The sequence below is a fragment of the Verrucomicrobium sp. BvORR106 genome, assembly GCF_000739655.1.
Taxonomy (GTDB): domain Bacteria; phylum Verrucomicrobiota; class Verrucomicrobiia; order Verrucomicrobiales; family Verrucomicrobiaceae; genus Verrucomicrobium.
In genome coordinates, this window is sequence record NZ_BATR01000099.1 from 1 (window position 1) to 41714 (window position 41714).

A 41714-nucleotide genomic window follows, 5' to 3' on the forward strand; every position below is an offset into this window, starting at 1 on the left:
TGGAGGTCGTGCCGCAGGGCTTCATCAAAAGCGTTTTGGTGGAAGCCCGGGCGCGTGAGCAGGAGGGTGACTTCTGGGCTCACTTCGATGCGGCCCCAGGAGGATTGCCGCCGGACTTTCCAGATCTGTTTGGGCGCCTGATCGACCTGTTTCTCAAAGGCTCTGGCGAGGTGGTGCACCACCGGTCCGCGAATGCCAATGCCGCCATCTCGCCAGCCTTCGGTGATGCCGTCGCCTTCGTACTCCGGGGCGATGTTGCAGCCTCCGGTGAAGGCCGTGTCATCGTCCACGACCAGAAGCTTGCGGTGGTCGCGAAAGGACCAGAACCTGCGCCGGACGGGGTTGAACCAGACGAGTTTGCCCCCGAGGCCCTCCAGTTCTGAGAAATAATCTCCAGGCAGAGAGATGGACCCGGCGTGGTCAATGAGGACGGTAACTTGCACGCCCCGTCGGGCGGCTGCCGTCATGGCCTCACGATAGCGCGAGGCGACGTCAGAGGCGCGGTAGATGTACTGCTCCAGACGGATGCTGCTTTGCGCTCCCTCGATGGCCTGGAGCTGGGCGGCCAGCAGTTCCCGACCACTGTCCAGCCAGAGCACCTCGTGGCCATCGCTGGTCTTCAGCCAGGTGGGGAGAGGGGCTGGGGCGAGTGTTTCGGCTGGGGTAGATGCAAGGGACGGCACGGGCAGAGGACGTTTTTTTGTTGTCGGGAGACGCTACATGTACTGTACGGCCGGGAACAGGGGCACGTTTTCAAGTGATCCTTCAGTACAGGATTCACTCCCGGTACCTGAATCACTGGACAGCAAACTGGGGCGGGAAACGTCAGGGGGACAGCTGGACATCTGTCGCTTCGACAATCACATTCCGTGCCTCTTCTAGGGTGGTGGCCACCCAGGTGGCTCCGGCGTCCTTCAGGGACTTGGCCGTGGACTGTTGCCCAGGCAGGCCCCAGCGGCAGACGAGCAGTTTCAGCCCGGGAATCTTGTGATGCAGGCGGCGGCAGAGAGTTTCCGCTGCCATGATGGATCCGGGACGCATGGCGCTGATGATCATGAGGGCGGGACGGGATTCGTTGAGATTTTCTACCAGTTCCCCTATGAGGCGATCATCTGCCGAGACCTGTAGTTCGATTTGGGGCGGGAGCAGAATTTCCAGCATCTCTAGCGCGAGGGCGTCCACTTGGCCATGAAGGGCACGGGCAAAGACCGGGATGGGCGGAGGAACGGGTTCGTCGGCAGTGCTCACCTCCGCGACCGGTGTAACCGCGTCGCTGTTCTCGAGATTCTCCTCGTTCTCCTTCTTCTCTTTTTCTTCTGCTTCTGCGGCAGCGGCGGCCTCCGTTTCTCTCGCTTCATCCATCGCCTCTGCCTGACACTCCCGCAAATACTGGCTCGTGGCCTGGATGGTTTCGATCACCTCCTTCTGTTCCTCTTCATCCAGCTTGCCGAGCATCGCCTCGCGCCGCGTAAGGACCAGAGCTGGGAGGACGACCTGATCCAGCGTGGCTTCCACGCCGTTTTTCTCGAATGATTCTTGAATAGTGCTTTGGAACGCGTCTTCATCTCCCGCCACGAGGCGACGGAACGCCATGAGATGGGCTTGAGGGGGCTGTTTCTCGCCCATAAGCACATCCACCCAGGCGAGACTAGGGATGTACTTGCAAATCACAACGATGCAGACGGTGAGCGGCGTGGCGAGGACGAGCCCCAGGCCGCCCCACAGCCAAGTCCAGAAGGTGATGGCGACGAGCAGTGCGAAGTCTGAAACTCCGACGCTGTGACCGTACAAGAGGGGTTCCAATACCATGTTGGTCAGCAGTTCGAGCCCGATGATCAGACCGGCAACCATGAGGGGCTGGGTCCAGCCATCGAAGACGGCGAGGCTGAGTCCGATGGGGAGCACCGCTACGATCCACGGGCCGATATAGGGGATGAACCGGAACAAGGCCGCCAGCACACCCCAGAGCAATACGTAGGGCAAGCCAATGAAAGCCAGTCCAATGGCGAGCATGACGCCGTACAGAGAGTTCACGGTCGCCAGCATGAGCAGATAGCGGCTGATACGGCCGCCGATCTCATCCATGGCGCGGCTGGTCGTGGTGAGCCGGCTGAACCCCGCGAGGCCGACAATACGATGGCTGATGTCTTCCTGTCGCAGCAGCATGAAGATGACAAAAACGATCACCACGGCTGCCACCCCCAGGCCATTGGCGAGAAAGGCCAGCGAACCGTTCAGAATCTTGGAGGCCATGCCCCCTTCCACGGGAGGGGGAGCAGGCTGTGGGGCTGGAGTCGTTTTGTCGGGTGGTGATGGCGGCTGGTCGGCGGGCGTGGTGGAGGCAGGTGCAGAAGGGGAGACGGCCTTCTGTCGGCCCGCGCTCACATCAAGGGCGGAGGTGCTGATGTCTGCCACCATGGATCGCAACCGTGCAATGGTGCCACCCTCGCTGGCGTTTCGCACCGCGGAGACGCGCTCCTGGATGTTGTGGCGGTAGTTGGGCAGAGCATTGGCCAGATGGTGCAGTTCCTTACCGACCATCCAGAAGACACACCCCATGAGGGTGAACACCAGCATGGTCACGATCACCACACTCAGGGTGCGTGGCAGTCGGCAGCGGCAGAGCAGCTTCACCAGCGGGTTGAGCATGAAGGCCAGCAGCGCGGAGAGGGCCAGGGGCACCAGCACCTCCTGGGCAAAGTAGAGGGCGGCCACCAGCAGCAGAGCGGTGAAGAACCTCAGAAAGGCAAGATAGGAACGTTGCTGGGCATCCATGAGGGGGGTGGGAGTCGGGTTGTGGGAAAGAACCTGAAAGGAGGTGTTGCTCAGCGGGGGTGCAGGGGCCAGATGATCGGTACCATCAGGAGGGTCACGACCATGACGATGAGGGTGAGCGGGAGGCCAGCGATGAGAAAGTCCTTGAACCGGTAGCCGCCGGGGCCGTAAACCATGAGACAGGACGGCTCCAGGGGAGTGAGGAACGAACAACCTGCTGCAAAAGCGACGGTCATGGCGAAAGGGCGCGCATCCAGCCCCATCTGTGCAGCAGTCTGGATGGCGATGGGCAGTACGAGGGCGGCGGCAGCCTGGTTGGACATGGGCTGGGACAGGGCTACTGTGAAAACGAAGATTCCGGCCAGGATCCAGACCGGAGTGACGCTTCCCGCCCACCCGGCCAGCAAGCCGCCTACATAGGCATCTGCACCCGACGTGTGCAGCGCTGCTCCGACACTGAGCATGCAGGCGATGAGGATGATGGCCTTCCACTCCATCTCACGGTAGGTCTCTTCTGGAGAGGCACAGCGGGTGGCAAAGATGAGAAATGCACCGGTGAGAGCGGCCACGGGGAGGGACAGCACTTTGAAGACTCCCAGGGCAAGCACACCCACAAAGATGGCGCATGCGGCGATCGTGCGTCCCTTGGAAAAACGGGTAGTGTCTGCCTCGCCTATCAAGCGGAAGGCTCCTGTGTCCTCCAGGGCACGGAGATCGCTGGTGGACCCTTGAAGTAGCAGAAGGTCTCCGACCTGCAAGGGTACTTGGCTGATCTTGCTGAGCAGATTCTCCCCGTGCCGACGGATGCCAAGGGCAATGACCCCATACCGTTCGCGGAAACGGGCGCGCTTCAGAGTCTGGTGCAACAGAGTGGAACGAGGGAGTACCAGGGCCTCCACCACCCGGTCGTCATCTTTACCGGACCGTGGTTCGCCGTTTTCCGCAGCCGCGCCGCCCAGCTTGGCTTCAGCCTTGATCTCCAGACCGGACTGGTCCTTGACCTTGAGGATGGCGTCATGCGGGCCTTCGACGAGCAGAACGTCTCCTGACCGCAGCTTGGTATTGGCTCGTCCTGAGGTTTGATCCCCGTTTTCACGAATGACGCTGAGCACATTGAGATCATGCTGCTCACCAAAGCGAGCTTCCCTCAGCGTCTTGCCCACCAGTGGGGATTCCTTTTGCAACCGTACTTCGGTAAGGTAGTGACCCGCTCTGATGACCTCTTCCATACTGGCTTCCCGGGAGCGGGAAGGGAGCAGGCGTGGTGCGAGGAAAATCAAGTAAGGCACACCCAGCAGCACCAAAACCAGACCCACAGGGGTCATCTCGAACATGTCCAGCGGAGCCTGCCCGCTGCTCTGCATGAGTCCGGAAACCACCAAGTTTGTGGAAGTGCCAATGAGGGTCACGGACCCTGCGAGGATGGAGGCAAACGCGACCGGCAGGAGGATGCTGTGCCCGGGCACTCCCATGCGGCGTGTGACGGCGATGACCACCGGCACGAAGAGTGCCGTCACTGCCGTGTTGCTCATGAAGCTGCTCAGCGCGGTGACAGAGCCGAGCAGGAGGGAGATGAAGAGCAACTTGCGGCCCTTGGTTGCGATCTGCAACCAGCGGGCGACTCCGCTCATGACCCCGGTGCGCGCGATGGCGCTCGTCATGATGAGCAACCCCAGAATCATCATCACCGTATCACTGGCGAAGCCGGCAAAGGCCTGCTCAGGGGTGAGGATGCCCGTCATCACAAAGGCCAGCAGCAGCCCCAGGGCGACCATCTCCGCAGGGATCACCTCCACCGTGAACAATACCAGGGCCACGGCGATCAAGACGAACACAATGACGATGGCTGAGGTCATGGAAGATGGTCAGAAAGATATCGGGGGCTGCGGAACGGTTTTTTTAGATGGGCTGGAAACGCAAGCGGCAGTTCAGGCGCGGTCAGGCCGCCTGAACTGCCGCCGCCCTCCGCATGGGCTGGGGCAGGGACCCCGTTCCAGGTTCGCGGAGATCACGGTTTTCAACTGTCTGCCGAGGCGGGCTGCTGCTCTGGCCGGAGCCGTTCCTTGGGGCGAGGGGACGGCGTCTCGTGGCAGGGCGCAGCAGCATCGCAACTAGCGGGGCCGCTTGAGCGCCACAAGGAGCATGCCCAGACCGAAGGCGAGCGCCACGGATTCCACAGGGCGACGTTTCACGAAGTCCGTAACGGACTCGTAGCCGTGCGCGGCCTGGTCTTCCAACTGGCGGCCAGTGGCCTGTGCCTGGGTGGCGAATGAGCTCATGCAGTCCTTCATTTCTGAAGAGTAGCCGCTCGCTTCACTGCCCAGGGTGTTCAGCAGGTTGTTGATGTCGTGACCCACGTCGCGAAGGCTGGAGCCGATGCGTTCGAGGGAGGTTTTGGGGTGGGGCTTGGAAAAGGGGAACATGGGAATGGGTTGGGGGTTGGCGTTGTTTTTTATGGGTTGGGGGTTGGCGTTGTTTTTTTGAAGGGCTGCGCCGGGGTTTTTTCGGGGTGGCGCAGCAAGCTCGTAGAACCCGTCATATGGGGCGACGGCCCTGGATGACGCGCAATAGAACAATGACGATGGCAACCACAAGCAGGATGTGGATGAACCCGCTCAGGGTATAGGAGGTCACCAGGCCGAGCAGCCAGGCGATGATGAGGATGACGGCGATGGTGTAGAGCATGGCGTGCAGGGGTGGAGGGTTGTGGGGAAGGAAGTGGGGCTTTTTTACGAAGTACTGTTTTGCAGGGGACGTGCCATGGCAGGGGTGATGTGTGTAAGTTGTTGAGAGTGAGTGATATTTTGTTTTTTTGCGATGGGTGAAGGCAGCCCATTGACTCTGTTTTGTTGCAGATCGCCTTGAGTCGGGTTGCATTGTGCATGGAGATTGATTCCCAGTTGGCTCCTGCTCGGGGCTATGGGCTCTGTTTGTAGTTCAAACAGCTTCCAGCTTCGGTGAGGGCGCAGGGGATAATGGAAACTACATCCTCCAAGAAGATGGGCCATCCGGTCGAGACAACAAAAAAGCCGCGGTCTCGCGACCGCGGCTTTTGGAAGAGTGGAATGGGAATGCTATCAGTGCACTGGCGAACTGTCATACACCACCACGCGATCCCAGAAGGACTTGCAGGTGTTGATGAACCGCAGGTGATGTTCGCAGTCTTTCTGATAGTGATCGTGATCTTCCATGTTTTTGAAATGGAGGGTCAGGGAGTAGTTGAAGGAGTGGTCTGTCACCGGGCGCTCCTCGGTCTTGGCAGGCTTGCCAATGAAGCCGTGCACGAGGTAGGGGATCTCCTTGAGCTTGATGAGCTCCCCTTCAAAAGTGTTGCGTTGTTCCGGATTGAGGTCGGATTTGAGCCAGAAGTAAACGTTGTGCAGCATGGCGGCAGGAAGTTGGAAGGTTGATCGAACACTGTCCGATGGGGGGAATTTTGGAACAGGAGGTGGGTGGTGCAAAGCTTTTTTGCCCGGATTTGTGCCTTGAAGGAGGGAAATGAGACCACGTCGGCGTTTGGTGAAAATGCAGATGGGTCTCAAATTCCATATTCGGGCAGGGCTGGCGCTGGCAATGGGCATCGGGGCACTATGTGCGGCAGAGCCGGGCAAGCCGGTGCTGGGTGCCCCAGACTATGAGATCCGGCTGGAGACGCTCTCGACCGGCTTTGACAAGAAGACCTGCTGGGTGCACGCCCGGGCCGGCGCTCTGCCGGGGAACCCACCCAAGGTGGTGCTCACCATGCAGAAACTACTGCTGAACAGCAGCGATGTTTTTTACGAGTTGAACGACATGCGTACCGACGACCTCGGAGCGACATGGAGCGGGCCGGTCTCGCACCCGGATACGCTGGGGCGGCGGACGGAGGCCAATGGTGTGGAGGTGGTGGCGTGTGACTTCTGGCCGGCCTGGCACGCCCGCAGCGGGACGCTACTGGGGATCGGCCATACCGCCCGGTACAAGGACAACAAGGTGATGCATGAGCGTCTCCGGGAGACTTGCTACGCGGTCTATGACGAGGCGACACGCCAATGGACGCGATGGGAGACCATGGCCATGCCGGACGAGCCCCGCTTTAAGAGCGCGGGGGCGGGCTGCGTGCAGCGGGTGGATCTGCCGGACGGGGACATCCTGCTGCCGGTCTATTTCAAAAACCCGGAGGCTAAACAGACGTCAGTGACGGTGGTGCGGTGCCGGTTTGACGACAAGCGGCTCACGTATGTCGCGCACGGGACGGAGTTGACCGTTCCGTCTGATCGTGGACTGGGAGAGCCATCTCTGACCCAGTACAAGGGGCGCTACTACCTGACTATGCGTCACGACAAAGCGGGCTATGTCTCTACCAGTGACGACGGATTGAATTTCTCCCCGCCCAAGATGTGGACCTGGGATGACGGCACGGAGCTGGGGAACTACAACACCCAGCAGCATTGGGTGACGCATGACCAGGGCCTTTTCCTGGTGTACACTCGGAAGGGGGCAGACAACGATCACGTCTTCCGGCATCGGGCACCGCTCTTCATCGGGCAGGTGGATCCGGAGAAGCTCTGCGTCATCCGCAGTACAGAGCGGATCCTGGTGCCCAACCGCGGGGCGCGCCTGGGGAATTTCGGTGTGACGAAGGTAAGCGACCAGGAGACCTGGGTTACGGTGACGGAGTGGATGCAGACCAACCCGCCCAAGCCGTACGACTACACCATCCCTATGAAATACGGGTCCAACAACGCGGTCTTCGCCTCGCGCATTATCTGGGGGAGCCCGGCCGCGAAGTGAGCGGGGTGGTGGCCGTGCGGAGAATGCGACTGTTGGCAAAGTCTTCCACGAAGCGGCGTTGCTCAGCGGTCTCTGGGCCGCTGCCTGCGCTGCGTACCAGGCTGAGGGACTCATGCAAGGGAATGCCAAGCGTCAGCAAGACGCAGACGGCGGCAGTGCCAGTGCGTCCCACACCCGCAGCGCAGTGGATGAGCACGGTGCCACCTTGTCGGATGCGTTTGCCCATCTCCAGCACCATCAGATGGTAGAGCTCGGCATCCCCCGGGATGTCGAAGTCAGGCACGGGATGGCTGATGCGACGGCCGCCCCAGCGGCCCTCTGCCAGCGTGCGGGCATAGCGGGGTGACTTGGATTGGATCTCGGCTTCGCTCGTCAGGCAGACGAGCGTGACCTTGTCGTCCCCTGACTTCTGTCTCAGGGCATTCCAGGCGGCAAGTGGGCGTTCCACATCACCATCCTGATAGCCAGGCATGGAAGTAAGGAGCAGCTGACCGGCGAATGTGGCCGGCAGGGAAACGGGCCGGAAGATCATGGAAACAGGGGGCATTTCGACTTCTCAGTAAATCTCATTACGCCGCCGCGGCTGAAATGGTTCCCTTGGAATGCAGGAAAGGGCGGGCTTTCCTTCCTGGCCGATGGCTCCAAGCGGTTGGGGATTGATTCCTTCTGTCCAAAAGTCCTAACATGGGCCTTGAGAGATGGCGACATAAAGTCGGCTGACCTGTTATTTGAAGTTTCGAAATTAAAATACGCGTTTCCTCATGATGCATCAATCGCTTCGCACTTGGATGGTTTCGACCCTCATCGTGGGCCTGCCGCTGGCAGCCCAGGCTGAGGAGTATGATGTGGTGGTCTATGGCGGTACTGCAGCGGGGGTCATTGCTGCTGTGCAGGCCAAGAAGATGGGCAAGACTGCCGTGGTGGTGGGCCCGGACAAGCACCTGGGCGGCCTGTCCAGCGGTGGTCTGGGCTTCACGGACACAGGCAACAAGGCCGTCATTGGTGGTCTGTCCCGCGACTTCTACCACCGTGTCTGGATGCACTATGACAAAGAGGAGGCCTGGAAGCAGCAGAAGAAGGCCGAGTACGGCAACAAAGGCCAGGGGACACCGGCCATGGATGGTGAAAACCGCACGATGTGGATCTTCGAGCCCCATGTGGCGGAGCAGGTGTTTGAGGACTACGTCAAGGAGTTCAACATCCCTGTGCTGCGTGATGAGTGGCTGGATCGCGCCAAGGGGGTGAATAAGGAGGGCGGACGCATCACGGGCATCACCATGCTCAGCGGCAAGACCCTCACCGGGAAGATGTTCATTGATGCCACCTATGAGGGGGACCTCATGGCGGCCGCGGCGGTGGACTACCACGTGGGACGTGAGGCCAACAGCAAGTATGGTGAGACCGCGAACGGCGTGCAGACAGGCGTGCTGCATCATCGGCATCACTTCGGTGTGCTGAAGGACAAGATCAGTCCTTACGTGGTGCCAGGCGATCCCAAGAGCGGCGTGCTGCCGCGGGTCAGCGCTGAGTCTCCTGGCAAGTTCGGTGAGGAAGACAAGCGGGTGCAGGCCTACTGCTTCCGCATGTGCCTGACGGATCATCCCGACAACCGCATCCCGTTTGAAAAGCCGGAAGGCTACGATGCCAAACAGTATGAGATGCTGGTGCGCGTGTTTGATGCAGGCTGGCGGGAGACGTTCGAGAAGTTCGATCCGATCCCGAACCACAAGACGGACACGAACAACCACGGCCCCTTCAGCACGGACAACATCGGGTACAACTACGACTACCCAGACGCCTCCTATGAACGCCGCAAAGAGATCATCAAGGAGCATGAGACCTATCAGAAGGGCTGGCTCTATTTCATCGCCAATGATCCCCGGGTGCCAACCGAAGTGCGCAACGAAATGAAGCGCTGGGGTCTGCCCAAGGATGAGTTCAAAGACAACGGCAACTGGTCTCCGCAACTCTACATCCGCGAAGCCCGCCGCATGGTGGGGGCCTTCGTGATGACGGAGAACGAGCTGCGCAAGAAGAAGCCCACTCCAGACTCCGTGGGCATGGGCTCCTACACGATCGACTCCCACAATGTGCAGCGCTACATCACGCCTGAGGGCTATGTGCAAAACGAAGGTGACATTGGTGTCTCCACCAACGGACCCTACGAGATCGCTTACGGCTCTCTGGTGCCGAAGAAAGGTCAGGCAGACAACCTGCTGGTTCCCGTCTGTGTTTCTAGCACCCATATCGCCTTCGGTTCCATCCGCATGGAGCCGGTGTTCATGATCCTGGCCCAGTCTTCCGCTACTGCCGCCGTCATGGCCATTGATGCAGGAAGTGCTGTGCAGGATGTGCCTTACAAGGATCTTCGTGAGCGCCTGCTCAAGGACGGCCAGATTCTGGAAGCTCCACATCTCATCAAGACTGAGGAGAAGGGTGGCATTGATGTCTCCAAACTCAAGGGCGTGGTGGTGGATGATGCCCAGGCGGAGTTCAAGGGCAACTGGGGGGAGAGCAAGGTCGCCAAGCGTTTCATCGGCGAAGGCTATCGTCACGATGGCAACGTGAATGACGGCAACTGCACCGCCCGCTTCGAAGCGGTGCTGCCCAAGTCAGGCAACTACGAGGTGCGTCTGGCTGTGCCCCACAACACCAACCGGGCTTCCAACGCCAAGGTCAAGGTGCTCACCCCTGCCGGAGAGAAAGTGGTTTCCGTGAATCAAAAGGGCATGCCCCCGATTGACGGGCTCTTCGTCTCCCTGGGCACCTTTCAGTTCACAAAAGACGTGGCTGCCGTGGTGACCATCACGAATGAAGGGGCAGACGGCTACGTCGTGGCCGACGCCGTGCAGTGGCTTTCGAAAAATTAGGAATTAGGAATGATGAATTAGGAATGAACTTCGAGATTCGTTTCGGGTCGCCGGTGACGGAGGTCTCAGTTCATTCCTAATTTAGAATTCCTAATTCATCATTGTTGCCTCTATTCGTCCGGTAGCAGTTGTTCTGCAATTCTGTCGGACAGAGCTTTGCCGGCGCGGGTGAGGATCACCCGGTCGGCGGTGGCTGTGACAAGGCCCTCGGTGACCAGCATGGTCAGGGCTTCTGTTTGAGAGGGGGCCACGCGTTCGAGGCTCATGCCTTCGGCGGTGCGGAGTTCCAGGGCGACACGTTCGATGAGCCACTGGCGGTCGCTGAGTTCTTCGGATTCGGTGATGGCCAGACGACCTTCTTCAATCAGGCGGATGTAGCCTGCGGTGTCTGAGATGTTCTTCCATCGAACCTGCTTGACTGTGGAGCTGGCGGAAGGACCCAGGCCGAGGTAGTCGGCCCCGCGCCAGTAGGCTTGGTTGTGCACCGAGCGGTGGCCGGGGCGGGCGTAGTTGGAGATTTCGTAGTGCTCGAAGCCTGCAGCCTCGAGAATGTCCATGGTGGACTGGAAGTGATCAGCATCGCGGTCTTCATCGGTGTCCAGCACCCCGGCCTGAAGTTTGGAGAGAAACTCGGTGTCCTCTTCATACGTGAGGTTGTAGCACGACACGTGATCGGAGCCCAGTGAGAGTGTTTTCTCAAGGCCGGCATTCCAGACTTTGAGAGACTGTCCGGGAATGGAAAACATGAGATCGATGTTCAGGCTGGGGATGCCAGCGTCACGCAGGATGTGGAAGGTCTCCATCGCTTCATCGGGCGCATGATCACGGCCCAGGAGCTTCAAGGTGGGATCATCCCATGCCTGCACTCCCAGGCTGATCCGGGTGACGCCCAGTTCCTTCAACAGGCGTGCCTTGCTGGCGCTCACCGTTTTGGGATTGGCTTCCAGCGTGAACTCCTCCAAAACGGTTCCCGTGGATGCGGCAGCCTCCTTCAATCCGGTGAGCAAAGCGACCAGATGTTTCTCACTGAGCGCAGTGGGGGTGCCGCCACCCAGGAAGATGGTACGGGCTGTCACGGGCATCGTACGCTGGTGCAGCGCCAGCTCCTGGAGCACTGCCTTTACAAAGGCTCCCATATCTGTGCCACCGAGCGTGTGTTTATAGAAACTACAGTACGGGCAGATCCGATGACAGAAGGGGATGTGAAGGTAAAGATGAGACGGCAAGAGACAGAATCAGTTTTCGGATTTAAGATGGATCAAAGAGAAAATGTTCAACCAATGACTGGAGCAGAAGAACTGGGCGGGAAACTGCTGGAGGGCGTGTCCCGATCCTTTTATCTCACGCTCAAGGCACTGCCGCAAGGATTGCGAGAGCCGCTTTCCCTGGCGTACCTGCTGGCGAGGGCTGCTGACACCATGGCGGATACGATCCAGGTGCCAGATGCGGTACGATTGACTTGTCTGGCCGAGTTCGAGCGGCGGGTGCGACTGCCCCTAAGGGATCCCATTGCCGAGGGGGTGCTGGTGGCCCGGCTGATGGTGGACTTTGTTCCGCATCAGGAGGATGCGCATGAGGCGCGTCTCCTGGAGCGTCTCCAGGAGGCGCTTGACGTTTTCCATGCTTCGTCCGAAAGCCAGAAGGCGGCGATGGTGGGAGTGTTGGGGCCCATCATTCAGGGACAGATGCTGGATATTCAACGTTTTCCCGGAGATGGGAATCTGCGCGCACTGGCCACCCGTCAGGATCTCGACGACTACACTTATCTGGTGGCAGGTTGCGTGGGTGAGTTCTGGACCCGCCTGTGTGCGACGGAGGCGGAAGGCTCCTTCAATGATGGGGTGAGCCTGGATGAGATGGTGGCGCGTGGCATCCGGTATGGCAAGGGGCTGCAACTGGTGAACATCTTGCGCGATCCCGGCAAGGATCTCAAACTGGGGCGGTGCTACATTCCAGAGGAAGCGCTCCAGACCGCCGGATTGGGCGTGGCGGACATCCAGGCCGATCCGGCGAAACTCATGCCATTGCTGACACCTTGGAAGAAGCTTTGTCTCGAGCATCTACAAGAAGGCATACGCTACCTGGATGAGGTGAAGAACAAGCGGCTGCTCTATGCGACGGCATTGCCCTTGCTGTTGGGGATCAAGACGCTGGCATTGATAGAAGCTGCGGACTGGCGCTCGCTGGAAGCAGGGGTGAAAGTCTCTCGCGGGGAGGTTAGCAAAGTGCTGCTGGAGGCCGGTGTGGCGGTGCTGCGCAAGGGAGGGATGAGAAAGCTGGCTGAGCGATATCTCGGTGGCCGGTGAATCAGTAATCCAGTGATTCGGTAGTTGAGTGATTCAGTGGTCCGGTTGCTGAAGAGCCAGGTCGAAGAAAGAGGGTTGTTTCCTTGGTGCCCGGGCATGGTGCCACTTGCTCGTCTTAGATGCGGATAGTGCCTTCGACGCAGGTGACGGATTGTCCACCGATATGGATAGAGCCATTCGGCGTGTATTGGACCTTGATCTGCCCGGCGCGTCCGACCTTGATGCCTTGAGTGGCGCTGTAGCCACTCGCGTGAGAGGCGGTAAGTCCATGGTGGAGCAGAGCGGCGGCCACGCTGCCATTGCCGCTGCCGCAGACGGGATCTTCGTTCACTCCATGCGATGGGGCGAAGGATCTTACCTCGTAAGTGGCAGCATGATCAGAGGGGTGAGGACCAAAGATCGTGACGCCAGAAGCCCCGAGCGCGCGGTCAAATTTGGCCATGCTGGCGAAGTCGGGCTCAACGGCGAGGACAGCCTCTGCGCTCTCGATCTGCACGATGGTCCAGCGCGGGCCCACATCGGTGAGGGTCACCGGGAAGGATCGTTTGATGGGCGCACCGAGAATGGCCTCCAGCTCATCGACCTGAGAGTCATCAAGCAGGTTGAACTTGGCCCTGGGCAACTGGAAAGCGATTTGGGGTGGACCACCTGGGGAGGGACTCACGGTGAGTTCAATTAAGCCAGCGGCGCATTCCTGCACGAGACGGCTTGAGGACGCTTGGATGAGGCCGGACTCCAGCAAGGCATGAGCGGTGCCAAGTGTCGGATGTCCCGCGAAGGGAAGCTCGTCTTGGGGTGTGAAGATGCGCACTCGATAGTTCGCCTTGGGATCCTGGGGAGGCAGGACGAAGGTGGTCTCAGAGAGATTCGTCCAGTTGGCGATCTGCTGCATCTGGCGGGTGTCCAAGCCGGCGGCATCCAGGATGACCGCTACTGGGTTACCCAAGTACGGGTGGGCGGTGAAGACGTCCACCTGCTTGAAGGGGACTGCTCTGGGGGCGTGCGGCTCGTTGCTTGACATATTGATTCCCATACGTCCGTGAGGAACGTAAGGAAGTTTCGCCAGACTCGCCAAGAATGAATCCTCCCAGTGCCCTCCCGATTCGCAAGCCCCTCGATGGCTTCAGTTACATGGTGATGATGGGGCTGTGTTTGATCTGGGGATTGCAGCAAGTGGCCATCAAGGCTTCCGCCTCTGAAATGACGCCCATGCTCCAGGTTGGGTTGCGCTCTCTCTTTGCGGCGTTGCTCGTGGCAGGGACGATGGTGTGGCGCGGTGAGAGTTTATCTGTCCGCGATGGCACGGCGGGATCTGGAGTGTGGGTGGGACTGCTCTTCGGAGCGGAGTTTGTGCTGGTGGCTCTGGGGTTGAATTTCACCACGGCCGGGCACATGGCGGTATTTCTGTACACGGCACCTGTCTTTGCCGCGTTGGGATTGCATTTTACGGTGAAGGAGGAGCGCCTCAACCGCCGTCAGTGGAGTGGAGTGGGGCTGGCCTTCGCTGGCATTGTGGCCGCCTTCTCCGGCAGCCTCTTCGCCCCGGGCGGGAAGGATTTGCTCATTGGAGATGCGCTGGGCATTCTCGCGGGAATGGCGTGGGCGGCCACGACCATTGTGATCCGGGGAAGTCGTCTGTCTGAGGCACCCGCGAGCAAGACCTTGCTGTATCAACTGGTGGGCGCCGCCGTGCTGGCGGTGTCATTTGGCTGGTGGCGGGGCGACTTTCAGAAGGTGATGCTCACGCCGTTTCTGTGGTCTAACTTGGTGTTCCAGACAGTGATTGTGGCCTTTGGAAGCTATCTGTTCTGGTTCTGGTTGTTGAGGAGATACTTGGCCTCGCGGTTGTCGGTGTTTTCGTTCCTGACTCCCTTGTTTGGGATCACGTTTGGAGTGTTGTTGCTGAAAGAGCCGCTGCACCCTCAGTTTGTCGTCGGGGCGCTGTTGGTGCTGGCGGGGATTGCGGTGGTGAACCGACGCTGAATGGGGAGGCTTCGGCGACCGAACCGTCTTCTATTGCGGTTTTTCGACTTGGCCCGTCGCACCTCGCGGCAGCGTCTTGGAGTACGGTGGCTCGACACCGTTTTCTAGCCGTGGGGGATGTTGCCGAGTTTGCCGTTTCAGCGAAGCCCATCGTGCGAGCCGTTTCACCCAGCGTCTGCATGTCCACGGTTTCGTCCGCTTTCTCGGCTGGCTAAAGCGGTGTCAAGCCACCGACACTCCAAGACGCTTCGCGTGTTTGGATGCCGGTGGGCACTGATATGCGATAAGGCCTATGATCCTCGCTGGACTATGCCGCAGGCGCGGCCTTGGTGGCCGAGGCCTTCTCCAGCAGTGGCGGGCCTTCATCGGGCTCGAGCCAGCTGCGCCAGCCTTCTTTGATCTCCAGCCAGGCCCATTCTGCGAGAAGCGGGAACAAGCGCAGGGTGTCGCTGCGCTTGAGCATGAAGCCGGGGATGAGGCAGCGGTTGGCTTTGTTGGTACGGCCAAGGGTGCCGACGCGGCGACGACGGCGGGCGATCTTGGCGAACCGACGGTTGTACGTGCTCATCAGCTTGGAGAAGATCACGCCGCTGGGCGGGGAGAAGGGAGGAGCATACAGGGCCGTTTCCCCGTGATTGTAGGGAGCCTCGACCACGCCCCAGTAGTAGAGACCAAGATCGAGACGGAACGCGAGGCTCATGAGGTCGAACTCGCCCATGTACTCGTACTTGTCCTTGTACAGGGAGTTGAACCAGCGGCGGTGGCAGACGCTGAAGTCGCGGTTGTACTTCACCACCAGTTCGGTCATGGGCTTGCCATTGCGCTGCTGGGTGATGAGGTTGGCGGCACTGCTGGTGGTGAAGGAAATCCAGTCCATGCCCGGGCTGTAGAACGGGTCCATGAACGCGGCGGCATCTCCCACCAGCACAAAGCCGTCACCGGCAAAGGTGGTGCTGTAGTAAGCCAGGTTGCGCCGCCAGTGGACGTCTTCCTCGTCGTACTCAGCGTCCGCCAGGATCTCGGCAGCTACCGGGTGTTTCATGAGGAAGGTCTTAAGCCGATCGGCGACTTTGCCCCCCTCTTGGGGGAAATCGACGATGCGCTGGTCAAACACCACGCCCACGCTCACGGAGCCGCCTTTGAGGGGGATCCACCAACTCCACCAGCCGTCGCCAATGATGTGGTTGGTGGCGGTGTTGCGGATGCCATACACGGCACGGGACCACTCGGGGTATTTCACCGCCAGTTCGCGGGAGTCCCAGTCTTTGACATTGGTCCAGCGGGACCAGGCTGCGGCCGTGGGGTGCTCGGTGTTGCTGCGCCACCAGCCGTTCTTACGGGCCAGCACGGCGGCCAGCCCGGAGGCATCGACAATCCAGCGGGTGCTGATGGTGCGCTTCTGGCCCTGGTGGCTGACGTCCAGCGACTGCATGCCGCCGTCGTTCAGGACCACGTTGGAGACTGTGGCAGGGCGGATGATCTCGGCCCCGGCCAGACCGGCCCGGCGCAGGACTTCCTCATCAAAAGTGGAGCGGTCGAGCTGGTAGGAGGCAATGCGGGAGAGGTACTTGGCCCCCAGTTCGCTGGCTTGGGAGAGGTTCTCAACCTCGTCATTCTTGAACCAGAAGCGCAGGCCTTGCTTTACCAGCTGGTTCTCGTTGAGATATTGCGTGAGCCCGAGCACGCGCCCCATGAAGAAGGCGCTGATCTCAACAGTGGCTTCACCAACGCGCCGACCCAGTTTTTCTGACTTTTCTACAATGAGGAGGCGGACACCGGGATTGTGCCGGAGGATCAGCGTGGCAGTGGCGGCGCCGGAGAGGGCGCCGCCGATCACAACGACATCGTAGGTGGAGTCAGAAGAGGGGGGCTCGACTTGCATGGTCTTTTTCATGCCACAGCCAACCCGTTTTGTCTACGTCCGGGCGGGATGAGGCTGACCTTCTGGTTCTGGGGACTTCTGGGCGCCGAACCAGGTGAGAAGCGGGCCGGTGAGGGCGGTGGTGGCGAGGGCCATGATCACCAGCATGGTGAAGATGCGGGGGGAGAGGATGCCCAGATCGTAGCCGATGTTCAGCGCGATGAGCTCCATGAGGCCGCGTGTGTTCATGAGGGCCCCCAGCTGCAGGGAGTCCCGCCAGCCCATCCCAGTGAGGCGGGCGGTCACGGCCGTGCCACCCAGCTTGCCCAGGGATGCCACAGCGATGATGATCAGGCACATGGCCCAGCCGGAGAGATCATTGAGCAGGGCGATCTGGGTGCGCAGTCCGGTGAAGGCGAAGAACAGCGGAAGGAGCAGCACGGAGCTGAAGTTCTCGATACGGATGTTCAGCTTATTGCGGAATCCATGCAGGTCTGGCATGATGGCCCCGGCGAGGAAGGCCCCGAAGAGGGCGTGAATGCCAATGACCTCTGTGCAAAGGGCAGAGGCGACCACGACGCAGATCACGGTGGCCATCACTCCCTTGGACGGATTCTCTGCCTGCAGGCGTTTCTCACCCAGCCACTTGGGCAGACCGGGACGCACAATGGCGAGCATGACAAGCATGAAGGCACCGATGAGCAGCAGGTTCAGCGCAGAGCCGCCGAGGCTGGTGGAGCGGGCGATGGCAACGACAAAGGCGAGGATGCTCCAGGCGGTCACATCATCCACTGCCGCGCAGGTGATGGCGGTGCTGCCGAGGAAGGACTTCGTCATGCCGCGCTCCTGCAAAATGCGGGCCAGCACGGGGAAGGCGGTGATGCTCATGGAGATGCCCATGAACAGCGCAAAGGCGATGAATGAGGCACCGGGAGCCGCCATGCTGGTATAGAGGAAATAGGCAAGCACCACTCCCAGCAAGTAGGGGAAAACGATGCTCGCATGACTCACGACGACCGCGGTGTGAGCCTTGTTGCGCACATGGGCGACGTTTAGATCCATGCCCACTGAGAACATGAAGAGACACACACCGACCTGGCTGAGCAGCTTGATGGTGTTGAGAGAATTAGCCGGGAAGACAAACTGGAAGAGGTCTGGAGTGAGCAGACCAAAGAGGGAGGGCCCAAGCAGAATGCCCGCGGCCATCTCACCCACCACTGAAGGTTGTCCCATGAAGGTGAACAGCTTCCCTACGATCCTGGAGATGGCGATGATCACCACCAGCTGGAGGAAGAGCTGGCTGAGCGGGTGCTTGAAGTTCTCCTTCAGATTCGCCACCATGGCCTCTCCAGCCGATAGCGAGACCGCAACGGCGGCGGCCGGATGGGCTGCTGCTACTGCGGCGGGAGCGACTGATCCTGCAGGGCCGCTGATTGGAGCCGGGGCGGGTAGATCTGCTCCTGCGTGAATCACCGCAAAGATGGCGGCCGTGACAATCGTCAGGATCAGGACATAAATCACGGTGATGCGATTCATGGGAAGGGAGAGTAGGAGGGGAGTGGAGAGAGATTGAATGAAGAAGCGCGAAAAAAGGCCCGCCTCCTCTATTGGAAAAGGCGGGCCCCGAATTCGTCAAAATGATCAGGATGCGGCGGCCAGTTCCGGCGATCTGACCTCGGGTTCGCCGAGGGGGAGGTCGTCCGGCAGGGGTACCAGCTCGCGGATCTGATCCCAGAGGACGCTGTAGTCCTTGTTTACATCGCCGCTCAGACAGTCGGTTACGGAACCCTGGGCATCCGGGTGATTGCGGATGAGCTTGCCGAAGCTGAAGTTGGGATCGTAGAAGGCATACACGAGCTTGCGCATGTTCTCCACACCCTGGCGCAGCTCTTGCGAATACTTGAGGAATCGTCCGGGGCTGAGGTCATTTTCCTTGAGGCCCTTGCTGACTTCCTCTCCTGCAAGGACGCCGCTCTTCATGGCGAACATGAGGCCGCTGCTGAACACGGGATCGAGGAAAGCAAAGGCGTCACCCACGAGGAGGAGACCGTCGCTGCCGCAATGCTTGGCGTGGTGCGTGTATTCGCTGGTGATGTAGTACTGTCCGACCTGCTGGCCGTGGGACAGGGATTCCTTCACCCACAGGTTTTCCTCCACTTCACGCTTGAAGATCCCTTCAGGGTCCTTAATGCCGTCGCGGGAGAGGTATTTGCCCTCCGCCACCACGCCTACGCTGACCATGTCATCATGCTGGGGGATGTGCCAGAACCAGCCTTTGTCCTTCACAAACGCGACGGTGGTCTGCCCTTCATCGATGCCGGGTTCACGACGGGAGCCTTTGTAGTAGGTCCAGACGGCCACCTTGTTCAGGTAGGGGTCACGCACCTTCCAGCCGTTGCGCACGGTGGTGAAGGCTTCCTTGCCTGTGCAGTCCAGCGTGATGCGGGCGTAGTAGTCAGTGATCGTACCGTCATGGCTCTGGGCACGCACACCAATGACTTTCAGATCTCCGTCACGCAGCAGTTCGAGGACTTTGGTCTGCTCCTTCACCTCCACGCCCTTCTCACGGGAGTTGTCGAGGAGGATCTGGTCGAACTCCGAGCGCAGCACCTGCCAGGTGGAGGCCACGGTGTCCTTGTCATAGCGGTTGAAGAAGTAGAACGGCTGGCTGGTGCGGCCATGAGGGGGCACGAAGCAGACGCTGTACTTGTTCACAAAGTGGGACTTCTTCATGCGCTCCACCAGCCCCAGACGCTCCAGCGGGAAGTAGGTGAAGGGAATGAGGGACTCGCCAATGTGGTAGCGGGGGAACTTCTCCCGCTCCAGAAGAAGCACCTTGTGACCTTCCTCCGCCAGAATGGCTGATGAACTGGAACCTGCCGGACCGCCGCCAATGACAATGACATCGTATGCGCTGCTCATGCCTCATTGTGGAGGAGGTCTTTTAATGCCGGAAATGATATTTTGGCATGGGTGTTATGCCGGGTTGATATGAAGGGTCAAGGGGTAAGGGAAGAGGGATAAGCAGGGCTCCGAGCGCGTTTAGGGGCCTGAACCAAGCACCAGGAACTAAGAATCAAGAACTTTTTAGGCCTTATGCTTCTCCATCCACTCCTTGCCTTCTGGGGTGTCGCTGAAGAGGATGCTGGGGACGTTGCGGATGCCGCTGCGATTCCCTGAGCGTTCTTCGCGCTTGGTGATGACAATGAGCTCGTCACAGAGGCTGAAGGCGTAGGGGATGTTGCCGCTGGACATCGAGAACACGCCCTGGAGGTCGAGTTCGCCGATGGCCCCGATACAGTCCTGAATGCGCTCGCCGGAGAGCTTGGAGAAGGCTTCGTCGATGGGGACGAGGGCGAGGGAGGGCTCCTTCCAGCGGGTCTCATGCCGGTTGTAGGCATGGAGGTAGCTCGCCAGGATGGCGACGAAGTAGGGGCTCTGGTTCTCGCCCCCGCTCATCTTGCGGCCCTGCTTGTCCACATCGATGGGCGGGGCATCCGGGTTGTGGATGTCCGTGACCTGTAGCTTGTAGTCGTAGTACTGGCGGTAGTCCAGGAGGCGGGCGGCCTCGGGAGTGTTGGCGTTGTGGACGAGGGTATGGAGGAAGGCGTCCAGCGCCTGGCGGAGCTCGCCGCCGATGCTGTTGTAGAACAGACCGTCCTCCTGGTGAAGCGCGTTGAGGTCGATGAGTTCGCGGTAAAACTTGAAGTCCGGGTTGGGCTCGCGTCGGATCTTGTAGAGGTCGCGTCCGATGGGGCGCTTGAGCTGCTTGTTGAGGAGGAAAATGATGTCTTCGACGCGCTTGAGCGCGCGCTGCATGCGGCTGAGGACCTGGGTGCGGAAGAGCGTTTCCCAGCGGGCTTTTTCAGACTGGGCCTTCTTTTCGTACTCGATGATGCTGGCGCCTTCGATGCGGGCGAGGACCCGCTCATACGGTGCGGCGGTCCGGCCGTCTTCGGGCAGGTCGTCGAACTTGGGCTGGAAGGTCTTCTTGAATTCCGTCATGGCCTGCTTGAGGTCACCTTCCGAACGGATGGCCTCCTCACTGGCGGCGGCGCGGGCTTTTTCGAACTCGCGGGCCATGACGTCCGATACCATGTACCGGTTGCGCATCTCCTCGCGCCAGGTGCGAAGGCGTTCCAAGTGCAAGGAAATATCCACCTGCATCTTGGTGCGGGTGAAGGCCTCCAGGCTTTCATTGAGCTCCTGGCGACGCTTGTCCAGCATCTTCTCCGTCTGCTCAATCTCGCGGTGGCTGCCTTTGCCGACGATGTCGAGCTTCTCGCTATTCCACGCACGGATGCGGGGCTGCCATTCCTCCGCCTGCTCGGCGATGGAGGAGTACGCGGAGGTGTCCAGATCGGCGAGGGTGCGACGGGCTTTGTCCAGGTTGGACTCCATCTCGGGCAGCGTCTCGAGCTTGCTGAGATCCTGCACCATGCTGTTGTGATCCGGGATCATCTGGGGCAGGAGGTTGATGGAATCCTGCACCGCGCGCTCGATGGGCTCCAGCCGGCGGATCTGGGCCTCCACTTCCTTCAACTGGCTGGCCTTGATATCGCGTTGGCGTTGCAGACCGCGCTGACCGATGAAGGGCAGACCGTCGTAGTGACGGGCGCGGCGGGCCTGGGCATCGCGCAGGGTCAGGCCGTCTGGCAGGATGGCGGCGGAGTGCTTCTCCAGTTCTGCCAGCGTCTCCACGCAGATCATGCCGCCAAAGAGGTGGTCCAGCATGGCGCGAGCCACGGCGTCGCTGGTCTCTATCTTCTCAGCGAGGGAGCCCGGCAGGACCTCGCGTGACAGGGCCAGCGCACGACGGGGGTGAATGAGGGACTCGGCCGCTGCGAGCACGCTCTGGGAGGCGGGCTTGAGTTCGTGGTAAATCTTCAGTGCGTCCTCGTAGTGCTGCTCGGGCACCACGATGGAGAACTTGTCGGTGAAGGCCACTTCCAGCGCTTCGCGCCAGCGTTCGTCCGTCACTTCACAAAGGTCACGCAGAGCCCGAGCGGTGGGCTCGCCGGGGAGGCGGGGGAGCCGCTCATTGAGCGTGTGCAGCAGCGGCTGTGGGATCGGCGGCAGGCCGGAACGCAGGGCGGTGAGCTGCTGGCTGAGCTCTTCCTCATGACGACGCAGGGTCTGGAGCTTCTGCGTCTCGTTGCTGACGGAGCGGCGCAGGTCCTGGCAGAGTTGCTCCGCGGCGGCGCGCACGGCGGAGAGGGCATTGAACGTCGCGTGGGCTTCGCAATCATCCAGGGTACGGATGGCCTTTTCCATGGCACGGCCATCCAAGGGGGCCACGATGGAGGCGGCTCGCATCTTCTCCAGCCACTCGCGGGCGTTGTCCACGCGGCGGCGCAGGCGGTCTTCTACTCGCGCTTGCAGGCTACTGAGGCTTTCTACACGGCCTTCCAGCTCTTTGACCTGGGCGCTGAGCTGGCCGTAGAGCCGGCCTTCGGAGGTCTCATTCAGCACGGCCAGCAGACGCTCACGCTCGGCAGTGGCTTGCTGGATCTGGCGGTCCAGTTCGTCCAACTGGGCCTGTTCCGCAGCATGGGCCACCTTCAGATCTGCCAGTCGCTTTTCGCCGCTCTCCACCAGTTGCTTGGCGTGCTCATGAGAGAGCTCGCCATGAAGATAGCGGGCCACATCGCGATCACGGATGGAGGACTCGAGTTTCTGAGAGAGATCACGGATGCGCTGCAACCGCTCCAACTGGGCGCGGAGGGATTTGAGCTCCTGCTCATAGGATTGGAAATCGCGATAGCTGGCGGTGACATCCTCCACAGGCACCGACTCCCCAGGGAGCACGAAGCGACGGCAGAAGTCGTCGAAGCTCTTGAGGTTGGTGAAGGACATCGCGCTGGGCAGCAGGCGGTCCAGCACCTCCCGGTTGAAGTTGAGGTGCTCCGGGTTGCTCATGTCCCGCAGATACTCGCGGGAGGAGGAGAAGGTGCGCCCGGCGCGAGCGTCGATGAGCGCGCGAAAGGCGGGCAGCTCGCTGGGGCGCTTCTTGCCATCCAGCCAGGCGGTGAGGAAATCGGCCCGCTCCAGACTGCCTTTGCAGAAGAAGGGGGTGATCTGGCCGTCGTTCTCGCTGGCGTTGCGGAACTCGATGCGGAGGCCCCAGGTTTCGATGCGCTGGCCGCCGGGCCAGGTGAACTCCAGCGCCACGTAGGTGGTGGCCCCTTTGTCACGATAGTAGGTGGGCTGGCCGTTTTCCTCCCGCTTGGTATCGAGCAGGCAGTAGCCTTTGAGTGTGCGATCACTCTGGGTGCCGGTGGCACTGCGGTTGAAGTGATGGCGGGCCTTCTCCGGGCCTACCAGCACGAGCATGACCAGGTCCATGAGGATGGACTTGCCGGATCCGGTGAGGCCGGCGAGCACGAGGTTTCCTTTAACCGCCAGGCTGTCCTGGTAACCATACCAGTTCAGCGCGTGGATGCGCGTGAGCTGGATGGCGCGGCTGGTGCGGGAGTTGGAGCCGGGCAGGGAGGCTCCGGAAAAGTCCGGGTCATCCACGGCAGTGTCTCCAGGGGCGGCGGGCATGGGAAAGGGAGGGGAAGGGGGACGAAAAGTGATTTACGCCGGGAAGTCTTCTTCCTCGGCCTGCAGAGAACCGGCGGCGGGAGTTCCTGCTGCGCCTTCGAGATCGGTTGTTTCCTCTTTCTTGAAGACCGCCGCGCTACGGGTCCAGTCTGCCAGGTCCTGGAAGGGGACGACGCGGCGGATGGCGGGCAGGACCTCGATGCCGGAGTCTTCAAAGGGCTCGGCCAGCGTGAACCGGATGAGATTGAACCGGGCGGCCTGACGCAGGATCTCCCGCATGCGGGTGCGAGTGGGCAGGCTGGCGAGGTCGGGCAGGAGCTGGTCCTTGAGCAGGGAATTGAGCTCGCTCACACTGATCAGGGCTTGTGTCTGGCCTTCATCCCGCCAGCGCACGTCCCCAGCATACCAGAGGGCCAGCCAGATCAACGTCGCGTCCTGACGAAGCCGAAGCTGCAGGCTGGCGATGCGCGGCAGGGCCTGGACCATGCGTTCCTCATGCAGCAGGGCGACATCCAGTCCCAAGAGAGTGGCGGTCTCCCTCAGCCATTCGAAGTTCTGCCGACACCAATGATAGAGCGCCGACTGGCCGGCCTCAAGCCCGAGGATGGACCCATGCGTGAGCAACTCCTGCAAAGCATCTCCGAGCTGGGCACGATCCGCCTCCGGCAGCCGCAGGAGAGTCTCCGGCGGCTGGTCCACATGGAGGAAGTCAGGATCGTGGGTGGGCATGGGGAGAGAGGGAAAAGGGAAGAGGGGTAAGGGAGAAGGGCTGATTTGGCGCTGCTCGTTATTTTTTGATGAGCTTGAAGCGTTCGACTCTACCGCCGGGGAAGGGATCGAGGGTGGGGGATTCTGTTTCCTCGATCTGGCGGTCGGTTTCGAGGCGGTAGCGGGCGTCGGGAGACTCTGCGTGGAGGATGAGGGCGAGGAGGTCGGCGGTGCTGCGGGACTCCTCCCAAGGCAGGTCGGCGCTGGAGATGGCCGAGCCCTTGCCGCCAGGCATGTCGGCGACAAAAGCGTTGGCCCGGCGGACGGAGAGGGATTCCTTGAGCGCGCGCTCCATGTCCCGCAGGCCAGCATCGCGGTCCTCGTCGGAGAGTTCCTCGTCCGCCATGGCTTCCTGTTCCTGGGCAGTGCGGCGCTGAGGAGGCTCGTACAAGGAGTCGCGTCCGGCGGGGATCTGGGCTTCGGGCATGCGGCACGGGGGCAGCTCGGGTTCGAGCTCCCAATTGCCGGTGAACCGACGGCCTTTGAGCATGCGATTGACCTGCTCAAAGAACTCCCGCATTTCGCCGCGACGCTCACCGGTGACTTCCTGCAGATAGCGGAAGCGGGCCAGGGAGCGTCTGGTGAAGTCAGCGGTGCGGCGGTCGATCTCGTCCGCCATGGGCAACACCATTTCCAACAGGCGGGAGAGTTCGTCCAGGGTGTTGCGCACCTTGGCCCGGGCAGTCTCCGCACTCATGCCGTCGTGGCGGCGCAGATACTCCGTCTGCATGGCTGCCATGGTGTCGAAGGAGTCCATCAGGCGCTCGCCAATACGGCGGACCGCATCCGGCAGACGCGTGGGCAGGCGGGCGCGGACCAGCTCGGCGTAGCAGGTGTGGGCCACCTCCTCGGCGTATCGGTCGAAGACCATCTCCAGGTTGCCCTTCAGGGTGTCTTCCTCAAGCTGCCTGCGAGTGAGGCGCTGCACGGATTTCTGCATGGTGCGCAGCTCATTGAGACCCTGCCGCGCGTAGCTGAGGCAGTTCTCCACCGTCTGCCAGGGGCGCTCGATGATCTCCACTTCGTTGAAAAGGAGAGCGCAGACAGCCAGCAGTTTGTCCGTGAAGACGGCAGCGTCCGGGAAGGCGATCTTCCGCAGGGCCATCATCATGGTGGAACTGTGAGCGTCGAAGTACACCCGACGCTGCCAGTCCCGGCGAGGGGGCTCCTCCAACCAGCGGCAGCGGACGAGGTGGTCCAGGACTTGGCGGGCCTTTTCCCGGGCGGTCAGGCTGATCGCCTCCAGATCTTCGAGCGACGCGGCCGGGGCAGGCTCGCCTTCTGGTGTGAGTGTATCCGGCTGAAATTCAGGGTGATCGGTCAGGATTTCGGCGATCATGGCGATCGCCTCCTCCCGGGCGAGCCCGTCTGGGCGCTCCTCAGATTCCCGGTCTAACGCCTCCAGCACGTCCACATACACCATCGCATTCTTCCCGCTCAAGACGCGGAAGAACGCCAGATCGCGGATTTCGCGAAGCAGGCTTTCAGAGAAGGGCAGCATGGTGGGGAGGAGAGAGGGGCGGGACAGGAAGGGAACACTTGGGCAGGGAGGGGGTCAAGTGCGGGTGAGGGGGAAGTCGGTGCGTAAGGGGCGGCGGCGGTGGTGGCTCCCTGGTGTCCGAGCTGTGCGGACCTCCTTGAGGCGCTGCAATGCAACAGGGTTCTCCTGTTGGCGTTACCCTGTGTTCAGGGGGCATCTGAGTATGTCGCGGTCATCAGGTACGGCACGGGATTTGTGAACGGAGCGCCCAAGCTCATCCCGGGTTCGGTGTCCCGCTTTCGAGTGAATGACCGATTCGAGGTGCTCAATGACGGGAGACCTGGAAATGCAACGTGATGACCCAGGGGACAAGCTTGATCGGTAGCTTGGTCGGTGACTTGGTCGGTACAGGCTTCATTTGAGGGCCGAAAGGCATGGTTCCGAACCTTCCTCAGTACCTCCAAGTCCATTCAAGGGTTTGGAACTTGGGGGCTTGATCTTCATGAGCCGGGATGAAAGCTGTGACGCTGCGGCCTTCGGCGTCTTCGACGACGACGAGTCGAAAGATCTTTGCAATCATGAACCAGGGTCTGCCACCTGGTTGAGAATACCTCGCGAATGGGGCGTGGTGTCAGGATGGGCCCATGCTTGAAAAAAATCCCGCAACCCGGCCCTCCAGCCATGGGGTCGTGCTGGAGTTGCTTTCCACGAACCCAACGTGTCCGCCAGAGGCCGGGACATCCAGCTCGATCCGTGCGTTGGCCTCAGCCTCGGCGAAGGGGAAGCATTCTGCGGGCAGGAACGGATCATTGCGTGCGCTGATGATGAGTGTGGGCACGGTGATGCGGGGGAGGAGAGGTTTGGAGCTGCAGCGGGCCCAGTAGTCGGCGGCATCGGCGAACCCATGCAGCGGGGCGGTGTAGCGGTCGTCGAACTCCCGGAAGGTGCGGATGCGGTACAGGCCTAGTACATCAAGCTTGCCGGGGAAACGGTGGTGTTTTTCCTCGATCTTGGCGATCAGGCTGACGAGGAAGCGATGCAGGTAGAGCTTGTTGGACCAGAGCAGGTCCAGCGTCCGGGCGCTGGCGGCGAGGTCCACGGGGCTGGAGATGGCTGCGCCCGCCACGACCTTGGGGTGGGGGGGCTGCTCGCCCAGATACTTCAGGGTGATGTTGCCACCCAGGCTGAAGCCGACCAGTGCTACCTGATCGTAGTCGCCCGCCTTGGCCTCAATCAGGGTGCGCAGATCCTGCGACTCCCCGCTGTGGTAGGAGCGAAGCAGGCGGTTGGGTTCGCCACTGCACCCGCGAAAATTCCAAGCCAGCACGTCCCAGCCTCGCTGATGGAGGGCGGCTGCCATCGTGCGGATGTAGAGCCCGTCTGCGGAACCCTCCAGGCCGTGGGAGAGCACTGCGAGCTTGCTGCCACTGCCAGGGCTGCGCAGCCAATGAAGATCCAGAAAGTCCCCGTCCTCCAGTTCCAATCTCTCCCGCACCCAAGGTACCTGCACCCCATGCGGGAAAACCACCGGCCAGATGGTCTGGGCGTGCCCGTTTGCCAGGAGCGGGTGCGGACGGAAGGTGGATTCAGTGAGGGGCATGCGGGAGCCCGTAACATCCACCCTCCGGGGCGTAGTCGTCAAATCAGGTCTGGAGTCAGGTGTCTGGCGGACTGGAGACTTTGATCAACCCATCTTCCAGACGAGGCGCAGGCCATCCAGCCGGAGCGTCGCCCCGGCGATGGCCTTGGCCAGTTCGTCCTTTTCTTTCCGCAGGGCTTCGACTTCCTCGGGCCGAACGTGGTCGTTGATCTTCTGCAGGTCCTCCAGACGGTCGATCTCGCTCTGAAGCTGCGCTTCCATGGCAGCGACGGCGGCCTCAGTGACCTTGGTCATCTGGGCGGCGGCCAGCTTCTTGGAGGTGGAGAGCATGCTGGGCAGCACTTTCTTCTTCACCACGCCGCGGTCCAGCAGCTTGGCGATGTCGCCGCGGTCCAGACGGGCAGGGCGGATGCCGTGGTCACCGGTGCGGTCTGCCTGGGCGTGGTCCACCGTGATGAGCACTGGTGTGACGGGGAGGAAGCGGTCAGCATGCAGGGCAGCTGGGGCGGTGCACTCCAGGATGTAGCAGGTCTCCAGGAGGAGGCCTTCGTTCCCAGATCCTTTCCAGATGCCGAATGCGGAGTTGCCCGTCTCTTTACCCAGAAGTTCGTCCAGCGAGCCGCGCACCAGGGGGTGATCCTGGCTCATGAAGGCGATGTTCTCGTGGGTGAGGGCGCGAGAACGGTCAAAGGTGATGGACAGGCCTTCTTCCGGCAGGCCAGGCAGGGCCACATCCACATTCTGCCCCGGGGCGATGAGGTAGGTGCGGTGGGTGAGTTCCTCGACCTGAAGGCCGAAGTGGTCCATCATCCGGATGAAGAATTCCTCGAACTCGCGGTCAGTGTCGAGCTCCTGGATCTGCTCAATGATGGCAGTGGCCTGGGGGATGCGGCAAGAGCTGAGTTCGAGGAGCCGGTCGTGCCCCTTCTCCAGCTTCTTGGTGATGAGCGTGCGCTGCTTCTTGGACTTTGTGATCAGCGAGGTCAGCTTTTTGGCATTGAAGGTCTCCTGCAAGGCCTCGAGATCGGCGGCCACCGCAGCGCGGACTTCATTGGCCCCGTGCAGAATGTTCTGGAAAGCGTCCAGCCCGTCATGGTACCAGCGAGCCAAGACTTCTGCCTGGGAGCCTGCCACATACGGCACATGGATGTGGATGGTATCCGTCTGGCCAATGCGGTCGAGGCGGCCGATGCGCTGCTCCAGCAGCTCCGGATTTTCCGGCAGGTCAAACAAGACGAGGTGGTGGGCGAACTGGAAATTGCGCCCTTCACTGCCGATCTCGGAGCAGATGAGCACACGGGCTCCGTCTTCCTCGGCAAAGTAGGCTGCATTGCGATCGCGCTGCAGCATGGACAGACCCTCATGAAAGAGGGCTACATTCACATTCAGTTCATGAATCAACAAGGTGTGGATCTCCTCCACGAGGTCCTTGGTCTTGCAGATGAGCAGCACTTTGGCCGGATCCAGCTCCTTGAGCTTGGCTGCGAGCCACTTCACCTTGGCAATCAGGCCCAGATCAGCGGCATCACTGTCTTCATCTTCCTCGTCCTCCGCAGCGGTCGCCTCCACCGTCAACTTGTAGAGTGCGGCCTCGCGCACAGGGAAACCCTTGAGCGCGGACCGTGTGTTGCGGAACATGACGCGCCCGGTGCCAAACTCGTCCAGCAGTTCTGCAACGAGCAGAGGGCGGGAGTCTTCATCACCAGCCGCAAGCGCTTCGCAGTGCTTTTTCACCCGCTCCGACTGTCCGCCAAAGAGTTTTACATCCGTTTTGCTGAGAGGCTGGCCGGACTGGAGGCGGTCAACGGCCTGTGCGACGACCTCATAGTGCTCCGCCTCTTGCAGGAACTTCTCGAGTGACTGATACCGGTTGGGATCGAGGAGTCTGAGCCGGGCGAAGTGGCCCTCTGGCCCAAGCTGTTGTGGGGTGGCCGTGAGCAGGAGCAGGCCGGGGCAAGTGGCGGCGAGGGATTCCACCAGGGTGTACTGCGGGCTGGCGGCCTGTGGGGTCCACTCCAGATGGTGGGCCTCATCCACCACCACGAGGTCCCAGCCGGCTTCTTGTGCCTGGAGGGAACGTTTTTCGTCACTCGAAAGGAAGCCCAGGCTGCAAATGACGAGCTGGCTTTCGAGAAACGGGTTCGCGGATTCATCATGCGATTCCAATGATTCGCAGCGAGCCTCATCAAAAATGTGGAAGAGCAGGTGGAAGCGTCGCAGCAATTCCACGAACCATTGGTGAACCAGAGCCTCTGGCACCAGAATGAGGATGCGGCCGGCGCGGCCGGTGAGATGCAGGCGGTGCAAGATGAGCAGCGCCTCGATGGTCTTGCCCAGGCCGACTTCATCAGCCAGCAATACACGAGGGACGAGACGGGTGCCTACCTCTGAGGCAATGAACATCTGGTGGGGAAGGAGGTCCACCCGGCCTCCTACGTAGCCGCGCACCGGGCTCTGGCGCATGCGGCTGCGGTGCTGGTGGGCCTTGATACGCAGATCATAAGTGCCCAGTTCATCCACCTGGCCGACAGTGAGGCGATCTTCCGGCTTGCTGAAGCTGATGGAGTCTGACAGCTCTGCCTCGGGAAGGTCGCGTTTGTCTGTCTTGTACACCAGCAGGCCGTTGGACTCTTCGACGCTGACCACGGTGAAGTCCTCACCGGCATGTGACTGCACGACGTCACCCTCTGTAAATCGCACGCGACGCAGGGGCGCGGACTTCAGGGCATACTGGCGGGTCTCAGCCGCAGCGGGGAAGAGCACTTCGAGCCGCCCGAAGGCTGCCTTTAATATGATGCCGAGTCCGAGTTCAGGTTCAGTGTCGCTAACCCAACGTTGACCGGAGACTGGCAGATCCATAGACATGACTGAGAAGAATGAGGGGCGGCACCTTAGCGGGCTAGCTGCAATGCTCAACCTTTCAACACCTCAATTCCCAAAGATTCATCTGGCGTCTCAGGGAGTTTCCTCTGAGAACGTAAGTCCTACCCCTATTGTGGGTTCGTAATGTCAGCAGAATTCCCGCTGAGTGAAGAGCTTGCCTCCGCACTCGCGTCGTACCATCCATCATCATGAAAGCTTGGCAGATCGCACAACCAACTGGCCCTCAAGGACTGAAGCTCACCGAGATCTCCACCCCTACGCCCGGCCCGGGCGAAGTGCTGGTGCGGGTGCGTGCGGTCTCGCTGAACTATCGTGACCTAGGGACTACGCGGCGTGAGCGTCCTGGAAATCTGCCGCTGCCGTTCACCATCGGTTCAGATTGCGCGGGGGAGGTGGCTGCTCTGGGGGCGGGTGTCACGCAGTGGAAGGAAGGGGACCGCGTGATCTCGGCCTTCTTTCAGAGCTGGCCTGCGGGTGGGATGACCCACACCATCATGAAGAGTGCTCTGGGGGGGCGCTGCAGGGAGTGCTGGCGGAGTACATGATTGCCCGGGCGGATGCACTCGTGCATCTGCCTGCCACGTTGGATTTTGCGGCAGGGGCGACTCTGCCGTGTGCCGGGGTCACGGCATGGAACGCCCTCGTGGGGCAGGGCCAGATGCTGGCCGGTCAGACCGTGCTCACGCTGGGGACGGGCGGGGTGTCCATTTTTGCCCTCCAGTTTGCGAAAGCGCATGGAGCGCGTGTCATCATCACCTCCAGCAGCGATGAGAAACTCGCTCGTGCCAGGGAACTGGGGGCTGATGAAGGGATCAACTACAAGACGACTCCTGACTGGGAGCGCCGGGTTTTTGAACTAACTCAAAAGACAGGGGCGGACCAGATCATTGAGCTGGGTGGCGCAGGCACCTTGCAGAAATCACTGGATGCCGTGCGTTATGGTGGGCGCATCAGTCTCATTGGCGTGCTCACGGGCTTCGAGGGGCTCGTCAATCCTTGGCCGGTGATCGCACGCAGCGTCACGCTCCAGGGTATCTATGTTGGCAGCCGGGTGCAGTTTGAGCAGATGAACCGCGCTATTGTGCAGAATGGCATCCAACCGGTGCTGGACCGCACCTTCGCGTTTGAAGATGCACCCGCGGCTTTCGAGCACATGGCGGCGGGAGCACATTTTGGCAAGATTGTGGTCAGTGGAAGCTGACTTCACGCGGGCTGTCGGCGGGAGTGAGCGTCGACGGTGTCCGCAAGTCACGCTTAATGGTACGAATGTGACTGCGTGAAGACATTGGCACGCCGGTGGCACGGCGGGTGCTTGAGGAGAATGTGCTGCATCGAGCCACGTCATGGCCGGTGCTGCATCTTTCAAGTCAGATCCGTTCAACCCCTGTTCCACTCACAAGACATGAACACGACCCTGCTCACCCGTGCCATTCGTCATCGTGCCTCCGCTGTCGCGGAAGGATTCTCTCTTCCTGAGGTCGCCATCGCGGTGGCCATCGCCTCCATGGGCATGCTCACACTGCTGGGCCTGATCCCCGCCGGCCTCGAAAACCTGCGTCAGGCAGGGGACTCCATCTCCTCCTCCCGCATCTGCCAGCAGATGATCGGTGAACTGCAATCCGCTGACTGGGGCGACAAGACCGGCAGCGGCGTGGGTTGGAGCAAGCTCGCCGATTTCCACGGAGCGGTGCGCTACTTTGACGGTGAAGGCACCCGCCTTACCGCCGGCAATGAAGGCGGGCTGTCTGGTACTCAAGGGCAAGCGCTCTCTTATGTGGCCAAGTTTGAGGTGGTGGACGCGGGTACCGCGCCCACGCTGCCTGGTGGCGGTGTTTCTGTGCGCTCTGACAGCCGCAAGGTGATCCTCCACGTGGCCGTGAGCCCGAAGGCCAACTTCGATTTCGACAAGGTAGACAGCAAACACGAGAAGGTGGCCTACACCGTCACGCGGCAGTTCTAAGGCGTGTTTGAACGATTTTGTGCTGGTTAAATGGTGTAACTTGGATGTGTGTGATGGATCAGCGAACCGATGGTGACGGTTCGTGTGAGCGCCCCCATGCGGTGAGCATGGGGGCGTTTTTTTGTGATAGGGGTGCGGCGGCTGGCCGCAGCAGACATGAATGCCTTGCAACCCCGCTGGGAGGGGCTTTTGTGAGGGTTGCCACTCATGAAATTTCGTGCCCTGCTCTCATTCTTCCTCGCTGCATTCAGTTCCGCAAAGGCGGATCCTGACTGGACCAGCGACCTGCGTGAAGACCTGCTGGAGCTGCACTACTCTGGGGCCGCCTCAGGAATTTCGGCCGTATGGGAATGGCGTCTCAACGTGCCGGGCGCGGGAGAGAATGCCTCCTGGCAGGCTTTGCCTGAGGCGGACAACGAGGGGAAGTTCAAACTCGTGGTTCCTACCCCAGACGTGGGATGGGAGAGCCTGGAGATTCGGGCGCGAGAGGGTGAAACCGTGCGTTTGAACCGTACCTGGGTTTGCGAACCCCATGGCCCTCTGCAAATGCTCACCCCCACGCGGATTGATGCGCTCCCGGATCCGGATCGCAAGGTCTGGCAGGAGTATCTCGCCCGCTCGAAGCGTTTGGCTCTGCAGGAGCGCAGAGCGCTGGCCCTCGAGGGCCGTAAACTCGGACAAAGAGTCTCAACCCCGGCTCCGGAGGACTCCAAAGAGTTTGAGTTCGACGATGAGAAGATGGATGTGGCCTGGTACGCCACGGCGGAGGCTGCAAAGCTGGCCGACATTGTGTTGACCTACCAGACGCCCTCCGGCGGCTGGAGCAAAGCGGTGGACTATGCCAAAGGGTCCCGCAAGCCAGGCACACACTGGACCAGTCAGGACGGGAAGGGCTGGCACTACTGTGGCACTCTGGATAACCGTGCGACCACGGAACAGATCAAGTTCCTGGCCCAGGTGGCGCAAGCACACGGGAGGGAGGACTGCCGTGTGGCCACGCTGCGCGGCATCGACTGGCTGCTCGCAGCGCAGTTTCCCAACGGGGGCTGGCCCCAAGTTTATCCCCTCGAACCCGGCTACCATGAGGCCATCACCTTCAATGACGGGGCGGTGACCCATGCGCTGGAGGTGCTGCATGCTGTAAGCCACGGCGATGCGCCATTTGACTGGGTGTCGGCGGAGATCCGGCAGAAAGCGCAGGCGGCCTTTGATCGCGGGTTGAACTGCCTTCTGACCTGTCAGGTGCGGCTGAATGACGTGCGTACGGTTTGGTGTGCCCAGCATGATCCGTTGACACTCGTGCCCGTGGCGGCCCGGTTGAAAGAGCCCCCATCTCTGAGCGGGGGGAAAGCGCCGTGATGCTTCGTTTCCTGATGCGCAAAGGACCGCTCACCGAGGAAATGCGCGGGGTGGTGAATGATGGCATTGCCTGGTTGGAGTCCAAAAAGATCATTGGTCTCCGCAGGATCAAGAATGAGAAGGGGCGTACGGATTATGTGCAGGATCCTTCCAGCACCGAAGTCCTCTGGGCCAGGTTTTACAGCCTGGAGAGCGGTCTGCCCATCTTCCCGGGCGCTGGCGACGGGGTGGTGTATGCCACCTATCACGAAATGGCACAGCACAACAAGGTGGCCTACGACTACTTCACGAACAAACCGCGTGATCTGAAGGAGAAGGAGTGGGCCAAGTGGGAAAAGCGCTGGAAACAGGGCAAATAAGCGGCTGCGAACGGCGGGGGAACGGGGTGACGATGTAATTTCATCGAATGCACCCTCATGCCTGGATAGAGGAGCCACATGTGATTACAAAGAATGGTCGAAGTGGCATGTTTGATGCAAAATGCCCTCAGACACAAAGTGAGTTGAGCACGGCTTTTCCCGCCGTTTTCTGGAATTGCATGCTGCTTGCTGGCCGCATTTTGCAGGATAGTTAGCTGCCAAACCGTGCAGTAATCATAGTAACTGATACATTAGTGACAGTATGACGGCATAAGAAAATGAGTGGCATGAAGGGTGCTTTGACAGGGGTGACATACGAGACCGGGCAACCCCTGTTTATTCGCAATGAAAGAAATCACCCCTGTCAATCAACGCGTCTTCGGAGCAAAAAGGCGTCGCGGCATCGCCCTCATCACCGTGGTTTCCGTACTGGCGCTCATGACGCTGCTGACGGTGGCCATGTTTTCAGTCTCTCAAACGGAGCTGGCTTCTTCGAATCAACAAACGTATCAGGAGCGTTCCCGAGAGCTGGCGGACTCCGCAGTGAACGTGGTCATGGATCAGGTGTGGCAGGCCACCAAGCGCAAGGATGAGGGGGCGGCGAATGGAAAGCGTTATCTATGGTCCTCCCAGCCGGGCGCCGTGCGGCGGTACACCACTGAGGGCGCGTTTGATTCTGGTTACAAGCTCTACTCCAGCTCCCAGATGGTCGTGCGGGGTGCGGAGCGAGCCATGGTGGATGACAAGCCGCCAGTAAGCTGGAACATGAGTCCAAATCGGTATGTTGATCTCAATGAGCCCGTCATTCGGCCAGCCTCGGACGGGGCGGGGACGCCGCATCTCTACTTTCCCATTCTGGATCCGCGCGCCTATGTGCGGTCTGAAGAAGCAGTGGAGAACAACAACAATGTGGAGGGGTTTTACTACTCCGCCGGGGTGAATGGCGTCGTGGATCCTCTTTCGTCCACAGCGGCCACCAGCCTGGATGCCCGCCTGCCCATGCCGGTGGAGTGGATGTATGTTCTGAAGGACGGCACCTTTGGGGTGCTGGACAGCGCGAACCGGTTCATCAAGCCCGATGGCAGTCTGCTCAGCGACACCGAGGGGCGGGTGAACCCGATCTCCGGGCGCGTGGCCTTCTGGTCGGATGATGAATCCTGCAAGCTCAACATCAACACGGCGAGTGAGCCCACTTACTGGACGGTGCCATCGCTGTTCCATGATCGGGACCTGTGGTGGGCGTACTACCAGCCCACTTCACACGAGTTTCAGAGGTATCCTGGGCATCCGGCCACGGTGGCTCTCAGCACGGTGTTCTTCCCCAACAGGCCCATGGACCTCTATGGACGCAGCGGCACTGATCCCGCTTACCGGGAGATTCTGCAACGCAAGGAGACGATCTATAAGCTCACCCCCAAGATCAATTTCGGTGGGTCCAAAGCGGGCACGGTGCCCTACTGGAAGTTTGTGGACAACTACACGGGTACGGGCGGTACGTACAAAGACTCCTCTTTGTACAACAAGTATCTGTCGCTGGTGGATTCCATCCAGGAGCGTCTCTATGCCTCGGTGGATGAGTTGTACTTCGCAGATGGATTTGAAAGCGGCCGCCGGAAGCTGAGCTCGTACGTGAATGGTTCCAACGGCGCGGCGACGGCCGATCCCTTCTTTGTCCAGCCAGGACAACCTGTTGAGGGCAAGGTGAACCTGGAACGTCTGCGCTTCTTCCTCACCGCGCAGAGCCGTATGCCTGAGACAAATCTCTTCGGGTTGCCGCGCATCGCGGCGTGGCCGGTGGCGGACGAGGGCGGGCTGGAATATGAGGCGGGCAAGGCCGTGCTTGGCGTGACCAACCCCAAGGATTTTCGTACGGGTTTTGACCAGTTGATCGCCTTTTGCTCATCCATGGGGAAGACGGGGAACAGCGGAGAAGATAGCTACTTTTTCCGTAGAAAGTGCGCCTACAGCCCTACGAGAGACATTGAGCTGACTCGCAACAAGGCGCTGATTGGTTATCTCTTCAGTCTCATGGAGCAGAAGTATCCGGGAGGAGCTTCGTTCAAGGACAAGTACCCCCAGGACTACAAGCAGATCCTGGTGGAGATCTTCGACTACGTGCGCTCCACGAACCTGTACGACGGCTTCCTGGCCCCATCCAAGGAAGATCTGCAGAAGGTCAGTGGTACGTACGACCGGGACAAGTACGCTACCAGCACGGGCATGGGGACGAAGGGCCTGCTTGAGCCCACTTACGACGGATTCATGTACGCGGAACGGCCCAAAACGTTCAAGACCTACACCTATGACCGTGCGAGCTACGCATCCACACGTGGCGCCACAGGACAGGCGTACACCGAGCGTCTGGTGGAGACTTCATTCCCCGGTCACGGCATGGTGGCACCTTCGCTCTACAAGGACGGACCTGAAACCTATGTTGGATTTGGGCGGTTTGTAGCGCTTTCGGAAGTGGGTTTTCAGTTCATCTGCACGGCGGACGGCGCGACAGACAAGGGCAGCTATGTGAATCCTGTTGCAGACGGTCCGAACTGGAAGGAGCCAGCAGAAGGAGCTTCCGATCGCAAGGTGAGTGGTGGTCGAACGGCCCTCAAGATGGAGCGGTACAATCCGAAGGATGCCACCAAGGAGGAGGCGGGAACGGCGGTGCCCAAAGAGGACCTCGATCCCTGGTACAAAACCATGAAGAAGCAATTCTGGTACTCGAACTATCCTCCCAGGCCAACGGTTGAAACGATGCAGAACTACTACGGCGTTGATACCGATCTGGACGATCAGAAGCCCAATAGTGTCTACAACCATCCTGGATGCAAACCAGAGAACTGGAATGTCACGTTGGAATCTGGTGCTCCTCCCCTGAAGCCCACGGAGAGACGAGTGCAGGGCATGCTGGTGATGAAATTCTCCATGCCAGCTCCCGGCTTCAGCCTGATGAACCCTGAGTTTACCGTGAAGGTGGAGGGATTGAAGAATATGCAACTCGCCGGCATGGATCTCTATGACAGAGTGGGTGCAGCGGAGTTCGAGTGGAAGTCCAACCACGAATTCTTCAGTGCACAAGACAGCCGCCCTTTCGGCGGAGCGGCCAGCAGCTATGCCATGACCTTCAACCGGCGGGTGGGATCCAAGACCTTGGGTGTGCTTGCTGATGCCAAGTACACATCCGGGGGCGGATCACGCTCTACCGGCGTGGCACCGGCACCGCATTTTGGCACCCGGAACCTGGACATTACGACCAAGTTTCTCACGGTGCCTGTCGTGGACGGCTCGGGAAATGAGGGGATGATGGACTTCTCCGGCGGGCGTCTCACCATCAAGATCTATTCAAGTCACAATGCCAAGGCTGAGGATCTGGTCCAGACCGTGAATGTGGAGATTCCACGAACCAGTGTGCCAGTGCCGCAACTTGTGACCGTGAGTACTGACTACAAGCAGTTTCTCAGCGGGGGCACACTATACAAACAAGAGGCCATTCATGCACCCAGGTGGTGGGCGTTCAACTATTGCGGGGCCTTGCGCAGGTTCACGGGCTTTTGGAACAACGGCACCAAACGTTGGACTGTGCAGTCGCGAGTGGATGACTTGAACACGTCGTACACGACTGACTTCCTCACCAATGGACGGCTTTTTGTGCCAACAACCTTGTCCACTCCTGCCATATATGCGCCGGTGGGTCTGGATGGGGTGCCCCGGTGGGCCAGCACCCTCTGGGCGTTCGACCCGAGTAGCGGCTTTTTCAGCAATGCACTGCTCAATCCAAGCAGCCCGGCGGCAGACGTGGCCACGGATTGCATGTCTGATACCAAGTACTCCGACACACAGCCGGAGAACGGAGCTGTGCGGGATTCCCGCGGGCAGGACACAGTGTTTACCATGGTGGCATCCCACGGTGACTCCCGCCTTCTTGCCGCCAAAACAGACGTTACTGCCAGCGACTGGGCTCCTCACCCCCGTACTGCCACCCTGGGGAAGATTGGCACGGGTCCAGGTAACGTGGGGACTTACAAGCAGTATGTCGCCCACAGCCTGAGTCGTTACTATTCTGATCGTGAACCTGGCTATGATCGTGGATTGAGCTCCACCCGCCTGGTGCCGGGGGCCAACTATGGTGTCGCCCGCATACCGGACCTTCCCACCAACGCCTCGGCCACAGAATTGGCTGCCAGGTACGGGGACTTCGACAACGGCATCAGCGACCTCCGCGACGGGGCCTACATCAACAAGCCTGATGAGGGGAACACTCACATCTCATTCCGCATCACGAATGACTCGGCCTCCACCATCCGCATGCCGCTGGCCTATATGGGCACGTGGACATACGGTGAGCTTTCCTCCGCATCAGGAGAGAGCTTCATGTCGCCCAACCGCATGATGCCCTCCCCGGGCATGTTCGGGTCCCTTCCTACAGGGGTGCGTGCCGGAGATCCTTGGCGGACCCTGCTCTTCCGCCCCAACGTGGTGACGGCCAATGGTGCCCCGGGCGATCCGATGAAACACCCCGGTGCGGCGGCATGGCAGGGTGGGGTGAGTCCGGCAGATCACTACATCATGGATCTCTTTTGGATGCCGGTGGTGGAACCGTACGCCATTAGCGAGCCATTTTCGACCGCTGGCAAAGTGAACATCAACTATCAGATCGTGCCGTTTCACTACATCAGGCGGGCGACAGGGCTCCATGCTCTGCTGAAGGGTGAGATGCTCAAAGCCGTGCCAACGGCAGATGCGCCGAATTACTTGTCGGTGCCGGGGGCTTCCCAATTCGTCGCCACTTCTGACGGCTACACCTACAAGCAGCCTTGGACGGATCAGGATGGCAGGTTGTCCGACACCGGGCAGGCCACCAAGAAATACTGGCACCGTGAGCTTGAAGCGGAAAAACGTGGTGCCAGTGGTGAGATTGTGGGAGGCGTCCTCAAGCAGTTCGAAGATCGCTTTGCCATGCTGCCAACCACGCCGGCTGCGACGCGGGGGCTCTTCCGAACCGCCAGCCAGATCTGTGAAATCCACCTCATACCCAAAAAGATTCCAGGCTCTTCAGGAGATGTGGATCTTACTGGGGGAGACGGAACCGCAGATGCGCAAACGCCTGCCTACACTGTCTCAGATATGGAGGAGTTTTGGAAGAAGCGTCGCCTCACTGGCGACAACACGCGGGAGAGGCCCTATGCCAACATCTATGGAAAGATCACCACGCAGAGCAACACCTTCCGTGTGCACTATCGCGCGCAGGTCATCCGCAAAGCCCGGTCATCCACTCCCACAGAGTTTGATGCCAATCGCGACAATGTCCTTACCGACTTTCGTGGTTCCACTGTGATCGAGCGGCGCATCGATCCCGCAGATTCCCGCATTCCTGACTATGGTGCCAGTGCCAATCCGCTCGATCTGCCTTCGTTGGAGGATTTTTACCGGTTCCGCGTGTTGGAGGTAAAGCGGTTCATGCCCTGACCGCGCCCCGCATATCACAGTGATTTCAAGCCGCCCCGCCTCTGCTGCTGAGCAGATGGCGGGGTTACTTTTTTTGAAGTTGCCACACAAATGTGCTGACTGATCGGATGGTGAATAAGGCGGGTGTTGGTTTGGGGATCTCCTGATGTGGCATCGGGGGTGCCTGTCTGAGATGCTCAATATTGCGAAAAATCAGCTCAATGGAGCCTTCTTGTCTTTGCTCATAAGGAGGTTGCTCATGGTGAGGCGTCCTGGTGGAGTGGTGAACTGGCGACGGTAAAATGACCGCTAGTCACCGCAAGTGGTACGAATATGACAATGGCGGGAAGGCGGAGAAACGGTGGCACGCGGCCTGCTTTGAAGAAAGGCGGTTCTGACTCCCACCATGCAAAACCCCACTTCATTCAAGTCGCACGGTTCCGGCCCAACCCGTGGTTTCACCCTGGTGGAGCTGCTGGTGTCATTCAGTGTGCTGGCCATACTGCTGTTAGTAATTTCATCGATGCTGGAGCATGTGCAGCGGGCCTGGCGTCAGAGCACGGCCAAGGTGTCTTCCTTCCGCGAGGCGCGGCGTGCATTCGATCGTATTACCCATGCCCTCAGCCAGGCGGACCTCAATCCCTACCTCTGCTACAGGTATGACGGAAGCACCAACCCGCTGCTGCCACCCGGGAAGGGGGCCAACGAAGCTCCCTCTGGCTACGTGCGATACTCCGAGCTTCAGTTCGTCACAGGGCTTTCCTCATCCGGGGCGTCGCCCCAGCTTACTTCACTGGCAGAGTCGTTGTCACCGGGGCATGCGGTGTTCTTCCAGGCTCCGCTGGGGGATTCCAAGGACTACCGGCTGCCGACCTCTCTCAATGGCTGCGGCTTCTACATCAAGTTTGGAGACGACTCCGCCCTCCGTCCGGACTACCTGGCCGCGCTGGGGAAGCCGCCCTCCTATCGGTACCGGATGTATGAGTACCGGTCACCCACCGAGCGGAACCGTGTGTATGATCCCACGCTGAAAACTGGATCCGCAGCCTGGTACGGAGACTTTGACCAGAATGCACCGCTGCGCAGCCGTGCGATCGCGAACAACATCCTCATGCTGGTGATCTCACCGCAGCTCTCACCGAGTGATGCGGAGACTGCCCGGGTGGCGGCCACGAGCATCGCTCCATCCTACACCTATGACAGTCAGTACGGCGCGACGCTGCCCAGCCGGCCCCAACTTTCCACCGACTACCAGCTTCCGCCGCTGGTGATGATCACTCTGGTGGCCATGGACGAAAGTTCCGCGATCAACATGCAACTGGACGCGGGATCCAACCCACCGCTCCAGCGGGAACTTTCCCAGTCGTCGCTGTTCCGAAACGCAGCCCGCTATGCCACAGACATGGAGACGCTTACTGGCCTGCTGGTGGATCGGAAGGTCAATTTCCGCGTGTTTACGGCCACGGTTCCCATCCGCTCCTCCAAGTGGGGGGCTGGCACGGGGACCTGACGGCTTCCGTCAAGATAACGGGACCTTTCCAGTCAAGACTCCAATGGTTATGATGAAATCACATTCTATTTGTGGAACCCGCAACCATCGCGAACCCGCCAATGGGTTCACGTTGATCGAACTTATGGTTGTCGTAGCGGTCGTGGCGCTGTTGTTGGCTCTGGTCATGCCCGGGTTGATGGGGACGCTGGGTGCGTCCAAGCTCACGCAGGCGGGGGACAAGATGGCCGGGTTCCTCTCCGAGGCACAGAGCCGGGCCTATGGTCAAGGGCGTCCCGTGGAGGTTCGTTTTTATCGCGTACCTTCTGCGGAAGATTCCATGCAAGGAGCTCCTGCAGGAGGTTTTTTTCGAGGTGGATTGATGCTGGAGTATTTCCAGCCTGGTGAAACGGATCCTCGCACGGGTACCGCTGCCCTGGCCCGTCCTCTGGCCGTCGTGCGTCAGGCCATGGTGGTGCTGCCCGAGGGCACGGCCATGTCTGAGGATGCCCAGATGTCCACCTTGCTGGGGCTGGCGACACGTCCTTCGGGTCAGAATGCGATGGTGGTCGAGACCGTCATGAAGACAGCGAACGGCTACGAACCGTTTCTGCCCCTTTCGGAGGAATACCGGTCTTTCGTCCTCTATCCGGAAACTACCAGCCTCGATTCTGAGTCCAAATGGCACCTCGCAGTTGTGCCGGAGACAGATGCAGCCCGACCGCCGGCCGCAGTGACCAACTACTACACCTTGTTGGTGGATCCCGTCACCACCCGCCTTTCCATCTACCGGCCCTGATGTGGCCTGTTGTTTCGTTTCAGGCGGTACTTTCAGAAAATCCCAAAGATAAAAAAACGAGTTCATGATCCGAACCTTCTTCTGTTCAGCACTTGAGGCCTCTCGTCTTTCCCGACCCACGTGGAAAGGTCTGGCGGCGGGCTTGATTCTTATGGCGTCAGGAACTGCTGTACAGGCACAGTCTGTTTGGGTTGGGGCGCCCGGTTCGAGCTTCAACGCCATCCCAAACTGGAGCGGCGGGGTGCCCTCAGCCACGGTGGCCGGGATGATCAATGCGGTGCACACCGGGGCGTACCAAATCAATGTGGCCACTGCGGTTGTTTTGGGCGACTTGACGATCGGGGATCTCACGGCGGTGGATGCGGGCGGTTTCGAATTGGTCGGGTCCACCATCACCTTCAACAAGGTTGGAGGCAATGCTCTGACCAAGCAGGGGGTGGCGCTGGACATCATTCGCAATG

General features: G+C 60.3%; 26 protein-coding genes and 2 pseudogenes. 11 read left to right on the plus strand and 17 right to left on the minus strand.

The genetic code is table 11. The annotated features are described in order from the left end of the window. From BV106_RS17295 to BV106_RS17315, 6 genes are all read right to left on the minus strand, one after another. Nucleotides 1-683, minus strand: a 683-nt coding sequence (locus BV106_RS17295) for a phospholipase D-like domain-containing protein (protein WP_265595788.1), incomplete at its 3' end; no start/stop codon positions are given. A gap of 142 nt (nt 684-825) precedes the next feature. Next, the gene (locus tag BV106_RS17300) at nt 826-2775 is read right to left on the minus strand and encodes an AI-2E family transporter (RefSeq protein ID WP_038166798.1); all 1950 of its coding nucleotides are present in this window, start codon (nt 2773-2775) and stop codon (nt 826-828) included. A 50-nt stretch (nt 2776-2825) separates the two neighbouring features. Beyond that, nucleotides 2826-4631 carry an SLC13 family permease gene (locus tag BV106_RS17305; RefSeq protein ID WP_038166799.1) on the minus strand — a complete coding sequence of 602 codons (1806 nt, stop codon included), beginning with the start codon at nt 4629-4631 and terminating at the stop codon, nt 2826-2828. Between the two features lie 255 nt (nt 4632-4886). Further along, on the minus strand, nt 4887-5198 hold the full coding sequence (locus BV106_RS17310; RefSeq protein ID WP_038166800.1) for a hypothetical protein: 312 nt from the start codon (nt 5196-5198) through the stop codon (nt 4887-4889). A gap of 112 nt (nt 5199-5310) precedes the next feature. After that, nucleotides 5311-5460 carry a lmo0937 family membrane protein gene (locus BV106_RS38620; RefSeq protein WP_009960690.1) on the minus strand — a complete coding sequence of 50 codons (150 nt, stop codon included), beginning with the start codon at nt 5458-5460 and terminating at the stop codon, nt 5311-5313. 392 nt (nt 5461-5852) lie between these two features. Then, a complete protein-coding gene (locus BV106_RS17315) occupies nt 5853-6161 on the minus strand; it encodes a Dabb family protein (protein WP_038166801.1) in 309 nt (102 codons plus the stop codon). 145 nt (nt 6162-6306) lie between these two features. Between BV106_RS17315 and BV106_RS17320 the strand changes: the two genes are divergently transcribed. Next, nucleotides 6307-7548, plus strand: coding sequence for a sialidase family protein (locus BV106_RS17320; RefSeq protein WP_038166822.1), 1242 nt, complete (start codon nt 6307-6309; stop codon nt 7546-7548). Here BV106_RS17320 and BV106_RS35785 read toward each other — a convergent pair. Then, entirely contained in the window at nt 7520-8095 is a 576-nt protein-coding gene (locus BV106_RS35785) for a tyrosine-protein phosphatase (protein ID WP_265595789.1), read from the minus strand. The genes BV106_RS17320 and BV106_RS35785 overlap by 29 nt on opposite strands. 241 nt (nt 8096-8336) lie before the next feature. On the opposite strand from BV106_RS35785, the gene BV106_RS17330 reads away from it, so the two are divergent. Next, entirely contained in the window at nt 8337-10418 is a 2082-nt protein-coding gene (locus BV106_RS17330) for an FAD-dependent oxidoreductase (protein ID WP_051945986.1), read from the plus strand. A gap of 110 nt (nt 10419-10528) precedes the next feature. On the opposite strand, the gene hemW is transcribed toward BV106_RS17330, so the two are convergent. Further along, nucleotides 10529-11644, minus strand: a complete 1116-nt coding sequence (gene hemW, locus BV106_RS17335) for a radical SAM family heme chaperone HemW (RefSeq protein ID WP_038166802.1) — start codon at nt 11642-11644, stop codon at nt 10529-10531. 54 nt (nt 11645-11698) lie between these two features. Between hemW and BV106_RS17340 the strand changes: the two genes are divergently transcribed. After that, nucleotides 11699-12724 (plus strand): squalene/phytoene synthase family protein, encoded by a 1026-nt coding sequence (locus BV106_RS17340; RefSeq protein WP_051945988.1) that lies wholly within the window; start codon nt 11699-11701, stop codon nt 12722-12724. A 115-nt stretch (nt 12725-12839) separates the two neighbouring features. Here the strand turns inward: BV106_RS17340 and BV106_RS17345 are convergent, their stop codons facing one another. Further along, on the minus strand, nt 12840-13745 hold the full coding sequence (locus tag BV106_RS17345) for a PhzF family phenazine biosynthesis protein (RefSeq protein ID WP_038166803.1): 906 nt from the start codon (nt 13743-13745) through the stop codon (nt 12840-12842). A gap of 56 nt (nt 13746-13801) precedes the next feature. Between BV106_RS17345 and BV106_RS17350 the strand changes: the two genes are divergently transcribed. Next, the gene (locus BV106_RS17350; protein ID WP_038166804.1) at nt 13802-14707 is read left to right on the plus strand and encodes a DMT family transporter; all 906 of its coding nucleotides are present in this window, start codon (nt 13802-13804) and stop codon (nt 14705-14707) included. Nucleotides 14708-15014: 307 nt separating this feature from the next. Here the strand turns inward: BV106_RS17350 and BV106_RS17355 are convergent, their stop codons facing one another. The 8 genes from BV106_RS17355 to rapA all read right to left on the minus strand — a co-directional run bounded on the left by BV106_RS17355 (nt 15015) and on the right by rapA (nt 29827). Then, nucleotides 15015-16589 (minus strand): NAD(P)/FAD-dependent oxidoreductase, encoded by a 1575-nt coding sequence (locus tag BV106_RS17355; protein ID WP_265595790.1) that lies wholly within the window; start codon nt 16587-16589, stop codon nt 15015-15017. A gap of 33 nt (nt 16590-16622) precedes the next feature. Then, entirely contained in the window at nt 16623-18104 is a 1482-nt protein-coding gene (locus tag BV106_RS17360) for a cation:proton antiporter (RefSeq protein ID WP_051945989.1), read from the minus strand. A 105-nt stretch (nt 18105-18209) separates the two neighbouring features. After that, on the minus strand, nt 18210-19490 hold the full coding sequence (locus BV106_RS17365) for an NAD(P)/FAD-dependent oxidoreductase (protein ID WP_038166807.1): 1281 nt from the start codon (nt 19488-19490) through the stop codon (nt 18210-18212). A 165-nt stretch (nt 19491-19655) separates the two neighbouring features. After that, entirely contained in the window at nt 19656-23114 is a 3459-nt protein-coding gene (locus BV106_RS17370; protein WP_038166808.1) for an SbcC/MukB-like Walker B domain-containing protein, read from the minus strand. A 33-nt stretch (nt 23115-23147) separates the two neighbouring features. Further along, nucleotides 23148-23843 (minus strand): DUF4194 domain-containing protein, encoded by a 696-nt coding sequence (locus BV106_RS17375; protein ID WP_038166810.1) that lies wholly within the window; start codon nt 23841-23843, stop codon nt 23148-23150. Between the two features lie 58 nt (nt 23844-23901). Next, a complete protein-coding gene (locus BV106_RS38625) occupies nt 23902-25383 on the minus strand; it encodes a Wadjet anti-phage system protein JetA family protein (protein ID WP_038166812.1) in 1482 nt (493 codons plus the stop codon). Nucleotides 25384-25993: 610 nt separating this feature from the next. Further along, complete coding sequence (locus BV106_RS17385; protein ID WP_038166828.1) at nt 25994-26962, minus strand: alpha/beta fold hydrolase; 969 nt, start codon at nt 26960-26962, stop codon at nt 25994-25996. Nucleotides 26963-27046: 84 nt separating this feature from the next. Next, a complete protein-coding gene (rapA, locus tag BV106_RS17390; RefSeq protein WP_051945990.1) occupies nt 27047-29827 on the minus strand; it encodes an RNA polymerase-associated protein RapA in 2781 nt (926 codons plus the stop codon). Nucleotides 29828-30033: 206 nt separating this feature from the next. Between rapA and BV106_RS17395 the strand changes: the two are divergent. From BV106_RS17395 to BV106_RS17430, 7 genes and pseudogenes are all read left to right on the plus strand, one after another. After that, nucleotides 30034-31046: pseudogene (locus BV106_RS17395) on the plus strand (NAD(P)-dependent alcohol dehydrogenase). Nucleotides 31047-31247: 201 nt separating this feature from the next. Further along, nucleotides 31248-31805, plus strand: coding sequence for a Verru_Chthon cassette protein B (vccB, locus tag BV106_RS17400; RefSeq protein WP_038166814.1), 558 nt, complete (start codon nt 31248-31250; stop codon nt 31803-31805). Between the two features lie 738 nt (nt 31806-32543). Beyond that, nucleotides 32544-33523: pseudogene (gene pelA / locus BV106_RS38635) on the plus strand (pectate lyase). 345 nt (nt 33524-33868) lie between these two features. Further along, entirely contained in the window at nt 33869-38986 is a 5118-nt protein-coding gene (gene vccA, locus BV106_RS17415) for a Verru_Chthon cassette protein A (RefSeq protein ID WP_038166818.1), read from the plus strand. Nucleotides 38987-39371: 385 nt separating this feature from the next. Further along, nucleotides 39372-40475, plus strand: coding sequence for a Verru_Chthon cassette protein C (gene vccC / locus BV106_RS17420; RefSeq protein WP_038166819.1), 1104 nt, complete (start codon nt 39372-39374; stop codon nt 40473-40475). Nucleotides 40476-40527: 52 nt separating this feature from the next. Beyond that, nucleotides 40528-41253 carry a Verru_Chthon cassette protein D gene (gene vccD / locus BV106_RS35790; protein ID WP_265595793.1) on the plus strand — a complete coding sequence of 242 codons (726 nt, stop codon included), beginning with the start codon at nt 40528-40530 and terminating at the stop codon, nt 41251-41253. A 241-nt stretch (nt 41254-41494) separates the two neighbouring features. Further along, nucleotides 41495-41714, plus strand: a 220-nt coding sequence (locus BV106_RS17430; RefSeq protein ID WP_038166820.1) for a hypothetical protein, incomplete at its 3' end; no start/stop codon positions are given.

Excerpts from the sequence above, each read along its gene's own strand:
- BV106_RS17330 (WP_051945986.1), top strand. The coding sequence starts at position 8,337 with ATGGTTTCGACCCTCATCGTGGGCCTGCCGCTGGCAGCCCAGGCTGAG.
- BV106_RS17350 (WP_038166804.1), top strand. The coding sequence starts at position 13,802 with ATGAATCCTCCCAGTGCCCTCCCGATTCGCAAGCCCCTCGATGGCTTC.
- BV106_RS17310 (WP_038166800.1), bottom strand. The coding sequence starts at position 5,198 with ATGTTCCCCTTTTCCAAGCCCCACCCCAAAACCTCCCTCGAACGCATC.
- rapA (WP_051945990.1), bottom strand. The coding sequence starts at position 29,827 with ATGTCTATGGATCTGCCAGTCTCCGGTCAACGTTGGGTTAGCGACACT.
- BV106_RS17355 (WP_265595790.1), bottom strand. The coding sequence starts at position 16,589 with ATGCAAGTCGAGCCCCCCTCTTCTGACTCCACCTACGATGTCGTTGTG.
- BV106_RS17385 (WP_038166828.1), bottom strand. The coding sequence starts at position 26,962 with ATGCCCCTCACTGAATCCACCTTCCGTCCGCACCCGCTCCTGGCAAAC.
- BV106_RS17375 (WP_038166810.1), bottom strand. The coding sequence starts at position 23,843 with ATGCCCACCCACGATCCTGACTTCCTCCATGTGGACCAGCCGCCGGAG.
- vccA (WP_038166818.1), top strand. The coding sequence starts at position 33,869 with ATGAAAGAAATCACCCCTGTCAATCAACGCGTCTTCGGAGCAAAAAGG.
- BV106_RS17320 (WP_038166822.1), top strand. The coding sequence starts at position 6,307 with ATGGGTCTCAAATTCCATATTCGGGCAGGGCTGGCGCTGGCAATGGGC.
- BV106_RS17360 (WP_051945989.1), bottom strand. The coding sequence starts at position 18,104 with ATGAATCGCATCACCGTGATTTATGTCCTGATCCTGACGATTGTCACG.
- vccD (WP_265595793.1), top strand. The coding sequence starts at position 40,528 with ATGAAATCACATTCTATTTGTGGAACCCGCAACCATCGCGAACCCGCC.
- BV106_RS38620 (WP_009960690.1), bottom strand. The coding sequence starts at position 5,460 with ATGCTCTACACCATCGCCGTCATCCTCATCATCGCCTGGCTGCTCGGC.
- vccC (WP_038166819.1), top strand. The coding sequence starts at position 39,372 with ATGCAAAACCCCACTTCATTCAAGTCGCACGGTTCCGGCCCAACCCGT.
- BV106_RS17305 (WP_038166799.1), bottom strand. The coding sequence starts at position 4,631 with ATGACCTCAGCCATCGTCATTGTGTTCGTCTTGATCGCCGTGGCCCTG.
- BV106_RS17315 (WP_038166801.1), bottom strand. The coding sequence starts at position 6,161 with ATGCTGCACAACGTTTACTTCTGGCTCAAATCCGACCTCAATCCGGAA.
- BV106_RS17370 (WP_038166808.1), bottom strand. The coding sequence starts at position 23,114 with ATGCCCGCCGCCCCTGGAGACACTGCCGTGGATGACCCGGACTTTTCC.
- BV106_RS17340 (WP_051945988.1), top strand. The coding sequence starts at position 11,699 with ATGACTGGAGCAGAAGAACTGGGCGGGAAACTGCTGGAGGGCGTGTCC.
- BV106_RS17300 (WP_038166798.1), bottom strand. The coding sequence starts at position 2,775 with ATGGATGCCCAGCAACGTTCCTATCTTGCCTTTCTGAGGTTCTTCACC.
- BV106_RS35785 (WP_265595789.1), bottom strand. The coding sequence starts at position 8,095 with ATGCCCCCTGTTTCCATGATCTTCCGGCCCGTTTCCCTGCCGGCCACA.
- BV106_RS17365 (WP_038166807.1), bottom strand. The coding sequence starts at position 19,490 with ATGAGCAGCGCATACGATGTCATTGTCATTGGCGGCGGTCCGGCAGGT.
- BV106_RS38625 (WP_038166812.1), bottom strand. The coding sequence starts at position 25,383 with ATGCTGCCCTTCTCTGAAAGCCTGCTTCGCGAAATCCGCGATCTGGCG.
- vccB (WP_038166814.1), top strand. The coding sequence starts at position 31,248 with ATGAACACGACCCTGCTCACCCGTGCCATTCGTCATCGTGCCTCCGCT.
- BV106_RS17345 (WP_038166803.1), bottom strand. The coding sequence starts at position 13,745 with ATGTCAAGCAACGAGCCGCACGCCCCCAGAGCAGTCCCCTTCAAGCAG.